This is a genomic window from Streptacidiphilus jiangxiensis, from assembly GCF_900109465.1.
Lineage (GTDB): Bacteria > Actinomycetota > Actinomycetes > Streptomycetales > Streptomycetaceae > Streptacidiphilus > Streptacidiphilus jiangxiensis.
Genome location: NZ_FOAZ01000011.1, coordinates 263,185 through 310,322, shown reverse-complemented (window position 1 = coordinate 310,322; position 47,138 = coordinate 263,185). Strand labels below are relative to the sequence as shown.

At 73.1% G+C, this 47,138-nt stretch carries 39 protein-coding genes (1 of these 39 running past the window's edge); 13 read left to right on the top strand and 26 right to left on the bottom strand.

The annotated features are described in order from the left end of the window. Positions 1–353, bottom strand: a 353-nt coding sequence (locus BMY61_RS22485; protein WP_143094467.1) for a M20/M25/M40 family metallo-hydrolase, incomplete at its 3' end; no start/stop codon positions are given. A 108-nt stretch (positions 354–461) separates the two neighbouring features. After that, positions 462–1,280, bottom strand: coding sequence for a helix-turn-helix transcriptional regulator (locus tag BMY61_RS22480; protein WP_042444817.1), 819 nt, complete (start codon positions 1,278–1,280; stop codon positions 462–464). A gap of 191 nt (positions 1,281–1,471) precedes the next feature. Between BMY61_RS22480 and BMY61_RS22475 the strand changes: the two genes are divergently transcribed. Both BMY61_RS22475 and BMY61_RS22470 read left to right on the top strand, forming a co-directional pair. Continuing rightward, complete coding sequence (locus BMY61_RS22475) at positions 1,472–2,113, top strand: TetR/AcrR family transcriptional regulator (protein ID WP_042444573.1); 642 nt, start codon at positions 1,472–1,474, stop codon at positions 2,111–2,113. A gap of 29 nt (positions 2,114–2,142) precedes the next feature. Then, entirely contained in the window at positions 2,143–2,913 is a 771-nt protein-coding gene (locus BMY61_RS22470) for a glucose 1-dehydrogenase (protein WP_042444571.1), read from the top strand. A 6-nt stretch (positions 2,914–2,919) separates the two neighbouring features. On the opposite strand, the gene BMY61_RS22465 is transcribed toward BMY61_RS22470, so the two are convergent. Further along, positions 2,920–3,456 carry a hypothetical protein gene (locus tag BMY61_RS22465; protein ID WP_042444569.1) on the bottom strand — a complete coding sequence of 179 codons (537 nt, stop codon included), beginning with the start codon at positions 3,454–3,456 and terminating at the stop codon, positions 2,920–2,922. A 101-nt stretch (positions 3,457–3,557) separates the two neighbouring features. On the opposite strand from BMY61_RS22465, the gene BMY61_RS22460 reads away from it, so the two are divergent. Then, positions 3,558–4,985: an MFS transporter gene (locus tag BMY61_RS22460; protein WP_042444816.1), complete on the top strand. Its 1,428-nt coding sequence runs from the start codon at positions 3,558–3,560 to the stop codon at positions 4,983–4,985. 54 nt (positions 4,986–5,039) lie between these two features. On the opposite strand, the gene BMY61_RS22455 is transcribed toward BMY61_RS22460, so the two are convergent. After that, positions 5,040–5,843, bottom strand: coding sequence for a helix-turn-helix domain-containing protein (locus tag BMY61_RS22455; RefSeq protein ID WP_042444562.1), 804 nt, complete (start codon positions 5,841–5,843; stop codon positions 5,040–5,042). Positions 5,844–5,892: 49 nt separating this feature from the next. Here BMY61_RS22455 and BMY61_RS22450 point away from each other — a divergent pair, with 49 nt between their 5' ends. Then, positions 5,893–6,330: a DUF2000 domain-containing protein gene (locus tag BMY61_RS22450; RefSeq protein ID WP_042444560.1), complete on the top strand. Its 438-nt coding sequence runs from the start codon at positions 5,893–5,895 to the stop codon at positions 6,328–6,330. Positions 6,331–6,352: 22 nt separating this feature from the next. Here BMY61_RS22450 and BMY61_RS22445 read toward each other — a convergent pair whose 3' ends face one another. From BMY61_RS22445 to hrcA, 11 genes are all read right to left on the bottom strand, one after another. Further along, positions 6,353–7,711, bottom strand: coding sequence for a hemolysin family protein (locus BMY61_RS22445; RefSeq protein ID WP_042444558.1), 1,359 nt, complete (start codon positions 7,709–7,711; stop codon positions 6,353–6,355). Positions 7,712–7,739: 28 nt separating this feature from the next. Beyond that, entirely contained in the window at positions 7,740–8,228 is a 489-nt protein-coding gene (gene ybeY / locus BMY61_RS22440) for an rRNA maturation RNase YbeY (RefSeq protein ID WP_042444556.1), read from the bottom strand. Between the two features lie 30 nt (positions 8,229–8,258). Then, complete coding sequence (locus BMY61_RS22435) at positions 8,259–9,305, bottom strand: PhoH family protein (RefSeq protein ID WP_075004021.1); 1,047 nt, start codon at positions 9,303–9,305, stop codon at positions 8,259–8,261. A gap of 145 nt (positions 9,306–9,450) precedes the next feature. Then, positions 9,451–10,368, bottom strand: a complete 918-nt coding sequence (locus BMY61_RS22430; RefSeq protein ID WP_042444552.1) for a ribonuclease Z — start codon at positions 10,366–10,368, stop codon at positions 9,451–9,453. Between the two features lie 5 nt (positions 10,369–10,373). Beyond that, entirely contained in the window at positions 10,374–10,736 is a 363-nt protein-coding gene (locus BMY61_RS22425; RefSeq protein ID WP_042444550.1) for a histidine triad nucleotide-binding protein, read from the bottom strand. A gap of 168 nt (positions 10,737–10,904) precedes the next feature. After that, positions 10,905–14,126, bottom strand: coding sequence for a S41 family peptidase (locus BMY61_RS22420; protein WP_042444548.1), 3,222 nt, complete (start codon positions 14,124–14,126; stop codon positions 10,905–10,907). 65 nt (positions 14,127–14,191) lie between these two features. Next, positions 14,192–15,313: a tetratricopeptide repeat protein gene (locus tag BMY61_RS22415; RefSeq protein ID WP_042444546.1), complete on the bottom strand. Its 1,122-nt coding sequence runs from the start codon at positions 15,311–15,313 to the stop codon at positions 14,192–14,194. Beyond that, the gene (locus tag BMY61_RS22410; RefSeq protein WP_042444544.1) at positions 15,310–16,551 is read right to left on the bottom strand and encodes an ATP-binding protein; all 1,242 of its coding nucleotides are present in this window, start codon (positions 16,549–16,551) and stop codon (positions 15,310–15,312) included. Before BMY61_RS22410 ends, BMY61_RS22415 begins: the two co-directional genes overlap by 4 nt. 38 nt (positions 16,552–16,589) lie before the next feature. Continuing rightward, a complete protein-coding gene (locus BMY61_RS22405) occupies positions 16,590–17,339 on the bottom strand; it encodes a 16S rRNA (uracil(1498)-N(3))-methyltransferase (RefSeq protein ID WP_042444542.1) in 750 nt (249 codons plus the stop codon). Positions 17,340–17,479: 140 nt separating this feature from the next. Beyond that, a complete protein-coding gene (gene dnaJ / locus BMY61_RS22400) occupies positions 17,480–18,622 on the bottom strand; it encodes a molecular chaperone DnaJ (RefSeq protein ID WP_042444540.1) in 1,143 nt (380 codons plus the stop codon). 114 nt (positions 18,623–18,736) lie between these two features. Next, positions 18,737–19,768 (bottom strand): heat-inducible transcriptional repressor HrcA, encoded by a 1,032-nt coding sequence (hrcA, locus tag BMY61_RS22395; protein WP_042444538.1) that lies wholly within the window; start codon positions 19,766–19,768, stop codon positions 18,737–18,739. A 201-nt stretch (positions 19,769–19,969) separates the two neighbouring features. On the opposite strand from hrcA, the gene htpX reads away from it, so the two are divergent. Together htpX and pspAB are read left to right on the top strand one after the other, a co-directional pair. Further along, the gene (htpX, locus tag BMY61_RS22390) at positions 19,970–20,890 is read left to right on the top strand and encodes a zinc metalloprotease HtpX (protein ID WP_042444536.1); all 921 of its coding nucleotides are present in this window, start codon (positions 19,970–19,972) and stop codon (positions 20,888–20,890) included. 53 nt (positions 20,891–20,943) lie between these two features. Next, positions 20,944–21,525 carry a PspA-associated protein PspAB gene (pspAB, locus tag BMY61_RS22385; RefSeq protein ID WP_042444534.1) on the top strand — a complete coding sequence of 194 codons (582 nt, stop codon included), beginning with the start codon at positions 20,944–20,946 and terminating at the stop codon, positions 21,523–21,525. A gap of 72 nt (positions 21,526–21,597) precedes the next feature. On the opposite strand, the gene BMY61_RS22380 is transcribed toward pspAB, so the two are convergent. The 3 genes from BMY61_RS22380 to BMY61_RS22370 form a co-directional block, all read right to left on the bottom strand. Next, positions 21,598–22,203, bottom strand: coding sequence for a maleylpyruvate isomerase family mycothiol-dependent enzyme (locus tag BMY61_RS22380; protein WP_042444532.1), 606 nt, complete (start codon positions 22,201–22,203; stop codon positions 21,598–21,600). 89 nt (positions 22,204–22,292) lie between these two features. Next, positions 22,293–23,252 (bottom strand): RNA polymerase subunit sigma-70, encoded by a 960-nt coding sequence (locus BMY61_RS22375; protein WP_042444530.1) that lies wholly within the window; start codon positions 23,250–23,252, stop codon positions 22,293–22,295. Between the two features lie 56 nt (positions 23,253–23,308). Beyond that, positions 23,309–26,632, bottom strand: a complete 3,324-nt coding sequence (locus tag BMY61_RS22370; RefSeq protein ID WP_052438485.1) for an AfsR/SARP family transcriptional regulator — start codon at positions 26,630–26,632, stop codon at positions 23,309–23,311. Positions 26,633–26,733: 101 nt separating this feature from the next. Here BMY61_RS22370 and BMY61_RS22365 point away from each other — a divergent pair, with 101 nt between their 5' ends. Both BMY61_RS22365 and BMY61_RS22360 read left to right on the top strand, forming a co-directional pair. Continuing rightward, complete coding sequence (locus BMY61_RS22365) at positions 26,734–27,564, top strand: DUF3097 domain-containing protein (protein ID WP_042444528.1); 831 nt, start codon at positions 26,734–26,736, stop codon at positions 27,562–27,564. A 60-nt stretch (positions 27,565–27,624) separates the two neighbouring features. After that, positions 27,625–29,367 carry a hypothetical protein gene (locus BMY61_RS22360; RefSeq protein ID WP_042444526.1) on the top strand — a complete coding sequence of 581 codons (1,743 nt, stop codon included), beginning with the start codon at positions 27,625–27,627 and terminating at the stop codon, positions 29,365–29,367. Between the two features lie 75 nt (positions 29,368–29,442). Here BMY61_RS22360 and BMY61_RS47130 read toward each other — a convergent pair whose 3' ends face one another. Further along, positions 29,443–31,932 carry a pectinesterase family protein gene (locus tag BMY61_RS47130; protein WP_075004020.1) on the bottom strand — a complete coding sequence of 830 codons (2,490 nt, stop codon included), beginning with the start codon at positions 31,930–31,932 and terminating at the stop codon, positions 29,443–29,445. A gap of 254 nt (positions 31,933–32,186) precedes the next feature. Here BMY61_RS47130 and BMY61_RS22350 point away from each other — a divergent pair, with 254 nt between their 5' ends. The 3 genes from BMY61_RS22350 to BMY61_RS22340 are packed head-to-tail and all read left to right on the top strand — an operon-like array spanning position 32,187 to position 34,572. After that, the gene (locus BMY61_RS22350; protein WP_042444524.1) at positions 32,187–32,603 is read left to right on the top strand and encodes a hypothetical protein; all 417 of its coding nucleotides are present in this window, start codon (positions 32,187–32,189) and stop codon (positions 32,601–32,603) included. 35 nt (positions 32,604–32,638) lie between these two features. Further along, positions 32,639–33,880 (top strand): sensor histidine kinase, encoded by a 1,242-nt coding sequence (locus tag BMY61_RS22345; RefSeq protein ID WP_042444522.1) that lies wholly within the window; start codon positions 32,639–32,641, stop codon positions 33,878–33,880. Further along, positions 33,877–34,572 carry a response regulator gene (locus BMY61_RS22340; RefSeq protein WP_042444520.1) on the top strand — a complete coding sequence of 232 codons (696 nt, stop codon included), beginning with the start codon at positions 33,877–33,879 and terminating at the stop codon, positions 34,570–34,572. Before BMY61_RS22345 ends, BMY61_RS22340 begins: the two co-directional genes overlap by 4 nt. A gap of 3 nt (positions 34,573–34,575) precedes the next feature. Here BMY61_RS22340 and BMY61_RS22335 read toward each other — a convergent pair whose 3' ends face one another. From BMY61_RS22335 to BMY61_RS22310, 6 genes are all read right to left on the bottom strand, one after another. Further along, positions 34,576–35,433, bottom strand: a complete 858-nt coding sequence (locus tag BMY61_RS22335; protein WP_052438484.1) for a hypothetical protein — start codon at positions 35,431–35,433, stop codon at positions 34,576–34,578. After that, positions 35,433–35,978 (bottom strand): SigE family RNA polymerase sigma factor, encoded by a 546-nt coding sequence (locus BMY61_RS22330; RefSeq protein WP_042444518.1) that lies wholly within the window; start codon positions 35,976–35,978, stop codon positions 35,433–35,435. The genes BMY61_RS22335 and BMY61_RS22330 overlap by 1 nt, the downstream gene beginning before the upstream one ends. Before the next feature lie 50 nt (positions 35,979–36,028). Next, entirely contained in the window at positions 36,029–37,951 is a 1,923-nt protein-coding gene (locus BMY61_RS22325) for a serine/threonine-protein kinase (RefSeq protein ID WP_342342532.1), read from the bottom strand. Positions 37,952–38,044: 93 nt separating this feature from the next. After that, on the bottom strand, positions 38,045–39,637 hold the full coding sequence (locus BMY61_RS22320; protein ID WP_143094466.1) for an FG-GAP repeat domain-containing protein: 1,593 nt from the start codon (positions 39,635–39,637) through the stop codon (positions 38,045–38,047). Positions 39,638–39,741: 104 nt separating this feature from the next. After that, positions 39,742–40,971 carry a radical SAM family heme chaperone HemW gene (gene hemW, locus BMY61_RS22315; RefSeq protein ID WP_042444808.1) on the bottom strand — a complete coding sequence of 410 codons (1,230 nt, stop codon included), beginning with the start codon at positions 40,969–40,971 and terminating at the stop codon, positions 39,742–39,744. A 58-nt stretch (positions 40,972–41,029) separates the two neighbouring features. Beyond that, positions 41,030–42,946, bottom strand: a complete 1,917-nt coding sequence (locus BMY61_RS22310; RefSeq protein ID WP_236655919.1) for an AMP-dependent synthetase/ligase — start codon at positions 42,944–42,946, stop codon at positions 41,030–41,032. A gap of 341 nt (positions 42,947–43,287) precedes the next feature. Between BMY61_RS22310 and BMY61_RS22305 the strand changes: the two genes are divergently transcribed. Together BMY61_RS22305 and BMY61_RS22300 are read left to right on the top strand one after the other, a co-directional pair. After that, positions 43,288–45,021: an ABC transporter ATP-binding protein gene (locus BMY61_RS22305; protein ID WP_042444516.1), complete on the top strand. Its 1,734-nt coding sequence runs from the start codon at positions 43,288–43,290 to the stop codon at positions 45,019–45,021. Positions 45,022–45,074: 53 nt separating this feature from the next. Further along, positions 45,075–46,967: an ABC transporter ATP-binding protein gene (locus BMY61_RS22300; protein WP_236655924.1), complete on the top strand. Its 1,893-nt coding sequence runs from the start codon at positions 45,075–45,077 to the stop codon at positions 46,965–46,967. 65 nt (positions 46,968–47,032) lie between these two features. Here the strand turns inward: BMY61_RS22300 and BMY61_RS22295 are convergent, their stop codons facing one another. Beyond that, positions 47,033–47,138 carry the 3' portion of a hypothetical protein gene (locus tag BMY61_RS22295; RefSeq protein WP_042444512.1) on the bottom strand. 80 nt of this gene lie beyond the right edge of the window, so the window shows 106 of its 186 coding nt (coding positions 81–186); its start codon lies beyond the right edge, outside the window — the gene reads right to left on this strand; its stop codon occupies positions 47,033–47,035.

Genomic DNA, 47,138 nt, shown 5'->3' with positions numbered 1-47,138 from the left:
AGCTTCGCCGCGCCCACCAGCCCGGCGACGTGCAGGTCGTGCCCGCACGCGTGCATGGCTCCGGGGATGCGGGACGCGAACGGCAGCCCGCTGGTCTCCTGCACCGGCAGCGCGTCCATGTCGGCCCGCAGCAGCACCGCCGGACCCGGTCGCCCACCGCGCAGCACCGCCGTGACGCTGCTCAGCTTCTCCCCCACCGAGACCTCAAGACCCAGCCCCTCCAACGCCGCCAACACCTTCGCCTGCGTCAACGGAAGGTCCAGGCCGATCTCCGGCTCCTCGTGGACCGCCCGCCGCAACGCGACCAACTCCGGCTGGATCAGGGCGGCGGACTCGGCGAGGGTGGGGGTCATCGGCGTCTCCTCAGGCGTCACGGGCGGAACGCGCCCATGCTCCGCCCGGCCGCTGGGCACTCCGCACGCCTGCACGGATCAGCCGCTGCGCGCAGTCGCGCGCACGGATCAGCCGGCGATGGGCCGCATCGTGGCGCGGCGACTCTCCGGGGAGGCGAGCCACTGGAGCTTCTGCAGCGTCTCCGTGCCGGGCAGGGCGTTGTGCAGGACGACCGTGAGGTCGGGGCGCTCGGGGATGCGCAGCTGGGTGCTCTCGAAGTGCAGCTCACCGACCAGCGGATGGTCGACGTGCTTCGGCCGGGTGCCGGGCGGCCGGACGTCGCCGCGCGCCCACAGCTCGGCGAAGTGCTCGCTCTGCAGGCTCAGGTCGTCCACGATCGCGGCGAAGCCCTCGTCGCCGGGGAACTCCGCGGCCGCGGCGCGGTACTCGGCGGCGATCAGGGCCGCGTCCTCGGACCAGCCGACGTGGCGGCCCCGGTAGATGTGGCTGGTGAAGTAGTTGACCAGGCAGTTGGTGCAGCGGTCGCTGAAGTCGAAGACCGCGGCGGACGCGGCGTTGAAGGCGACGTTGTTCCAGTAGCGGTCGATGACGTTGGCTGGCAGCGGCATCCAGGCGTCGATGAGCCGCTGGATCGAGTCGCTCACCGTGGCCTGCTCCTGCGGGATCGCGAGGAGCGGCGGGTTGAGGCCCGCGAGCACGTAGAGGTGGCGCCGCTCGGGCTCGTCGAGCTTGAGCACCCGCGAGACGGAGTCGAGGACCTGGCCGGAGACGGTGATGTCACGCCCCTGCTCGAGCCACTGGTACCAGCTGACCCCCACCCCGGCGAGAACGGCCACCTCCTCGCGGCGCAGCCCGGGCGTCCGGCGGCGGGCGCCGCCGTCGGGCAGGCCGGCGTCGGCGGGGGTGACCCGGGCGCGTCGGCTCATCAGGAACTCGCGCAGGTCGGCACGGCGTCGGACATCGGCGGTCTTCGTACGAACGTCCACAGTCTCCCCTGCCTGATGGTGTGCCCCCAGACTATCCAAGCGCCTTCCGGCCCCCGGGGAATTCCGCATCGGACATGCGTTCGATCGTTGCTTATGCCCACTTAATAATGTCCAGTATTAACATGGACCGCATGGCTCGCACCCCCGCCTCCGGCACCAGCACCCGCGACCGCCTCCTGCGCGCCGCGGAGGAGCAGTTCGCCACCCGCGGCGTCCACGGCGCGCAGCTGCGCGACATCGTCGCCCAGGCCGGACAGGCCAACCCGTCGGCCGTGCAGTACCACTTCGGCTCCCGTGAGGGGCTGCTCGCACAGCTGCTCGCGGAGCGGCAGCGACGCGTCGAGGACGCCCTCACCGCCCTCGGCGTCGACGTCGATACGGCCACGCTGCCGCAACTGCTGCGGGCGCTGATCGCCGCCGAGGGCGGCGAGCTGCGTACCGAACGCGGTCGTCACTGCCTGCGGATCACCGCGCAGCTCAGCCACGACAGCGGCGTGCGGACCCGCACGCCCCACCCCGGCCTCACCGGCACCGGCTACTGGCGTCTGATCTGCGCACTAGAACGCCCGCTCACGGCGCTGCCCACTCCCCTGCCCGAGCCGGTCCGCCTGGAGCGGATCGACCTCGCGCTCAGCCTGATCGGCACCGCCCTGGCCGAGCGGGCCCGCCAACTCACGTCCGGGGAGCCGCCCCTGACCGAGGAACCGGCCTTCCTGGCCGACCTGGCGGCCGTCTCCGCGGCGATGCTGACCACCCCGCACCCCCACTCCTGACCACCCCTCCATCAAGAAACAGGCGCAGCATGACCACCATCGACCTCACCGGCAAGACCGTCCTCGTCACCGGCGGCGCCCGCGGCCTCGGCGCCGAGACCGCCCGCCAGGCCGTCGCCGCCGGCGCCAACGTCGTCCTCACCGACGTCCTCGACGAGGACGGCGCCGCGACCGCCGCCGCCCTGGGCGACCGCGCCCGCTACCGCCACCACGACGTCACCTCCGAGCAGGGGTGGGCCGAGGTCGTCGCCTTCGCCGTGGAGACCTTCGGCGGCCTGCACGGCCTGGTCAACAACGCGGGCATCTCCACCGGCAGCTTCCTCGCGGACGAGTCCGTCGAGCAGTTCCGCCGTGTCCTCGACATCAACCTCACCGGCGTCTTCATCGGCATGAAGGCCGCGATCCCGGCCATGCGCGCGGTCGGCGGCGGCTCGATCGTCAACATCTCCTCCGCGGCCGGCCTGATGGGCCTCGCCCTGACCGCCGGCTACGGCGCGTCGAAGTGGGGCGTCCGCGGCCTCAGCAAGATCGGCGCGGTGGAGCTCGGCACCGAGCGCATCCGCGTCAACTCCGTCCACCCGGGCATGACCTACACCCCCATGACGGCCTCCGTCGGCATCCAGCAGGGCGAGGGCAACTACCCCAACACCCCGATGGGCCGCGTCGGTGAGCCCCACGAGATCGCCGCCGCGACCGTCTTCCTGCTCTCCGACGCCGCCTCCTACGTCACCGGCGCGGAACTGGCCGTCGACGGCGGCTGGACCACGGGCCCGACGGTCAAATACGTCATGGGCCAGTAGCCTCCCTCAGCCCTCGGGGAGGGCCGCGATGAACGGTTCGCGGACCGCGGGGTCGCACCACTCCCGCTCCAGCGCCCGCTTGTCCGCGTCCGCGTCGCCGCCCGCGTCGACGACGTGGTCGGTACCGGGTCCGCAGGCGAGTGGCATGGTGGCGGCCCCGTCCCAGGACGGCCCCGAGGGGAAGGTGACGTCGACGACGACGCGACGGCCGTCGACGTCCACCGTCAGGTAGCGGTGGACGTCCCACAGGCCCTCAGCCGGAACGGCCGACGCGGCCTGCGCGCCGAAGCTCCGCTGGGCGAGCTCCGGGGTGCAGCGGTAGACGCGGTGGACCAACCGCGGTTCGCTCTCGGGCCAGCGCTCGGCGAACACGGCCGCCAGCAGGGCGTGTTTGGTGGAACAGGTCCCCCGCCACTCGGCGAGCGCCCCCTCGACGCTGCGGACCGCCGGTCGTCCGTAGGGCATCCGGTGCACCGCCGCGACGACGTCGACCATCGACGCGTCGGCCGTCAGCCCCGCCCGGTCCTTCAAGATCTCGAACATGAGGCCCTGTCTACCATGCCGTCCGGGCCTGCCTGGTGGTGGCACCAACAGGACAAGCGGCCTCTCTCCACGGCCTGTTGATCCGCAGAACCATGATGGTCATGGCGATCGACACCACAGCGGAAGACCGCTCCACGACCACCACCAGCAGCCTCCAGCCCGAGGGAGGCCTGTCGCTACGGGCCCGGCTGGTCCTCTTCGTCCTCTGTGCCGCCCAGTTCGCGGTGGCCCTCGACTTCTCCATCCTCAACATCGCGCTGCCCTCGCTCGGTCAGTCGCTGCACCTGTCGCAGGCCGACCTGCAGTGGGGCATGACCGCGTTCGCGCTCCCCTCCGGCGGCTTCCTGCTGCTGTTCGGGCGGGTCGCCGACGCCGTCGGGCGCAAGCGGGTGTTCCTCGGTGGGTTGACGCTGTTCACCGCGGCGTCCGTGCTGGCCACGCTGGCCTGGTCCCCCGAGAGCTTCCTCGCCGGACGGGCCCTGCAGGGCCTCGGGGCGGCCGCGATCGTCCCCGCCGGAATGGCGCTGCTGACCACCACCTTCCGCGAGGGCCCGCAGCGCGACCGGGCGCTCGGCATCATGGGCAGCCTGATGGCCGTCGGCTTCACCTGCGGCATGGTGCTCGGCGGCGTGCTCACCCAACTGCTCACCTGGCGCTCCACGATGGGCCTCAACGTGGTCATGGGCGCAGCCGTCCTGCTCGCCGCGCCGCGGCTGCTGCCGGAGTCCCGCAACGCCGTCCGGCCGCGCATGGACATCCCCGGCGCGATCACCGTCACCGGCGGCCTGCTGTCGCTGATCTACGCCCTGTCCACCGCCGCGCAGAAGGGCTTCGGGGACACGTCCGTGCTGGTCACCCTGGTCACGGCGGCCGTCCTGCTGACCGCGTTCTTCGTCATCGAGGCGCGCACCGCCGAACCGCTCATCTCCCTGCGCATCCTGCGCCGTCCCACCGTCGCCTTCGGCAACCTGGGTGGCCTGGCCACCATCTCCACGATGACGGCGGCGGTCTTCCTCGGCACGCTCTACCTCCAGCAGGTCAACCGCCTCTCCCCCGTGCTGACCGGCCTGGTCTTCGGCGCGCTCGGCGTCTCCTGCGCGCTCACCGGCACCCTCGCCCCCCGCTGGGTGGCCCGCGTCGGCTCCGCGAAGGTCCTCGCCGGCGGCCTGCTGCTGCAGGCGGCGCTCACCTTCGGCCTGCTGGCCATCGGCGCGGGAACGGGCGGCACCTGGCTGTTCCTGGTCGTCATCTCGCTGGCCGGCATCGGCCACATGGCGGCGATGGTCGCCTACAACGTCACCGCGACCTCGGGCCTCCCCGACGACGAGCAGGGGCAGGCGACGGGTCTGACGACCACGACGCAGCAGGTCGGCGTCACGGTCGGCATCCCGCTCCTCGCCGCGGTGGCCTCCACCCGCGCGGACGTCCTCTCCGGCGTGAAGCTCGGCCTCGCGGTGGACGCGGTGGCCGTCGCGGTCCTGGCGCTGACGGTCGCGGTGGGGCTGGGGACCGCGGCCCGACGCCGATAGCCCTCAGGGGCGCGGGGAACTGCGTGAGCAACCACCCTGTGCCGCTGGCTCTGTTCAGTGAGGACCGTCCGCCCAGGTAGGGCAACGGAACCGTCCGGGAGGGACGCCGACCACGCGCTTGAAGTGCCTTCCCAGATGCGCCTGGTCGTAGAAGCCCGCCGCGGTCGCCGCCTCGGCGGGCGGGAGGCCGTCCAGGAGGAGGGAGCGGGCGTGATCGACGCGACGGGACGTCAGGTACTGGTGCGGGGCGAGGCCGAATCGCGCGGTGAACGCCCGTACGAGGTGCGCCGGATGGGCATGGACCAGCTCCGCAGCCTCCTGCAGGGTGAGGCCCTCCCGGACGCGGGCGTCGAGAAGCTCCCGCAGCTGCTCGGCGACGCCCTGGCCCGGAACCAGGACCTCACGAGCCCGCAGGTGCGTGCGCAGCCGCTCGCCGATGAAGGCGAGGCGGCTCTCCGCCTCCAGCTCCTCGCCCCGCTGCGCCAGCACGCCGTGGAGTTGGCCGACCCGAGTGCGCAGCAGCGGGTCCGAGAGGTCCGGGGTGTCCGCCGCCGCACCGATCAGGGTGGGGTCGAGGATCGAGGAGTCCACGTAGAGGACGCGCTTACGGAAGCCCTCCGAGGTCGCGGGCGACCCGTTGTGAGGAACGTGCGGGGGCAGCAGCGAGACGGTCTCGTGGAGCGTGCCGCAGGCGTGGCGGTTGAGGTCGTAGCGAACCGCGCCGGAATCGACGATCAGCAGCGTCCAGACGTCGTGGACGTGCATCGGGTAGGCGTGCTCGGTGAAGTGGGCGTGGAAGACCTCGGTGACGCCCGGGACCTGCGGACGCCACGCGGACACCGACTCACCTGCGGCCATGCAAAGAACGTACAAGACCGGGCCGACGGGCGGGCGGCAGTCTCGTTCCATGAGCGACCACGAGACCGCCGCCCCCGTCCGCTTCGACACCAAGATCGCCGTGCTGCTCCGCGAGGACCTGCAGACCTGGCAGCGCCTCAACGTGACGGCGTTCCTCGTCAGCGGCCTGGGCACGGAGGCGCCCGAGGTGATCGGGGAGCCGTACCAGGACGCCGACGGCACCGCCTACCTGCGGATGTTCCGGCAGCCCGTGCTGGTCTTCGAGGGCACCAAGGAGACGCTCACCGCCGCCCACGCCAAGGCCCTCGCCCGCTCGCTGCCGCGCGCGGTCTTCACCTCGGACCTGTTCGCCACCGGCAACGACGCGGACAACCGCGCCGCCGTCCGCGCCGTGCGCGGCGACGACCTCGACATCGTCGGCCTGGCCGTGTACGGGCCGCGCAACGTCGTCGACAAGGTGATCAAGGGCGCCCGGATGCACCCGTGAGCCGTGCTCCCGGAAACCGGGCTCAGGCGGACTCGGCGCGCCGCTCCTCGTCCTCGCGCTCCACGTCCTGGCTGACGCGCGGCACGGGGGACGCCAGCAGCGTCCCGATGCGGTTGCGGCGGCCCGCCGTGCTCTCGGCGGTGAGGTGGATCGCGGCGATCGGCAGGTCCTCCTCGTCCGGCAGCTGCACCGACGCGTGGCTGCCGGGGATCGGGACGCGGCCGAGGGCCTTGGCCAGCAGGCCGCCGACGGTGTCGACGTCCTCGTCCTCCAGGTCCAGGCCGAACAGCTCGCCGAGCTCCTCCACGGGCAGGCGTGCGGTGATCCGGTAGGAGCCGTCGGGCAGCGGCTCGACGGCGGGGGTCTCCCGGTCGTACTCGTCGGTGATCTCGCCGACGATCTCCTCAAGGATGTCCTCGATCGTCACCAGCCCGGCCGTGCCGCCGTACTCGTCGATGACGACGGCGACGTGGATCCGGTCGCGCTGCATCTCCCGCAGCAGGTCCGCCGCCGGCTTGCTGTCGGGGACGAAGGTGGCCGGCCGCATCACCGAGCCGACCGGCTCGGACTCCGCGTCGCGGTTGGTGTGGGTGCGCCGGACCAGGTCCTTGAGATAGGCGATGCCGACGACGTCGTCCTCGTTCTCGCCGACCACCGGCATCCGGGAGAAGCCCGAGCGCAGCGCGAGCGTCAGGGCCTGGCGGACGGTCTTGCCGCGCTCGATCATCACCAGGTCGGTGCGGGGCACCATCACCTCGCGGACGATGGTGTCGCCCAGCTCGAAGACCGAGTGCACCATGCGGCGCTCGTCGTCCTCGATCAGGTCGTCCTTCTCGGCCAGGTCGACCAGCGCCCGCAGCTCCGCCTCGGAGGCGAACGGGCCCTCACGGAAGCCCTTGCCGGGGGTCAGCGCGTTGCCGAGCAGGATCAGCAGGCGCGGGATCGGGCCCAGCACCCTGGCCAGCGGCAACAGCACGTAGGAGGCCGCCGTGGCGGAGTTCAGGGGGTGCTGGCGGCCGATCGTGCGCGGCGAGACGCCGACCGCGACGAAGGAGACCAGCACCATGACGCCGATGGAGACCAGGACCGCCTGCCAGGTGTGCGGGAAGTCGCGCACACAGACGACGGCCACCAGGACGGTCGCCGCCATCTCGCAGGTGACCCGGATCAGCGTGGCCAGGTTGAGGTAGCGGATCGGGTCGCTCGCCAGGGCCAGCAGGCGCTCCCCGCCGCGACGGCCGTTGCGGGCCGCCTCCTCGGCGCGGAAGCGGGAGACCCGCGAGATGCCCGCCTCGGCGCAGGCCGCCAGCCAGGCACAGATGACGAGCAGCACCGCCCCGATGAGGAAGGAGGTGCTGAAGCCGGTACTACTGCCGCTCATTTCGTGTGGACTTCTCTGCGCGAGTCGTTCACCGGGTGGTGGGTGCCGGGGACGGACCGGTCTCGCCGCGAGTGGCGCGCCAGTCGTCCAGGATCCGCTTCTGCAGCCCGAACATCTCGCGCTCCTCCTCCGGGTCCTCGTGGTCGTACCCGAGGACGTGCAGCACGCCGTGGACGGTGAGCAGCTGCAGCTCCGCGTCCATGGAGTGGCCGTTGGCCGCGCCCTGCTTGGCGGCGACCTCCGGGCACAGCACGATGTCGCCGAGAAGGCCCTGCGGGGGCTCCTCGTCCTCCTTGCCGGGCCGCAGCTCGTCCATCGGGAACGACATGACGTCCGTCGGCCCGGGCTCGTCCATCCACTGCACGTGCAGCGCCGCCATGGCCTCCTCGTCCACGACGATGACGGAGAGCTCGGAGAGCGGGTGGATGCGCATCCGGTCCAGCGCGAAGCGCGCGACGTCGAGGAGCGCCTCCTCGTCGACGTCGGTCCCGGATTCGTTGTTGATGTCGATCGCCATGGCGAGTGCGGTTCTCGGCTTCCTGAGTGGTTACGCGTTGCGGTGGGAGTTCGGCTTCGGCGCGGGGTTGGCGTCGTAGCGGCTGTAGGCGTCGACGATGCGGCCGACCAGCTTGTGGCGGACGACGTCCGCGCTGGTCAGGCGGGAGAAGTGGATGTCCTCCACGCCGTCCAGGATGTCCTGGACCACGCGCAGGCCGCTGACCGTGCCGCCGGGCAGGTCGATCTGCGTGACGTCGCCGGTGACCACGATCTTGGAGTTGAAGCCGAGACGGGTCAGGAACATCTTCATCTGCTCGGCGCTGGTGTTCTGCGCCTCGTCGAGGATGATGAACGCGTCGTTGAGGGTACGGCCGCGCATGTAGGCGAGCGGCGCCACCTCGATCGTCCCCGCGGCCATCAGGCGCGGGATCGAGTCCGGGTCGATCATGTCGTGCAGCGCGTCGTAGAGCGGGCGCAGGTACGGGTCGATCTTCTCGTAGAGCGTGCCGGGCAGGAAGCCCAGCCGCTCGCCGGCCTCGACGGCCGGACGGGTCAGGATGATCCGGTTGACCTGCTTGGCCTGGAGCGCCTGCACGGCCTTGGCCATCGCCAGGTACGTCTTGCCGGTACCGGCCGGGCCGATGCCGAAGACGATGGTGTGGCGGTCGATCGCGTCCACGTAGGTCTGCTGGTTCAGCGTCTTGGGACGGATCGAGCGGCCGCGGTTGGAGAGGATGTTCGCGGTGAAGACGGACGAGGGGCTCTCGTGCGCCTCGGGACTGGTCGGGTCCTCGGAGGCCTTGCGCAGCATCGCGATGGAACGCTCCACGGTGTCCTCGGTCAGCGGCTGACCGGTGCGGAGCACCAGCATCATCTCGTCGAACAGCCGCTGCACCAACGCGGTCTCGCGCGGGTCACCGGTCGCGGTGACCTCGTTGCCGCGGGCGTGGATGTCGACGGAGGGGAAGGCGTTCTCGATCACGCGGAGGAGTGAGTCCCCGGTGCCGAGCACCGTCACCATCGGGTGCTTCTCCGGGATGACGATGCGCGCTTGGGTCTGCGACTGCGACGACTGGGTCTGCGTTTGAGAAGTCATAGGTCGGCGCTGGGGCCTGCCTCATCCCATTTCTCTGTCGAGTCCATCGGTGATCCAAGAAAAGGGTACGACGGACGGTACGGCCGGGGACAACGATGCTGCGCCCACCGGCGGGGATGCGCCAGTCTTTTATTCAGCTGTTCATTCACACGCGGCCGGGCACCGGGATGCGCATCAGGTCCGCGGCGACGACGATCTCACCGTCGAAGTGCCGGCGGGCCTCGTCGAGATGGCCCTCCAGGTCGGGATAGCGCTGCGAGAAATGCGTCAGCACCAGCGTCCGCACGCCCGCCTGCGCGGCGACGCGCGCCGCCTGGGCGGCGGTGAGATGGCCGTGCTCCTCGGCGAGGTGCTCGTCCGCGTCGCGGAAGGTCGCCTCGATGACCAGCAGGTCCGCGCCCTCGGCGAGCGCGTGCACGCCCTCGCACAGGCGGGTGTCCATGATGAACGCCGCCCGCTGCCCACGCCGCGTCTCGCTGACGTCGCCGAGCGTCACGTCACCGACGCGGCCCTCGCGCTGGAGACGCCCGACGTCCGGTCCGGAGATGCCGTGGGCGCGCAGCTTCTGCGGCAGCAGCCGCCGGCCGTCGGGCTCGACGAGCCGGTAGCCGTAGGAGTCGACGGGGTGCGACAGCCGGGCCGCCTCGAGGGTGAACGGCGTCCGCTCCCGGCCGGTGGGCTTGAGCGCGCCACCCTCGCCGGTGAGCGGCTCGGGACGCAGCTCCGCGGTCTCGTAGAAGGCGCTGGCGTGGCGCAGCCGCTCGAAGAACGCCTCGCCGGACGCCGGGTAGTGGACGGCGACCGGGTAGGGCACCTTGTCGAGGTTGATCCGCTGGATCACCCCGGGCAGGCCGAGGCAGTGGTCACCGTGGAAGTGCGTCACGCAGATCCGGGTGATGTCGTGCGAGCTCACCCCCGCGTGCAGCATCTGCCGCTGGGTGCCCTCGCCCGGGTCGAAGAGCAGGCCCTCGCCGTCCCAGCGCAGCAGGTAGCCGTTGTGGTTCCGGTGACGGGTGGGGACCTGGCTGGCCGTGCCCAGCACGACCAGCTCACGCGCGGACACGCGGGTCAGACCAGCTTCTCGCGGAGCCCCGCGTTGCCGCCGAGCACGTGCACGTGCGCGTGGAACACGGTCTGACCGGCACCGGAGCCGGTGTTGAAGATCAGGCGGTACCCGCTCTGGTCGACCTTCTCCTCCTCCGCGACCCGCCCCGCCTCGGCGAGCACGACGCCCGCGAGCTGCGGGTCCGCGTCGGCGAGCGCGGCGGCGTTGGGGTAGTGCGCCTTCGGCACGACGAGGACGTGCGTCGGCATCTGCGGGTTGATGTCACGGAAGGCGAGCGTGTGCTCGGTCTCGCGCACCTTGGTGGAGGGGATCTCCCCGGCCACGATCTTGCAGAACAGGCAGTCCGCCTGGGCCTCGCCGGCCATCACCATCTCCTACGGTCACGGGATCTCAGTACGGATCGTAGCGACCCCCGTAGGGGCGCGAGGAACTGCGCGAGCAACCCACCCGAGGGGATGGCCCTGTTCGCATCGGGACCATCCGCATGTCCGTGGCTTGTCGCTCAGTTCCTCGCGCCCCTGGGGTCAGTGCAACTACAGCTCCGGAATGGAGGGCGGGGTCGCGGCCGGGCGGGATTCGAGCGCGGCCAGGGCCAAGCTGATCGCCTCGTCGAGCTGGGGGTCGCGGCCGGCCACCCAGTCCTGGGGGGCGCAGACGACCTCGACGTCCGGGTCCACGCCGTGGTTCTCCAGGCCCCAGCCGTAGCCCTCCATCCACGTCGCGTAGCGCGGCTGCGTGACGCCGGTGCCGTCGACCAGGCTGTAGCGGCCGTCGATGCCGATCACGCCGCCCCAGCTGCGGACGCCGACGACGGGGCCCAGGCGCAGGGCCTGGAACGCCGCGCCGACGATGTCGCCGTCGGAGCCGGCGAACTCGTCGGTGACGGCGACCAGCGGGCCGCGCGGGGCGTCGAAGGGGTAGGTGGTGGGCGTGCAGTCACGCTCCACGTCCCAGCCGATCACGCGGCGGTTCAGCTTCTCGATCACCAGCTGCGAGGTGTGCCCGCCGCGGTTCTCGCGGACGTCGACGACCAGGCCGTCGCGGGCCACCTCGCTGCGCAGGTCGCGGTGGAGCTGGGCCCAGCCGTGGCTGACCATGTCCGGCACGTGGAGGTAGCCGAGCCGCCCGCCCGAGGCCTCGCGGACGTGGGCCCGGCGGTCGGTGACCCAGGCGTGGTAGCGCAGCTGCGCCTCGTCGGCGAGCGGGACCACGACGACGGTGCGCTCCGCGTCGCCCCCGGCCGGGAGGACGGTGAGCTCGACGGGCTTGCCCGCCGTGCCGACCAGCAGCGGCGCAGGACCGGTGAGGGCGTCGACCGGACGGCCGCTCACGGCCACCAGCGCGTCGCCCGCGCGGACCGCGACGCCCGGCGCGGCCAGCGGCGAGCGGGCGTGCGGGTCCGAGGACTCGCCGGGCAGCACCGCGGCCACCCGCCACACCCCCTGCTCGTCGCGGGCCAGGTCCGCGCCGAGGAAGCCCTGGCGGCGCTCGGCGCCGGGGCCGGCGGCGGGAGGGGTGACGTAGGCGTGGGACGTCCCGGGCGCGCCCTGGAGCTCCCAGAGCACGTCGACCAGGTCACCGTGGCTGCCGACGCGCTCGACCAACGGGCGGTACTGGGCCTGGACCGCGTCCCAGTCGAGACCGCCGAGGTCCGCGCGCCAGAAGTTGTCGCGCATCAGGCGCGCGGTCTCGTCGAACATCTGCCGCCACTCGGCGGTCGGGTCGACGGTGACCCGGACCCGGGAGAGGTCCACCGGGAACCTGGCGTCGCGGTCGTCCTTGTCGACACGGCTGTCGGCCGGCAGCACGGTGAGCGCGCCGCGGTCGCGGACCACGAGGCGGCTGCCGTCGCCGGAGACGGCGTAGCCGTCGAGTTGGTCGACGAGCACGGTGAGCCGACGCGCGCTCAGGTCGTAGTACTCCAGCGAGCTGCGCTCGGCCTCGCTCTCCGTCGTGGCGCGGCTGTTGCCGAGGACACCGGCGACGGGGTGGCGCATCCAGGCGACACCGCCCTTGACCGCCGCCAGGTCGTCGTAACGGCCGGCCGGGACGGGGAAGGCGAGCACCCGGGCGTCCAGGCCCTCGGTGTCGACCTCGGTGGCGGGCGGCTCGTCCGTGCCGGCGTCGGCCTTGCCGTCGCCGTCGCCGTTCTTGCCGACGGGACGGCCCTGCGGCAGCGGGCCGAACGGTGAGAGCGCCTCGGCGGTCAACGTGAGCAGGTAGGGCCGGGAGGCGACGGGGAAGGCCAGGTCGAAGGCGTGCTCGTCGTAGACCGGGTCGAAGTCGCGTGCGGACAGGAAGGCCAGGTGGCGGCCGTCGCCGGTGAAGGTGGGCGACCAGTCGCGGAAGCGGCTCGCGGTGGCCTCGACGATCTCGCCGGTCTCGACGCGGGCCAGGCGGATCTGGCTCAGCATCGCCTCGGCGAAGCGCGGGTGCGACCAGGCCAGCCAGCGCGAGTCCGGGGAGAAGGTCAGGCCGCTGGTGAGGCCGTGCTCGCTGCGGTCGAGCTCGCGCAGTGCCTCCTCGGCCGGGGTGTCGGTGGCGGTCGCGATCAGCAGCACGCGGCCGGTGCGGTCGGCGGCGGCCAGCAGCGTGCCGTCCGGGGAGGCCGCCAGCTCCTCGACGCGGCCGAGGCGGCCGGCCAGCAGGCGACGGCCGTCGGAGAACTCGATGGCGTCCTCGCCCTCCGCGTCGGTCACCCAGGCGGAGTCACCGTCCGGCAGCGCGACGGGCAGGCGGTGGCGGACGCCCGGCGTGGTGGCCAGGGCGCGGACCGGTCCGTCGCGGTGGGTGACCCGGTGGAGCGTGCCGCGGACCTCGACGACGCTGGAGCGCCCGTCGCCGTCCACGGCCACGGAGCCGAGGTTGCGGGCGGCGTCGACCGGGAACGGTTGGCGGTCGCTGCGCGGGCCGCCGAGGCGGATCTCCAGGCGCCGCGGCTCGGTGCGTTCCGCGAGGTCCTCGACGAGCCACAGCTCGCCGCCGGCGTGGTAGACGACGCGCGCGCCGTCGGTGGCGGCGTTGCGGGCGTAGAAGTCGTGGCCGCCGTGGGCGCGCAGGTCGGAGCCGTCGGGCCGGGAGGACCACAGGCGGGCGACGCCGTCGTGGTCGGAGAGGAAGGCGACGCGGTCGCCGACCCACATCGGCGAGTCCAGCTGGCCGTCCAGCTCGGCGTGGAGGCGGGTGAACTCGCCGCCCTCGGTGCCGATCCACAGCTTGCCGGCCAGGCCGCCGCGGTAGCGCTTCCAGTGCGCGGCCTCGCGGCCGTTGGTCGCGGAGGAGAGCAGCACGCCCGCTCCGTCGGGCTGCAGCGCGAGCTTGCCCAGCCGCCCGAAGGGCAGCGTCCGGGCGGGGCCGCCGTCCAACGGCACGGCGTGCGCCCACACGTGCGCGCGGGACCGGCGGCCCTGCGAGCTCGCGACGAGCACCTCGCCGTCGGCCGTCCAACCCAGTACCGCCGTCTGCGCGTTGCCCCAGTACGTCAGCCGCCGCGCGGGCCCGCCGTCGACGGGCGCGACGTGCACCTCGGGCGCGCCGTCCCGGGTGGACGCCCAGGCGAGCAGCGTCCCGTCCGGCGAGAACCGGGGCCCCGCCACCGGCACGTGATCGGCGCTCACCCGCCAGGCCCGTCCACCGTCGAGGGGCGCGACCCACACGTCGTCCTCGGCCACGAAGGCGACCAGGTCGCCGTGGAGGTGCGGATACCGGAAGTAGCCCTCGGCGGGGCCTGTCTGCTGCGTCTGCGTCTGCGTCACGAGCGTGACGCTACCGAGGCAGCGTCCAGTATTCGAGATCTTTTTCCGTGAGCGAACCGGCCGGGTCACGCACCGTGCCGCTCGCGGCGGGCGAGGACGCGGGCGTACTGCAGGGCGGCGAACTGGAGCAGCACGCCGAGGAGGGTCATGAAGCCGACGGCCGGGTCGAGGGGTGGCACGCACAGCAGCGCGAGCCCGACCAGGGTGCCGGCGGCGACGCCGACGAGGGCGACCCGCAGGGAGGCGCTGGCGCGGCCGAGGCGCAGCAGCGGGCCGACCAGTCCGGGCGGCAGCTGGCGCCGGGACCACAGCACCCAGCCCGCCCAGGCGGCCACGGCGAGGAGGGCGCCGCCGACGCGGATCGCCAGGGTCGGCGGGTTCGTGGGGGAGATCGTCATCAGCGAGCCGATGAAGACGACGACGGAGATCCAGCGGGCCCGGGAGAGCAGCCGCAACGCGACCGCGCGGAGGTTGTGGGCGCCGAGCCCGGCGTCGTTCTGGAGCAGGTGGTCCCCGGCGGCGACGGCGGCGAAGCTGGCGGCGGCGTCCTTGACGTTGCCCTGCTTGAGCAGCAGCCGGCCCAGGTTGTTGCGGGCGGCGATGTGCTCGGGATCGATGGCGAGCGCGGCCCGGTAGCAGGCCTCCGCCTCCGCGTCGCGGCCCATCGCGTCGGCCGCGCGGCCCGCGGTGAAGTGCGCGCCCGCCTGATGCGGCGCCAGCTCCCGGGCACGCAGCGCAGCCTGGTAGCAGGTCTGCGCCTGGTCCCCCGGCCACAGCATGCCGGACCGCGGCAGCGTCGCCCAGGAGACCAGGGCGTGGCCGTACCAGTGCTCGGGATCGGCCTGCATCGCCGCCCAGGCCGCCTGTGCGGCGAGGTCGTGACCGGTGCCGCGACGCTCGGCAAGGCGCAGCAGGCCCATCGCCCGCAGACGCAGCGCGACGGCGTCGTGCGGGTCGGTGGCCAGCGCCTGGTCGGCCGCGCTCAGGCCCTCCTCGGGCTCGTTCAGGTCGAAGCAGCACTGGCTGAGCAGCCGCCAGGCCGCGGTGTCGCCCGGGTCGACGGCGACGGCGGACGCGCACAGCGCCCGCGCCTCGGCGGCGCGGCCGAGGCCCAGCAGGGTCTGCGCGCGCTGCAACCGGACGGCCGGGTCGGCCGGGTCGCCGACCGTGCCGGGGGTCGTCGTCACAGCTTGCCCGCCCGCTTGAGGTAGGCGAGCAGGTCGTCGTAGATGCCGCCCTCGTTGGCGAAGAGCGCGACGTTGCGGGCGGCCGCCAGCCACGGCTCGATGGACGGCTTGACCTGCTTCAGCGCCGCCGTCAGGTCGCCGGTGCCGATCATGCGGACCTCGCCGGAGGCCGCGGAGTCGAGCAGCGCCGCCTCGGCGGCGCTCTCGCACAGGTGGGCCAGGTCGGCGCCGGAGTAGCCCTCCGTCGCCTTGACCAGCCTGCCCACGTCCACGCCCGCGACCGGCCGGTCGCGCAGGTGGTAGCGCAGGATCGCCTCGCGCGCCGGGGCGTCCGGCGGCAGCACCAGCAGCGTCCGGTCCAGCCGGCCCGGGCGGCGCAGCGCGGAGTCCACGTCCCAGGGGTGGTTGGTGGCGGCGAGCACGAAGACGCCCTCGTTGTCCGCGCCGGCGCCGTCCAGCTCCGTCAGCAGCTGGTTGACGGTGCCGCGCATGGCGTTGTGCCGCAGGTTGCTGCGCTTGCCGCCGAGCGCGTCCACCTCGTCGAGGAAGAGCACGCAGGGCGCGTTGCGGCGGGCGGTCTCGAAGATGTCGTGCAGGTTCCGCTCGGACTGCCCGATGTACATGTCCAGCACGTCGCTCAGACCGATGGACAGGAACCGGGCCCCGAGCTCGCCCGCGACGGCGCGGGCGATGAAGGTCTTGCCGCAGCCGGGCGGCCCGTACAGCAGCAGCCCGCCACGCAGGGACTTGCCGTACAGGCGGCGCAGCTCAGGGTTGCGCATCGGCGCCAGGAACGCGGCCTGCAGCCGCTGCTTCACCTCGGCGAGGCCGCCGACGTCGGCGAGCGTCACCTCGGACCGCTCCACGTCCCAGCCCGGCTCGTCCGGCTCGCCGTCCGGCTCCTCGGCGGCGAGCGGGTCGACGAAGCGCGGCTCCACGATGTCCGAGAGCTGCTCCTCGGCCTGCGACCAGTCGAAGGAAGGCGCCGGGGGTGCCGGTGCGGCTTCGGGAGCGGGCGCGGGGGCGGGCGCGGGGGCACCCATGGCCCGCAGCATCAGCGTCCGGGCGTCGCCGTTGGCCGGCTCGTGCTGGAGCGCGACCGCGGCCTCCGCGACCGCCTCCTCACCCCGGCCGGCCGCGAGCAGCAGTTCCGCAAGGTGCAGGCGGAGCGTGACGTCCGTGGGCGCCGTGGCGACGGCGGCGCGGATGCTACGGATGAGCGGAGTGTCCTCGGGCATGCGGACACCCTACGTGCCGTCGCCGACAGCCCGAAGGGTCAGCCCCAGCGTCCGCTGCGGCCGAGCAGCAGGGACGCTGCCGCGACGCCGGCGGTGGAGGTCCGCAGGACCGACGGGCCGAGCAGGAACGCGCCCGCGCCGGCGGTGGTGAAGGTATCCATCTCGTCCGGGGAGACGCCGCCCTCCGGGCCGACGACCAGCACGACCGACCCCGACCTCGGCAGCTGCGCGGAGGCGAGCCGCGCGGCGCCCTCCTCGTGCAGGACGCCCGGCATCGTGGCGGAGGCGAGCAACGTCGCGACCTGACGCGTGCTCATCGCGTCACGGACGACGGGGAACCGTAGGCGTCGCGACTGCTTCCCCGCCTCGCGCGCTGTCGCGCGCCATTTCGTGAGGGCCTTCTCCCCGCGCTCGCCCTTCCACTGCGTGATGCAGCGGGACGCCTGCCAGGGGACGATCTCGTCCACCCCGACCTCGGTCATCAGCTCCACGGCGAGCTCGCCACGGTCACCCTTGGGCAGCGCCTGCACCACGACGATCCGCACGTCCGGCTCGGGCTCGGCCAGCAACTCGGCGACGGTGACGTCGAGGACGTCCTTGCCCTCGACCGCGGCGACGGTCCCCCGCAGGCCGGTACCCTCCCCGTCGGTGAGGACGACGTCCTCGCCGGGGTTCAGCCGCTTGACCGAGACAGCGTGCCGTCCCTCCGCGCCGTCGAGCCGGACCACACCGCCGACTCGACCGAGAGCGAGGCGTTCAGCAGGGAGCAGGAAAACAGGAGCGGTCACGTGCGGACTCAGCTTTCGGAAGGCTTCAACCCAGGGGCGCGAGGAACTGCGCGAGAAACCACCCTATGCGGATGGCCCTGCGCATTCGGCGACCCACCACCTCAGTGGCTTGTCGCGCAGTTCCTCGCGCCCCTGTGGGGCTACCGCCCGTTGAACGCGTCCTTCAGGCGGGAGAAGAGCCCCTGCTGCCCCGGCGCGAACTGCCCTGACGGGCGCTCCTCGCCGCGCAGCTTCGCCAGGCGGCGCATCAGCTCCTCCTGCTCCGGGTCCAGCTTGCCCGGGGTGAGGACCTCCACGTGCACGATGAGGTCACCACGCCCGCCGCCCCGCAGGTGCGTGATGCCGCGCCCGTGCAGGGGGATGGACTGGCCGGACTGGGTGCCGGGCCGGATGTCGATCTCCGCCATGCCGTCCAGCGTCTCCAGCGGGACCTTCGTTCCCAGCGCCGCCGCCGTCATCGGGAGGGTGACCGTGCAGTGCAGGTCGTCCCCCCGTCGCTGGAAGATCTTGTGGGGGTTCTCGGAGATCTCGACGTACAGGTCACCGGCCTGGCCGCCGCCGGGGCCGATCTCGCCCTCGCCGGCCAGCTGGATCCGGGTTCCGGTGTCCACACCGGCGGGGATCTTGACCGTCAGCGTCCGCCGCGCGCGCACGCGCCCGTCGCCCGCGCACTCGGGGCACGGGGTCGGGACGACGGTGCCGAAGCCCTGGCACTGCGGGCAGGGGCGCGAGGTCATGACCTGGCCCAGGAAGGACCGCGTGACCTGCGAGATCTCGCCGCGCCCACGACACATGTCACAGGTCTGCGCCGACGTGCCCGGGGCCGCGCCCTCGCCGTTGCAGGTGTTGCAGCGGACCGCGGTGTCGACCTGGATGTCCTTGGTCGTGCCGAAGGCCGCCTCCTCCAGATCGATGTCGATCCGGATCATGGCGTCCTGGCCGCGGCGGGTCCGCGACCGCGGACCGCGCTGGCCGCCGGCCGCGCCGAAGAAGGCGTCCATGATGTCGCTGAAGCCGAAGCCCGCGCCCTGGCCGAAGCCGCCCGCGCCGCCGCCCGCGCCCGTCGCGGACAGCGGGTCGCCGCCGAGGTCGTAGACCTGCCGCTTGTTCGGGTCGGAAAGGACCTCGTACGCGGCGTTGATCTCCTTGAACCGCTCCTGCGTCTTCGGGTCCGGGTTGACGTCAGGGTGCAGCTCACGCGCCAGACGGCGGAAAGCCTTCTTGATCTCGTCCTGACTCGCGTCCCGTCGGACGCCGAGTACCGCGTAGTAGTCCGTGGCCACCAAAATGCTCCGCTAGTTTCCGTCTGAGGCTCGTGTCGGCTGTCGGGCCGGTGTCGGTCGGGCCGTTGTGGTCGGTCCCTGCTGCGTCGTCGGTCGTCGCGTCGTCGCTGCCGCCTAGGACGCGGCCAGGATCTGGCCGACATACCGAGCAACCGCCCGGACCGCCGCCATGGTTCCCGGATAGTCCATGCGGGTCGGGCCGACCACGCCGAGCTTGGCGACGGTCTCGTCGCCCGAACCGTAGCCCACCGAGACGACCGAGGTGGAATTGAGGCCCTCGTAGGCGTTCTCGTGACCGATTCTGACCATCACGCCCGGGTCCGCGGTCTCACCCAGCAGCCGAAGCAGCACGACCTGCTCCTCCAGCGCCTCCAGCACGGGGGCGATGGTGAGCGGGAAGTCGTGCGGGAAGCGGGTGAGGTTGGCGGTGCCGCCGAGGACGACGCGCTCCTCCGTCTGCTCGACCAGCGCCTCGAACAGCGTGGACAGCACCGTCGTGACGACGGGGCGGTCCTGCGGGAGGAAGCTCTCCGGCAGGTCCTGCAGCAGGCGCGGGACCTCCGCGAAGCGGCGGCCGCCCGCGCCGGCGTTGAGCCGGGTGCGCAGGTCGGCGAGCATCGCCTCGCCGACCGGCTGGGGGCAGTCCACCAGGCGCTGCTCGACCCGGCCGGTGTCGGTGATCAGGACGAGCATGATCCGCGTGGGGCTCAGCGCGACCAGCTCGACGTGCCGGACCGTGGAGCGGGTCAGCGAGGGGTACTGGACCACGGCCACCTGCCGGGTCAGCTGCGCGAGCAGCCGGACCGTGCGGGTGACGACGTCGTCCAGGTCGACGGCGTGGTCGAGGAAGTTGGTGATGGCCCGGCGCTCCGCGACCGAGAGCGGCTTGACCTCCGTCAGCCGGTCCACGAAGAGGCGGTAGCCCTTGTCCGTGGGCACCCGGCCGGCACTGGTGTGCGGCTGGTGGATGAAGCCCTCGTCCTCGAGCACGGCCATGTCGTTACGGATGGTCGCCGACGACACGCCGAGGTTGTGGCGCTCGACCAGGGCCTTGGAGCCGACCGGCTCCTCGGTGCCCACGTAGTCCTGCACGATGGCGCGCAGCACCGCGAGCTTGCGGTCGTCGAGCTGACGCTCCTCACGCACGGGCACGCACCTCCAGCCGGACCTTGATCCTGTTCCTACCTCGGCTCTGGCACTCTGGACATTCGAGTGCCAGCCTCCGTCAGCTGTCAGTGTAAAGCGCGACGGTCCACGACCGGAACGTCCAGGCCTCGTCAGACGTACCACATACCGAGGGCGGCACGGCAGAATTGCATCGGCAGCTCACCGCCCAGGAGGGACCTCATGTCCAGGACTCGTTTCGCGCCGGACCGTGGGCTGACCACGCGCATGCTGATCACGATGTTCCTGATCGGCCTGCTCTTCGTCGCCTTCGTCGGTCTGCTGCTGGTGGCACTGCGTGGGGCGTGGCCGATCGTCGTCATCCTCGCGGGCGGGCTGTTCGTCGCCCAGTTCTGGTTCAGCGACAAGATCGCCGCGTTCAGCATGGGCGCACGTGAGGTCTCGCCGCAGGAGTACCCGGAGCTGCACGGCACCATCGACCGCCTCTGCGCGCTGGCCGACATGCCCAAGCCGCGGGTCGCGGTGGCCGACACCGACATGCCGAACGCCTTCGCCACGGGCCGCAACGAGAAGAACGCGGTCGTCTGCGTCACCACGGGCCTCATGCGCCGGCTGGAGCCGGAGGAGCTGGAGGGCGTGCTCGCGCACGAACTCTCCCATGTCGCGCACCGCGACGTCGCGGTGATGACCATCGCGGGCTTCCTCGGCGTGCTGGCGGGCATCATCACCCGCGTCGGCCTGCAGTTCGGCATGTTCGGCGGCTTCAACGACCGCGACAACCGCGACAACGACAACACCGCGGTCGCGGCGATCGTCGTCATCGCGGTCAGCGCGATCGTCTACGCCATCAGCTTCCTGCTGACCCGCCTGCTGTCGCGCTACCGTGAGCTGTCCGCCGACCGCTCGGCGGCGCTGCTGACCGGCCGTCCCTCGGCGCTGGCCTCGGCGCTGACCAAGGTGACCGGCGACATCGCCGCGATCCCGACGCAGGACCTGCGCAAGGCGCAGCCGTACAACGCCTTCTACTTCGCCCCGGCCCTGTCGGCCCGCGAGGTGGCGGCGAATGCCTTCTCCACGCACCCGTCGCTCGAGCAGCGGCTCGAGCAGCTCGGCAAGATCTCCGCCGAGCTCGGCAAGAGCTGACCGCGGCAGCCCCACCGGAACAGAACAGAAGAGCCGAGAGGACAGACGTAGCGATGGGTTTCCTGGACGCCCTGCTGGGCCGGACCAAGCCGGTCAAGCCCGACCTCGACCAGCTCTTCGGCCTCCCCTCGGCCGCGATCACCCTGGAGGCGGCGGCCGGCTTCAAGCCGACCGGCGTCGGTTCCGTCTGCTTCGCCGCGGCCGAGGGCGGCGCGTTCGCCCAGGTCCAGCAGGACATCCAGGCCCTGCTGGACGCGGACACCAGCCGCGGCGGGCAGCCGATCGAGGTGACCCAGCGGGACTCCTACGGATACAGCTGGATCACCGCCCGGCAGTCGCCGGACGACATCGTCTCGCTCGTCAACGACGTCCACGCGGTCAACTCCGGGCTGGAGTCGCAGGGCTTCGGCCCGCAGCTGCTGTGCTCGCTGGTCAACTTCACCGACGCGCAGCACCGCCGCCTCGCGCTGGTCTACCTCTACAAGCGAGGTTCGTTCTACCCCTTCGCCCCGCTCCCCGGCGAGAAGCGGGACAACCCGCTGGAGCTCCAGATCAAGGCGATGATCGGCAACGACCTGCGCATCGAGCAGGACCTCAGCCGCTGGTTCCCGGTGTGGGGCGCGCCGGGGCTCTAGCCTCCGGCGCACCCCGGGCTCGGCCGTCGAACCTCTCCCACGGCAACGGCCGACGCCGGCGGGAATCCGACGTCACGTCGCCCCGGTGGTCACCGGGAGCGGACGGCGGCCGGTGACGGTCAGCAGGAGGGTCCTGGCCGGCAGTTCCACGACGGTGGCGCCGGTCCCGAACGTGATGTCGGTGTCGGTCGCGCGCAGGGTGAGGCCGGTGAGGTCGACGCCGAAGAAGGTGAGGGCGCGGCCGTCGGCGTGGGCGAGGACGGCCGCGATGCGGTCCGGCGGGGCGGACGGAAGTCCGAGGGGTTCGGTGAGGTCGAGGCCGTGGATCACGTCGTGGCTGAGGGCGCCCGCCTGGCCGCCGCCCGGCGGCTGCCAGGGGTGTCGGACGTTGTCGCGCAGCGCGGCCAGCAGCTCCGCGTCGGTCATGCGGCCTCCGTCGCGGCGGGCCGCGGTGTCGGCGTAGCGGTTGACGGAGAAGCGGGCCGCCGCCAGACCCGCCGCGAAGCGCATCGGGCCGGTCCGGAACGGCAGGGTGATGTGGGCGACGACCTCACGGACCCGCCAGCCCGCGCACAGCGACGGTGCGTTCCACTGGTCGGGGGTGAGATCGGCGAGCAGTGCGGCGAGGCGCTCGCGCTCGGCGAAGGTCTGCGCGCTCAGGTCGGTGGGGACGGCCATGATGATGCCCGGTCTTCCTGGTCGAAGGAGTGCTGTCACTCCTGGTACGACGGGAGAGCCCGGAACTCATCGCTGGGAGCCGGCCGGGTTCACAGCCTCTCCGGCAGGTCGAACTGCGCGAACCGGTCACCCCAGCCGAGGTAGGTGACGATCTCGGCCACCCGGTTGCCGCGCAGCTCGAACAGGAGCAGCGCAAAGGGGCGCAGCACCCCGTCCTGGTCGGGCCGGTACTGGCCCAGGGTCAGGCAACCGCTCGCAACGGCACCCGGCAGCAGGCGGTCCTCGGCGCAGTACTCCGCGCCCGCCTCGATGGCCGCGCCGATCCGCAGCGGCCCGTGCAGCCACCACGCGAACGGGGGCATGCCGGAGCGCACGTCGTCGGCGAGCAGGCCGATCAGCCGGTCCACGTCGTGGGACTCGAAGGCGTCCACGTAGTCGCGCAGCAGGCGCCGCTGCTCCGGGTCTGCGGGATCGGCGACGTCGGCGGGGACGGGTCGGTGCTCGTCCAGGGTGGCCCGGGCTCGCTGCAGGGCGCTGTTGGCGGCGGCCGCGGAGCAGTCGAGGATCTGCGCGGTCTCCGCCGCGCTGAAGGCCAGGACGTCGCGCAGCACGAGGGCCGCCCGCTGCCGCGGCGGAAGCCACTGCAACGCGGCGACGAACGCCAGGCGTACCGACTCGCGACGTACGGCGAGCTCGCCCGGGTCGGCGACGTGCGGCAGACGCGAGTCGGCCAGCGGCTCGACCCACCGCGAGGCGGGCAGTGGGGTGCCCAGCTCGCCCGAGGTCGCCGCCGGGCCCAGATCCCACGGCAGGGCCCGGCGCCGAGCGCCGCGCAGCAGGTCCAGGCAGACGTTCGTGGCGATGGAGTGCACCCAGGTGGAGAGGGTGGCCCGGGCCGCGTCGTGGCGGTGCAGGTTCCGGTGGGCACGCAGCAGCGTCTCCTGCACCGCGTCGTCGACCTCGCCGACGGCGCCCAGCATCCGGTAGCAGTAGCCCGTGAGCGGACCCCGGAGGAGTTCGAGCGTCGTCTCGGCGTACGGTGCGGCCACCCACCCATGATGGCGAACCGGCCCCGGCGGCGGCGGTCACCCGCGCCGCCCGCGCGTCAGCGGGCGCCGTCCAGCGTGGTGGACGGCGTGCCGGAGCGGTGGAGCCGGGCGCGGACGCGTCCGGCGTCGGGGATGGCCAGGCGGGTGTAGGAGGCCAGGCAGCGTTCGAGCAGCAGCCGCTCCTCGGCGTCGTCACCGGCCAGGCGGCGGGCCGTCGCCAGGCCCTCCAGTGCGCGGGCCTCCTCCAGGGCGGCCCCGATCTCGGACGCGATCTCCAGGGCCCTGCCGTGGTGACGGGCGGCCTCGTCGGGGAGCTCGCGTGCGGCTCCGAGCGCGCCGAGGGCGTTGCGGGTCTCCGCCTCCCCGCCGCGGTCCTCCATCGCCTCGAAGAGCTCCACCGCCGCCACCAGGTGGGTCTCCGCCGCCGCCGGATCGGCGGTGGCCAGGGCCAGGCGGCCGAGCCGGAGCAGGACGTGCGCCTCACCGAGGCGGCTGCCGAGGTCGCGGCAGATCTCCAGGGCCTCCCCCAGGCAGCTCGCGACGCCGGCGTGGTCCCCGAGCGCGAGCCGGACGCTGCTGAGGTGCGCGAGCGCGTTGGCGCGGACGAGCCGGCTGCCGATCCGGTCGCACCGCTCCAGCGCCTCGCGCAGGTTGTGCTCGGCGGCCAGGAGGTCGCCGAGCACCCAGTGCACCTCCCCGATCTGGACGAGCGCGATGGCCTGCCCGACGACGTTCCCGATCCGGGTGAAGAGCTCCAGGGCCCGCTGGTGGTTGGCCAGCGCCTCGGCATACCGGCCAGTCCACTGCAGGACGTCGCCCAGCTGCCCGAGCGCGTTGGCCTCACCGCGGCGGTTGCCGGTGCGGCGGTGCGCCTCCAGGGCGCTCTGCAGGGTCCGCGTGGCCGCGGCGAACTGGCCCGTCAGCTGCTGGACGTGGCCGAGTTCGGTGAACAGGTGGGCGAGGTGCGTGGCGTGGTCGGCGTGGTCGAAGAGCGTCCGGGCCCGCATCAGCGCCTCCTCGGCCTTGGCGTACTGCCCCGAGAGCCGGTGCATCGCCCCGAGTTGGTGCAGGCTGACGGCCAGGCCGAGCCGGTGGTCGCACTCCTCGAAGAGGGCCACGGCCCGGCCGAGGTACCCGGCGCCGACCGAGTACTCGTCGACGTAGAGGGCGACGGCGCCGGAGTTCAGCAAGGAGATCGCCATCCCCAGCAGGTCACCGGACGCGGTGGCGGCCTCCAGCGCCGTCCGGTGCACCGCCCCGGCCTCGGCCCAGTGCCCCTGGCTGCGCAGGAACTCGTGCAGCGCGGCGGGCAGCTGCGCGGCGTGCCGCGGCGAGTGTCCTGCCGCGTGGTCGACGGCGGCCAGCAGGTTGGCGCGCTCGGTGCGCAGCCAGGCGAGGGCGTCGTCCTCACCCGCCAACGGCGGGCAGGCGACCGGGACGTGGACGACGTCCGGCGAGCGCAGCGGGATGCTGCCGCCCAGCAGGGAGCCCGCACGGGCGGCGGTGTGCAGGTAGTAGTCGAGCAGGCGCTGCCGGGCCGCATCCCGGCCGTCGGCCCCGTCGGCCCCGTCGTCCCCGGCGGGTTCGGCCTCGACCAGGCTGCGGGCGTGCTCACGGATCAGGTCGTGCATGCGGTACCGGCCGCGGCGGGGTTCCTCGACCAGATGGTGGTCGACCAGTTCCCGGAGCAGCGCCCGGACGGCGGGCGCGTCGGTGCCGCTGAGCGCGGCGGCGGTCGGCACGTCCAGGTCCTCGCCGAAGAGCAGCCCCAGCAGGCGGAACAGCCGCTGCTGTTCGGCGCCCAGGTCGCGGTAGGAGAGGTCGAACGCGGCGGCGACGGACAGGTCCTCCATGTGCAGGGCGTCGAGCCGCAGGCTGGTCTCGGCCAGGTCCGGCAGCAGGTCCGCGACCGTCCAGGAGCGGCGGTGCCGCAGGCGCGCGGCGGTGAGCTGGATCGCCAACGGCAGGTAGCCGCAGAGGCGGACGATCTCGCGGACCGAGGGGTCGTCGGGAGACAGCTGCGGGCGCCCGGACTTGGCGACCAACAACGCGGCGGCCTCGGGCGCGGGCAGCACGTCCAGGGTGAACGGCATCGCGTCCTCCAGCGCCAGCAGCCTGCGCCGGCTGGTGACCAGGACGAGGCTGCCGGGAGAGGCCGGGAGCAGCGGCCGCACCTGTTCGCTGCTCCGGGCGTCGTCGAGCAGGAGCAGCACCCGGCGGCCCGCGAGTTGGGCGCGCCACATCCCGGCCCGGCCGGACAGGTCGGCGGGGATGCGCGCCGGGTCGACGCCCAGGCCCACCAGCAGGGTGGCGAGCGCGTCGGCGGGCGGCACCGGTGCGGTGCCGGGGGTGTGGGCGTGCAGCGAGAGGAAGATCTGCCCGTCGGGGAAGTCGGCGGCGAGCCGGTGGCCGGCGTGGATCGCGAAGGCGGTCTTGCCGACGCCCGCCATCCCGTCGATGGCGTGGATGTCGATGACGCCGCCCTGCTCGGCGCCGACGCGGCAGGCAGTGACGAGCTCCTCCAGCTCGGCGGTGCGGCCGGTGAACGCCGTGATGTCCCTGGGGAGTTGGGCGGGTACGAGGAAGCTGCCCGGGGCCGACGCTGGCGGCGCGGGCCGGTCAGGTGCGGGTGCGGCTGCGGCGGACCGGGTGGCGTCGAGGATCCGGCGCTGGGCCGCGCGGGCGGCCGCGCTGGGCTCGATCCCCAGCTCGTCGACCAGGGCGCGCCGCAGCCGCTGGAACACCTCCAGCGCCTGCGCCTGCTGGCCGCCGCGGTCGAGCGCCTCCATCAGCTGCACGTGGAAGGTCTCCGCGAACGGGAACTCCGCCACCGCGTCGGTGAGCCGGGGTATCAGTCCGCCGTGGCGCGACAGCCGCAGGGCCGCCTCGAAGGACCAGGTGAGGACCTCCTGCCGGACCGCGACCAGGCGCCGGACGTCCGCCGCGAGCAGGTCGACCTCCAGGCCGTCGAGCGGGACCCCGCGCCACAGCGCCAGCGCCGCATCGGTGAGCCGGGCGACCTCGACCCAGTCCCGCTGCTCCCGGGCCCGGCCGGCCGCCTCGGACAGGCAGGTGAAGTCCAGCAGGTCCAGCTCGGCCCGCTCGGCCCGGAAGGTGTAGGCGGCCACCCCGGCCACCAGTCGCTCCCCCTCCGCCGCGCCGAGTTGCCGGCGCAGCCGGGTCACGTGGTTGTGCAACGAGGCGACCGCACTGCTCGGCGGGTCGTACCCCCACAGGGCCTGGTGCAGCGTGCCGGTCGGGACCTCGGTGTTGGCGCGGAAGAGCAGCGTGGCCAGCAGCGTCCGCACCTTGGGACTGGTGATCGCCAAGGGACCGTCGGAGCCCTCGACCTCGAGCCTTCCGAGCACGGCGAAACGCATGCTGGCCTTCCTGTCCTGGACGCCTGACGAGGGCACATGTGCACGACAGGCTACTGACTGCGCTGCCCCGGAAACGCACCGGCCTCTGCGATGATCGTCGGGTGAGCCGATATGACGCGCTGGACCTGACGCCGCCGTGGAAGCGCCCCTCCGCCGTGCCCGAGGTGGCCGCGGAGCGGGACCTGGTCGTCGAGGAGGCCACGACGGGCTTCTGCGGCGCGGTGGTGCGCTGCGAGAAGACCGCGGAGGGGTTCACCGTCACCCTGGAGGACCGGCACGGCAAGCTGCGGGTGTTCCCGCTGACGCCGCGTGGGTTCCTGGTGGACGGCAGGCCCGTGACGTTGGTGCGGCCGCGCGCGGCGACGGCGGCGAGCCCGCAGGGGCCCGCCCGGACGGCCTCCGGGTCGATCGCCGTGCAGGGGGTGAAGGCGCGCGTCGCGCTGCCGAGCCGGATCTACGTCGAGGGCCGGCACGACGCCGAACTGGTCGAGCGGGTCTGGGGTGACGACCTGCGGATCGAGGGCGTGGTCGTCGAGTACCTGGAGGGCATCGACGACCTGCCCGCCATCGTCGCCGAGTTCGGGCCCGAGCCCGGACGACGGCTGGGCGTGCTGGTGGACCACCTCCTGCCCGGCACCAAGGAGGCGCGGATCGCCGCCCAGGTGACCGGCGACCACGTGCTCGTCGCCGGCCACCCCTACATCGACGTGTGGGCGGCGGTGAAGCCCGCCTCCGTCGGCATCGCCGGCTGGCCGGACGTGCCGCGCGGGGAGGACTGGAAGACGGGAGTCTGCGCCCGGCTCGGCTGGCCGCTGGACACCCCGGCGGCCTGGAAGCGCATCCTCGCCTCGGTCCGCTCGTTCAAGGACCTCGACCCGGCCCTGCTGGGCCGGGTCGAGGAACTGATCGACTTCGTCACGCAGCCGGGCTGACCACGGACGGTACTGGCTAGGCTCTTCCTCGCTGATCTTGGTTCACTGGGGAGGGCCGCGATGGGTCACGGATTCCTGGGGCGGTGGCGGGGCGAGGCACCGCAGGAGCAGCCGGCGCAGGAGGTGCCCCCCGAGGTCGCCTGGCAGGTGGCGGCCCTGGACGAGGCGCTCCACGCGTTCGGCCGTCGGCTGGAGGAGGCCGCGTCGGCCGGCCCCGCCGGCAGCTCACCGGTGGACGCCCACCCGCCCACCGAGGCCGAGCAGCTCGCGCGCGACCACCTGACCCAGGCCCAGGACGCCTACCAGGACGCGCTGGAACGGGCCGCGACCGCACGGCTGGACAGGGACGCCGAGCGCGGCGCGGTCTTTCTCGACCTCCGGCGCGGCCGCGCGGCGCTGCGCCTCCACGACGACGAACGAGCGCACTCGATGCGTCTCACCGCCCGGATCGCACCGCTGCGCGAGGCACTGTCCGCCTGCCGACCGCCCGCCGGCGACCCCCATGCCGAAACCGAACTCGCCAAGGCTGAGGCGGCGTTCGCATCGGCAGTCGCGGCCGCCGACGGTGTCGCGCAGGACCGCGACCAGCTCGTCGAGGGGGCGCTGGGCAAGGGAGGCGCCGCGCTGGCGCGGATCGAGTCCCGCCGACTGGACGAGGCGCACAGCACCACGCTCGTCGGCGCCCTGCAGGAACGGGTCGACCTGGCACGCGCCGACCTCGCCGCGGAGTACGCCGGAGCCACCACTCCGACGGACCTGGTGGACGGCCTCCGGACGGTGGAGCGGCAGCTCCGCCGAGCCCGGCAGTCCTGCGCCCCGACCACCCCGGGCAGCCGACTCCCGGCGGTGAGGACCGCCGTCGCCTCGGCCGACGCGGAGCTCGAGGCGTTGGAGACCAGGAGGGAGACGGCCCGCCAGGCCCGGAGCCGACGCGAGCGGACCCGCGCCCGCGAGGCGGAGGAGCACCCGGAACGAGAGCTGGCGCAGCAGGCCGAGGAGCACGCGGAGCGGGAGCGGGCCCGCGAGGCGGAGGAGCGCGCGGAACGAGAGCGGGCCCGCGAGGCGGAGGAGCGCGCGAAGCGGCAGGCCGCACGCGAGCGGGAGGCGGAGGAGCGCGAGCGGACCCGCGCCCGCGAGGCGGAGGAGAACGCGGAGCGGACCCGGATACGCCAGGCGGAGGAGCGCGCGGAGCGGGAGCGGGTGCGCGAGGAGCGGGAGCGGGTGCGCGAGGAGCGGGAGGGGCAGCGGCGGGCCCTGCAGTTGGCCGCCGACATTGCCGCTCTGCAGGCCGAGGTGGCCGCGGCGCGGCCCTCCTGGGCGGAGCGTGAGGCCGATCCCGTGCTCACCGCGGAGTTCGGCCGCGCGGAGCGCGCGCTGCAGACCGCGACGGCGAACGCACGCGGCGACGACGACGACGAGCGCCGGGCCAGGGCGGTCGCTGCCCTGCGGTCGGGGCGGGCCGCGCTCGACGCGCTGGCCGAGATCCGCCGAGAGACTCCCGAACTGGCAGACGCGGTCCGGGCGTTCCGGGTGCGGCTGGCCGAGGCGAAGCGCGGGGAGCCGATGGTGGACGCCACCGTCGCCGCCGAGTACCGGGAGGCACGACACGCACTGGACGAGGCGCGGTCGGCGCTGCGCGTCCCGGGCCCGCACCGGACCGCGCGCGTCTTCGCGGCGATCGGTGCGGGCCGCGCCGCGCTCCTGCGGATGGCGTGCCGGCAGGCCGGACAGCCGGTGCCGCCGGAGCTCGCGCGGCCGGAGGAGCTGGGCCGGCCCGACTGGGAACGGACCGCCGGCCGTTGAGACGCGGACGACGGTCCAGGACGACCCGGCCGGACGAACCCCACGGTCAGCGAGCCGTCGTGGGCTCCCTCCGGGTCACAGGGCCGGGAAGGCGGGGAAGGAGCACCCGGGCAGCGAGCCGCCACCGCCGACCGCGGCGACGCTCACGTCCGTGCCGGAGGGCTTGAGGTTGTCGTCGTAGGCCGTCAGCGCGGCGTAGGAGGCGGTGCTCGCGGTGGTGTCGAGGGAGACGTTCAGCAGCGCGAGGCCGAGCGGGTGGCTCGCGTCCAGGCCGACGAAGGTCGACCTCGCACCGGACGGGGACGCCGTGGCGCGGAAGCCGTCGACGGTGATGCCGGTGAACCACGGGGTGAGCGAGCCCGAGCCGTTCGAGTAGTGGGTGTCGAAGACCATCGGCGCGCGCACGGCGGTGACGCACGTCGCCAGGTAGGTGACGTCGCTGACCCTGCCGCCGTTGCTCCGGGAGGACTTGATGCGGATCCCGGTGCTGCTCCCGCTGACGTTGCCGAACGCGTCGGTGCCGGTCAGGGTGTTGTTCCGGAAGAGGACGTTGGTCACGCCGCCGTTGGTCTCGCTGCCGATCGAGATGCCGTGCGTGCCGTAGAAGTGGCTGTTCTCCACCGTGATGTTGCGGCTGGCGGAGCCGCCCTTGATCGCGACGCCGTCGTCGCCGTCCATGACGAAGCTGTCGGCGATGGTCACGTTGGTGGCGCCCGCCGGGTCGATGCCGTCGGTGTTGCGGGCGGTCGCGGGCGTCCTGATGCGGACGCCCCAGGCGGTGAAGCCGGTGCCACCCTGGTAGACCACGTGGAAGTTGGGCGAGTTCAGCAGATCCACGTGGTAGAGCGTGAAGTTGTCGGAGTTCACCGCCTGGATCAGCCGCGGGTCCTGCTGGTTCTCCCCCGCCTTCTGCGCGGCGGTGGCCAGGCCCCACCAGGTGGCGCCCCGGCCGAGGACGGTCTGGTCACCTCGGCCGTCGATGCGACCCTGCGTGCCGTTCGCGGCGCGCACGGCCTCGATGCCCGCGTCGGCGCCCGCGACGCTGATCAGCGGCGCGCAGCCGCCCTCGGAGGAGGCCAGGGTGCCGCACGTCGGTTTGCCGCTGACCTGGTAGTTCGCCGGGTTGCGGGAGCCGAAGAGGGTGACGGTGGGGTCGAGGAGCAGCACCTCGCCACGGTGCACGGTCAGCGGGCCGGTCAGGAACGCGGTGTGGGAGGCGTCGGCGGCGCCGAGCCTCACCGCGACGGTGGCCGAGCCGGTCTGCGCGCAGGCGTCCAGCGCGCGCTGGATGCGGGAGGTGTCCGGCGGGGTGGACTCGGCGGCGGCGGAGGCGACGCGGTTCGGCATGGCCAGCGTGGCGGGGACGGTGGCGCAGACGGTCGTCGGCAGCTTCGGCTCGCTCACCTGCCGGGCGTCACCGGTCGCCGTCGTGCCTGCGGTGGTCCCGGTCGTGGCCGCCGTCGTGGTGGGGTTCCAGCCGTCGGTGCCGGCCAGGTAGGACTGCGCGGTGAAGCCGACCGCCTGCGCGGCGCCGAGCTGCGGGCTGTCGGCGTTCACCGCGGCGCCCGCGCCGGTGTCGGCGTAGGAGTCGAACCGCGCGGACTTCCACGCGAAGCCGCTCATGTCCGTCCACGGGGCGGCGCTCTTCACCGCTGCCGGGAGCACCGTGTCGCGCACGACGACCTGGGCCACGGCGGTCGCGGTCGGGTGCCACGGGCGGCCGAGCCAGTACGTCGCGGCCTTGGCGGTGCTGACCACCGTGCTGCCGGTGATCAGGAACCCGTACTTCTTCGACGCCTCCGTGTTGGCCGCCGTCAGCATGCCGTTGACGCCGCCCGTCCGGGCGCCGTCGTCGAGGGCCTGGAGGGTGTCGTGGTCGAAGACGGCGGTCGCGTTGCCGAAGAGGAAGTCCACGTCGCCGCTGACGTAGTCGTCACGGAAGTACTGCCGCGTCTGCGCGGTGGCGTTCGGCGACCAGGCGAGCAGGGTGTCCTGGTGGCCCAGGATCCGGTCCCCGACGTAGACCTGGCGGTCGCCCTCGGCGGCGAGCGCGACGGCCTGGGTGTTCTTGATGCCGGGATTCGCGGCCCGGGAGAAGGAGTTGATGATGGTGAGGTTGCGCACCGTCATCCCGTCGGCGGCGAAGGTGGCGGTCGCGCTGCCGAGGGTGCCGTACGTGGAACCGCCGGGCCTGGCGGTGCCGGAGGCGTTGCCGAAGGTGATGACCACGTCGGCGGCACGGCCGGTCGCGCCGGTCAGGGTCAGCCCCGTCCTGCTCGCCGGGACCGTCACCACCTCGTGGTAGGTCCCCTTGGCGATGCTGATCGTGTCCCCGGCCGCGGCGGCGTCGACGGCCGCCTGCACGGTCCGGTACTGGCCGCTGCCGTCGGCCGCGACGGTGAGGGTCCGCGTGCCCGCGCTCGCGGTGGAGCTCGCGGTGGTGCTCGCGCCGGCGAACAGCGGCACCGCCGCGATCCCGGCTCCCGTCACGGTCAGGGTCGCCGCGACCGCCAGCCAGCGGCGGGTCCGCGGGGAGCGGCGATGGATGGAGCGAGTCTGTGACACCGGGTCAGTCCTTCTCGTCGGTACTGCTGGAACGACAGGTACGCCCCTTGGTGGTCCGGCGGCGGCGAAAGGTTGCCCGCCCTACGGAACTTTTCTTCGGCGGCCCACCCCACCGTTCGGTGGAGGCGACTCAGCCGTTCGGTCGGTCGACGGAACCAGCCGTCGGCCCGGTGGATCGGTCGATGTGCCGCCCGGCCGTTCTCGCGACTCTGGAGGGGAGAAGAAGAGACCACCCCGTTGGAAGGACCGGTCCTGTGACCAGCAACGATGCACTCACCCACCCGCGCAGCCGCTCCGCGTTCCGCACCCTGCGCACCCTCGTCGGCGGCTACGTCGCGCTCAGCGCCTCGACCCTGGCCGTCGCCTACGCGATGCGCGGCCACACCGACCTGGTCACCGCGACCGTCTGGATCCGCGGCGCCATCGTCGCGCTGGCCTCGCTGCTGATGCTGAGCTTCGTGGCCAGGGCCGCCCACGGCAGTCCGGGCGCCTTCCGCCGGCTGCGGATCACCTCGACAGTGATGCTCGTCGCCATCGTCGTGATCGCCTCGCTGCCCGGCCTGCTGCCCGTGTGGATGCGCGTCGAGCAGGGCATGTGCGGGGCGCTGCTGCTGGGCGTGGTGGCGATCGCCAACGGCCGGCACCTGCGCTCGGCCTTCGCCGCCCGCTGATGCTGGATAGATTGGCCACGACGAGAGGGGCGGGCGTGGACGAACGACCGAGGCACTGGACGCCGGCGACGACCGTCCTGCCCTACCTCCTGCTCGGCCTGCTCACCCTGGTGACCGCCGCCCACAAGGGCGGCGGGTCGCTCGCCGTCGATCTGACGCTCTGCGCGCTGCTGGCGGTGTGGATGCTGACGGTCTTCACGCTCCGTCCGCAGTGGCGGGAGCGGACCGGGGTGATGGCGGTGTTCTTCGCCGTCTTCATGGTCCTCACCACCGTCCTGGTCCTGCGCGACCCGTGGTTCGGCTTCTTCACGCCCGCCTGCTACGTCTTCGCGTTCCGGCTGGTCCCCTGGCCGTGGGAGCTCCTCGCGGTGGGCTCGGTGGCGGCGGTCGCGGGTCTCGCGCAGGCGTACGGCCTGGACAAGCGAACCGCGCTGGGTGTGGCGGAGTGCGTGGCGGTGCTGCTCGCCAACATCGTGCCGATGTGCGGGTTCGCCTGGTTCGCGCAGCGCGGCTTCCGCCTCCAGAAGGAACGGGAGCGCGCGCTCGCGGAGATCCAGCAGGCCAACCGGCGGCTGGAGGCCAGCCTCGCCGAGAACGCCGTGCTGCACGAGCAGCTGCTCGCTCGCGCCCGCGAGGCCGGGGTGCAGGACGAACGGCGGCGGATGGCGCGGGAGATCCACGACACGCTCGCGCAGGGCTTCACCGGCATCATCGCGCAGTTGCGCGCCGCCGCCGCGGTCACCGACCGCGAGACCTGGCAGCGCCACGTGGACGCGGCCGCCGGCCTGGCCCAGGAGAGCCTGGCCGAGGCGCGGCGCTCCGTCCACGCGCTGCGCCCCGAGCCGCTGCGCACCGCGCGGCTCGGGGAGGCGCTGACCGGCGTGGCGGAGCGGTGGACCGCGCTGCACGGCACGCCCGTCCGCGTCTCGACCACGGGCACCGCCCACGCGTTGCCGCCGGAGACGGAACTGGCCCTGCTGCGCACGGCCCAGGAGGCGCTGGCCAACGTGGCCAAGCACGCCGCCGCCGGGCAGGTCGCGCTCACCCTGTCCTACCTGGGCCACGAGGTGGCACTGGACGTGGTGGACGACGGCGCCGGCTTTGACCCCGAGCGGGTCACGGCCGCTCCCCCGCGCCAGGACGGCGGCTTCGGCCTGGTCGGGATGCGGGAGCGGATCGCGTCCGTGGCCGGGACCTTGCAGATCGAGTCCGAACCCGGCGCCGGCACCGGCATCTCCGCCCGCGTGCCGGTCGACCCCACGGAGGTGGAGACGTGAGCGACCCGCGGCAACACGACGGTCCGATCCGGCTGCTGGTCGCGGACGACCATCCCGTCGTCCGCGACGGCCTCGCCGGCCTCTTCTCCCGCGAGCCCGGCTTCGAGGTCGTCGGCGAGGCGGCCGACGGCGCGGAGGCGCTGCGGCTGGCCGAGGAGGTGGGCCCGGACGTGATCCTGATGGACCTGCAGATGCCCGGCACCGATGGCGTCGCCGCGATCCGCGAGCTCGCCCGCCGCGGCAGCGCCGCCCGGGTGCTGGTGCTGACGACGTACGACACCGACGCCCACGTGCTGCCCGCGATCGAGGCGGGCGCCTGCGGCTACCTGCTCAAGGACGCCCCGCGCGACGAACTCCTGCGCGCGGTCCGGGCGACGGCACGCGGCGAGGCGGTGTTGGCCTCCACGGTGGCCGCGCTGCTGATGCAGCGCGTCCGCACGCCCGGGGCGACAGCCGGCACGACACCCGGGCCGGCCCCCTCCGACGGTCCGCTCAGCCAGCGGGAGCTGGAGGTGCTCCGGCACGTCGCCTCCGGCGCCACCAACCGCGAGGCCGCCGCCCGCCTGTTCATCACCGAGGCCACGGTCAAGTCCCACCTGCTGAACATCTACGCCAAGTTGGGCGTCTCCGACCGCGCGGCCGCCGTGACGGAGGCCTTCAACCGGGGCCTGCTGCACCCGCAGTCGTCCTAGGCCTCAGTGGGTCGGGTAGAAGTTGCCGTGGACGGACGCCGGTTGGCCGTGGCCGGTGGCGGTGGCGGCGTAGGTGTCCTGGCCGGCGTCGCGGCCGCCGGAGGCGTGGTCGTACTGGCCCGCGAACTCGTACGAGCCCGGGGCGAGCGTGGCGCCGGGCTTGAGGGTCCACTCGTAGACCAGGAAGCCGCCCTGGCGGGTGACGGTGACGGTGAGGTCCTGCGCCGGGACGGTCGACCAGTCGCCCGTGGTGGCCACGCCCGGCGTGAGCGCGATGCGCAGCTTCACGTCGAGGGCCGCGACGGTGAACCGGGTCTTCAGCGTGACGTCGCTCTGCGCCCAGGCGCTGGTGCTGCCCGGGTCCACCGAGCCGTCGGACCAGAGGAACCCCTGCTGGACCCGGGTCGGGCCGGGAGACTGCGCGGGCGGCGGCGCCGAGGCGGACGGCGGGCTCGGCGCGGAGGCGCCCGCGGTGGGCGTGCCCGCACCGGTCGGGGCCGGGTCCACCGCGTCGCCTGCGGCGGAGCCGCTCGGCGTGGGCGTCCGCGGGACGCCGGGGGTGGTCGCCGTGGCGGTCGCGGCCGCCGGGCCGGGATCGACGTAGCGTCCGACCGCCGCCCAGGTCCCCGCGACGCTCGCACCGAGCAGCAGCGCGCACGCCGTTGCGAGCCCGGCCAGGCGCAGCGGCCTGCGCCGGGCCGCCCGCGTCCGGCGTTCGGGCGCCTGACCGGCGGCGATGCGGGCGAGGATCGCCTCCCGGTCGGGCCGGTGCCGCGCGGCCTCGGTGCGCAGGGCCTCGCGCAGGCCGTCGGTCCGACCCTCGGACGGCATGTCGCGGTGGCCGTCGCGGTGCCCGTCCATCACCGCTCCTCCCCGGCCGTCACCAGCCACGCGTCCTCGTCCCCCTGCACCCCGCGGAGCAGCGCGGCCAGTTGGGCCGCGCCACGGGAGGTCTGACTCTTCACCGTACCGACACTGATCCCCAGCGCCTGCGCGGTCTCCTTCTCCGACAGGTCGAAGGCGTACCGCAGCACCACGCAGGCGCGCCGCCGGTACGGCAGCAGCCGCAGCGCGCTGCGCACGTCCACGACAGCGGGCACGTCGGCGCCACGCGCGATGTGAGCGTTCTCATTCCACAGCGCGCGCCAACCCCGCCGTTCCCGGCCGAGGCGGCGCAGGCGGTTGCGGCACAGGTTGGCGAGGACCCCGCGCGCGTACGCGGCCGGTGAGTCGGCGGCCTGGACCCGGGCCCAGTGGCGCCAGACCTCCAGCAGCGCGTCCGCCGCGAGGTCGTCGGCGACGTCCGTCTCGCCGGTCAGCAGGTAGGCGAGACGCGCGAGTTCGGCGTGATGGCGCTCGAAGAACGCGTGGTAGGCGTGCTCCGCCGCCGGATCCCAGCCCGTCACCCGCTCCCCTCACGCCGGACCGTCGAGGAGCGCGAGCCTACCAACCGCCGTCAGGAGCCCAGCGGGTAGGTGCGCCGCACGGTCCCCTTGGGGTCCGCGGTGAGGTAGCCGCTGCCGTCGTTGACGTCGGAGAAGTAGACGGCGATCACCGGCGAGTAGTCGAACATGTCCGCCTCGATGATGAGGTAACGGCTCGCCGGATGCGGGATGTTGAGCGTGCTCTGGGCCTTGCGCAGCAGCGCCGGGACCACGCTCCAGTCGTAGAGGCCGAGGTTCACCGGCTTCTCGTCCATGGCCGGGCCTCCGATCGTTCGGGTGGCCCGGCCGTCACGATAGTCGACCTCGTCGTACTCCTGCGGGTTCGCGGCGGCGGGAACCTCGGCGATGGCGTAGGTCGGGTAGACGGTCAGCTCGAAGACCTTGCCTCCGGGGATCAGCGGCCGCATGGCCGCGACGGCGCGGCGCAGGCCGTCCGGCGTCAGCAGGTTGACGTCGGCGGCGCTGTCGCCCGAGGAGCCGGTCGAGCCGCCCGGGTTCGCGGACGGCGTGCCACCGGCCGACGGGACACTGCTCGGCGCGACGACCGGGCCGCTGCCGCCCGTCGCCGCGGTCCCGCCGGAACGGCCGGCGCTCGCCGTGTCGTAGCCGAGCAGCCCCCAGACGAGCGTGCCCGCGAGGACGAGCGCAACGGTGCAGAGCGCGGCGACCACCGGCGCCCGCCGGCGCCGCACGGGCTGCACGAACGGCGCGCCGAACGACGGCGAGAACGGGGTCGCACCCGAAGGCGACGCGCCGAACGGAGTCCCGCCACCAGGCGTGGCGCCGAACGGCGTCGCGTCGTACGGGGTCCCGCCACCGGGCGTCGCGCCGTACGGAGTTCCGCCACCGGGCGTCCCGCCGAACGGAGTTCCCCCACCAGGCGTCGCACCCATCGGAGTTCCCCCACCGGGCGTCCCGCCGAACGGGGTCCCGCCACCGGGCGTCCCGCCGAACGGAGTTCCGCCACCAGGCGTCGCACCCATCGGAGTTCCGCCACCGGGCGTCGCGCCGAACGGCGCCGCGCCGGAGGGTTCCGTGAGGCGGAGGGTGCCGTCCTGCGGGGGCCCGGGGGCGAAGGGCGCCGCCGCAGGCGCGGAGAGGGCCTGGGCGAGGGTCCGGTCGACCTGCTCGGCGTCCGGGCGCGCGCCGGGGTCCTTGGCCAGCAGGGCGACCAGCAGCGGCCCGAGCTGCCCGGCGCGGGTCGGCGCCGGGAGCGGCTCGCCGAGCACCGCTGCCAGCGTGGCCAGCGCGGTGCCCCGGCGCAGCGGGTGGGTGCCCTCGACGGCGACGTAGAGCAGCATGCCGAGCGACCACAGGTCGGAGGAGGGGTCGCCCTCCTGACCGCGGATCCGCTCCGGCGCGATGTACTCGGGTGAGCCGACCAGGGAGCCCGCCGCCGTCAGCGCGGTGGCATCGCTGAAGGCGGCGATGCCGAAGTCGGTGAGGACCGGAGTGCCGTCCGCGCGCAGCAGCACGTTGCCGGGCTTCACGTCCCGGTGCATGATCCCGGCGGCGTGGGCCGCGCGCAGCGCCGACAGCACGCCGCGTCCGATCCCGGCGGCCTCCGGCAGCGTCAGGGGTCCGCGCTCCAGCCGGTCACCGAGGCTGCCGCCGGTCACCAGCTCCATGACCAGCCACGGGTGAGGGTAGGCGGCGCTGTCCACGATGTGGTGGATCACCGCCACGTTGGGGTGCTGCAGCCGCGCCAACGCCCGCGCTTCGCGCAGCACCCGCTCACGCAGCTCCGCCGCCGCGGTCGGGTCGGCCGCGACCATGGCGGGGTCCGCCGCGCGCACCTCCTTCAGCGCCACCTCGCGCTGCAGGACGATGTCGCGCGCCCGCCACACCAGGCCCATGCCCCCGCCGCCGAGCCGCTCCAGCAGCTCGAAGCGGCCGTCGATCAGCCGCGTCCCCGGCTGTTCCCCCGTGTCCATGGCGGACATCGTAGAGACCCGCGGCGGGCCTCCGCGCGCCGGCGAAGGCCCGTTCAACCGCGGCAGGGGCGCTCCCCGTGCGAACGGATCCGGTCAGCCCATCAGCGTGGCGTGGGCGAGGTAGCTGTTGCCCGCGACGGCTCGGCGTGCCCCGAACCCGCCGTGACCGTCGGCGACGTAGAGGTAGAAGGCCCCGCCCGAGGTGCGGGCGACCAGCTCGGGGCGCCCGAGGTCGTCCAGGGAGCCACCCACGACGACGGCGTTGTAGGCGTTCCAGCCGCCGCCGATCCGCGCCCGCGCCGCGAAGCCGCCGTGGCCGTCGCCCGCGTAGAACCACAGGACACCGGAGCGGTCCCGGGCCACCAGGTCCGGGATGCCGTCGCCGTTCAGGTCGTCGTGGGCGGAGAGCAGGTCGTAGCCATCCCAGCCGCCGCCGATGCGCGTCCGGGCGTGGTAGCCGCCGTTGCCGTCGCCGGCATAGAACCAGAGCACGCCGGAACGGTCGCGGGCGACCAGGTCCGGGACGCCGTCGCCGTTCAGGTCGCCGGGGCTGAGGATCGTGGAGTAGGTGTTCCAGCCGCCGCCGATCCGGTGCAGGCTCACCTGGTCGAACATCGGCGTGCTCTGGTGGGTGTAGTTCAGGTCGGCGAACAGGACGCCGTCGCTGCGGCGGACCAGCACGTCGCCGAAGCCGTCCCGGTTCAGGTCCCCGGCCGGGAGGATCAGGTTGGCCCAGCCCGGTGCGTTGGCGTTCATGCCGCTGCCTCCGGCGAGGCACCGGGTGAGCGGCAGGCTGCAGAACGAGGACTCGATGCCGTTGGACTCCAGCGCGGCGAAGGTGCCGTCCTCGCTGCCGTTCTCGATGGGCCCGACGTAGCCGGTCCAGTTCCGGATCAGGGCCTGCCGCGCCGCCATCGAGGTGTAGACGCGGACGCCGCCGACGACGCAGCCCTGCTCGGGCGTGGCGGAGACGCCGATCAGCTTCCCGTCGGCGACCAAGGCGCCACCGGCGTCGCCGAGGCACTGCTCCTGCGGCGGAACGGCGGGCGCACCGGGGGCGGGCGTGGTGCAGAGCGTGCCCGGGGCGAGAGCGTGGCCGAGCAGGGCCGCGCAGTCGGCGGTGCCGCGTACCTGGACGGCCTCGCTGTGCGCAGTGAAGTGGTCGATGATCTCCGCGGAGGTGGGCTGCTGCGTCGTCCAGGAGTAGAAGACGGCCTGGGTGCCGGCCCGGTAGAGGGCCGAGTCCGCGGCGCCGGCCAGGACGGGAGTGCCCGAACCCGCCCCGCTGCCGAGCATCTCGGCGAGGTCGTCCTGCCCGGTGGACGCGTCGTAGCGCAGGTCGGTCCGGTGCACAGCGCCGCCGGCACCGCCGGTGTAGGCGCCGGAGGCGGAGGCGAAGCCCTGCAGCTCGTCCGGGGCGGCCTCCATGTAGCAGTCCGCGGGGGTCAGTTCACGGTTCACCGCCAGGCGGATGCCGGTGCAGTAGCGCCCGGTGTATCCCGTCGCGTTCGAGACCGTCGCGGTCCAGGCGCCGCGCAGCCAGGACGGCATGGTGGCCGCGGTGGCGGCCGAGTGCGTACCGTCGCCCGTGCCGCCGGTCGCGACGGCCGGGACGAACCCGGTGCTGGTCGCGACGGCGGCGAGCACCGCGCCCGTGGCCAGGGCTCTGTGGACGGTCTTCCTCACGCTGACTCCCCCTTGTGGCGTTCCCGCCGCGCCTGCTCGACCCCGGACCGCCGCCGGGCAGCGGCGATCATACGCCGCGTCAGGTTCGGCGGGAGGGTGGGGTGTCAGTCCACCAGGTCGCGCACGACCGCGTCCGCGAGCAGGCGGCCGCGCAGCGTCAGCACGGCCCGTCCGGCCGCGAACGGCGCGGCCTCCAGCAGCCCGTCGGCCAGCGCCCGGTCGGCGGCCTCGCGGCCGGTCTCTCGGAGGAGGTCGAGCGGGCAGCCGTCGGAGAGGCGGAGCTCCAGCAGGATGCGCTCGACGCGGCGGTCCTCGTCCTCCAGGCGCTCCCGGCCCTGGGCCGGGGTCTGCCCGGCCTCCAGTGCCTGGGCGTAGGCGGCGGGGTGCTTGCGGTTCCACCAGCGCACGCCGCCCACGTGGCTGTGCGCGCCGGGGCCGGCACCCCACCAGTCGGCACCGGTCCAGTAGAGCTCGTTGTGGCGGCAGCGCGCCTCGGGCGAGGTGGCCCAGTTGGAGACCTCGTACCACTCCATGCCGGCGGCGGTGAGGCGCTCCTCGGCGATGAGGTAGCGGTCGGCGTGGACGTCGTCGTCCGTCATCGGGATCTCGCCGCGGCGGATCCGGGCGGCGAGCCTGGTGCCCTCCTCGACGATCAACGCGTAGGCGCTGACGTGGTCCGGCTCGGCGGCGAGGGCCGCGTCGAGGGAGGCGCGCCAGTCGTCGTCGGACTCGCCCGGGGTGCCGTAGATCAGGTCGAGGTTGACGTGCTCGAAGCCCGCGGCGCGCGCCTCGGCGACGCAGGCCTGCGGGCGCCCGGGGGTGTGGTGGCGGTCCAGCAGCTGGAGCACGTGCGGGCGCACGCTCTGCATGCCGAAGCTGAGCCGGTTGAAACCGCCCTCGCGCAGCTCACTCAGGTAGGCGGGGTCGACCGACTCCGGGTTGGCCTCGGTGGTGACCTCGGCGCCCGGCGCGAGCCCGAACTCGTCGCGGATCGCGCCGAGCATCCGGACCAGGTCGCGGGCGGGCAGCAGGGTCGGCGTGCCGCCGCCGAGGAAGACCGTCTCGACGGGGATGTCCGCGTCGCCGAGGACCTTCCGCGCAAGGCGGATCTCCGCGATCAGGTGATCGGCGTAGGTGTCCTGGGACGCCACCGCGCCGGAGGAGCGCAGCTCGGTGGCGGTGTAGGTGTTGAAGTCGCAGTACCCGCAGCGGGTGGCGCAGTACGGGACGTGGACGTAGAAGCCGAAGGGGCGCGTGCCGAGACCGGCGAGGGCGGTCTCGGGCAGCGCACCGTCGGCGGGGACGGCTTCGCCGTCGGGCAGAGCGGAGGGCATGCCGTCCATTGTCCGGCACGCCGCCTCCTTCCGGGTCGCTCGCCCCGCAACGGGGAGGTCAGGCCTCCCGAGCGCCCGCGTACATCGCCTCGATGAGCTCGGCGTTCTCGCGCTCGACGACCGGGCGCTTGACCTTGAGGCTCGGGGTCAGCTCGCCGTGCTCGACGTCCAGGTCGCGCGGGAGGACCGTGAACTTCTTGATCGTCTGCCAGCGCTGCAGCCCGCCGTTGAGCTTGTCGACGAAGCCGGAGATCAGCTGGTGGGTCTCCGCGGAGGTGCAGACCGCGGCGTAGTCCTTGCCCGCCTGCCCGTTGGTGCCGGCCCACTGCATGATGGCCGGCTCGTCCAGGGTGATCAGCGCGGTGCAGAAGTTGCGGCCGTTGCCGATGACCAGGATGTTGCTGACGAACGGGCAGACGGCCTTGAACCGGCCCTCGACCTCGCTCGGGGCGACGTACTTGCCGCCGGAGGTCTTGAACATGTCCTTCTTGCGGTCGGTGATCCGCAGGAAGCCGTCCTGGTCGAGCTCGCCGATGTCGCCGGTGTGGAACCAGCCGTCGGCCTCCAGCACCTCGGCGGTCTTCTCGGGCTGGTTGTGGTAGCCGCGCATGACGCCGGGGCCGCGCAGCAGGATCTCGCCGTCCTCGGCGATGCGGACCTCGGTGCCGGGCAGGGCGCGGCCGACGGTGCCGACGCGGTAGCTCTCGCCGGGGTTGACGGTCGAACCGGCGGAGGTCTCGCTGAGGCCGTAGCCCTCGAGGATGTGGACGCCCGCGCCGGAGAAGAAGAAGTTGATGTCCGGGGCCAGCGCCGCCGAGCCGGAGACGCAGGCCCGCAGCCGGCCGCCGAAGGCCGCGCGGATCTTGGCGTAGACGAGCTTGTCCGCGACGGCGTGCTTGAGCTGGAGCGGGAACGGAACGGTGCGCGAGCCGGTGGTGATCTCGTTCTTCTGCGCGGTCTCGGCGTACGCGCGGGCGACGCCCGCCGCCCACATGAAGATCTTGTACTTGGCGCCGCCCTCGGCCCGGGCCTTGCCCGCGATGCCGTTGTAGACCTTCTCGAAGATGCGCGGCGCGGCGGCCATGTAGGTCGGCTGCACCACCGGCAGGTTGGTGATGATCTTGTCGATCCGGCCGTCGACCGCGATCACCGAGCCCTGCTGGATGTGACCGGAGGTCAGCGTCTTGCCGAAGACGTGGGAGAGCGGCAGCCACAGGTACTGCACGTCGTCCTCGCCGGTCAGGCCCAGAGAGCTCTGCGCGGCGGCCTGGTAGGCCCAGCAGTCGTGGACCAGGCGGACGCCCTTGGGGCGGCCGGTGGTGCCGGAGGTGTAGATGAGGGTGGCGAGCTGCTCGCGCTTGAGCGCCGCAACGGTCGAGGTGACCGCGTCGGCGTGCTCCTTGAGGTAGGCGACGCCGCGCTCCTCCAGCTCGGCGAGCGACAGCACCTCGACCCCGGCCGGCTCCGCGCCCGGCTCCGGCTTGCTGCCGTCGACGGTGATCACGGCCGTCAGCTCGGGGGCCTGCTCCAGCACGCCCAGCACCTTGGCCAGCTGCTTGGCGTCCTCGACGAAGAGGGCCCGGCTGCCGGAGTCGGAGAGGATGAACGCGGTCTCCTCGCCGTTGGTGCTCGGGTAGACGGCGGTGACGGCCGCGCCCGCGCACATGATGCCGAGGTCGATCAGGATCCACTCGATCCGGGTGGAACAGGAGATGCCGACGCGCTCCTCGGGCACGACACCGAGGCTCATCAGGCCGGCCGCGATGTCCTGGACCCGCTCCCGGGCCTCGCCCCAGGTCATCCCCCGCCACTGCTCGGCGCCGGGCGCGCCGTCGGCGGCATGCTCGTCGACGGGCACGGGATAGCGGTAGGCCACCCGGTCCGGGGTGGCCGCCACGCGGGCGAGGAAAAGCTGCGCCACGGACTCGGGGCGGTTGTCCAGCAGGGGCTCGGCGACGAGCGGCTTCAGGCTCACGGCTACCTCCGGTGCCCGCGCGACCGGTGTGGGACGGCCGTGGGGCTGATGCGGTGCGGATGCGATGCGGACGGCGGGCGGCTACTCGTGCGGGACTGACGGCGGTGAGCCCCTTGCTTAACTCGCGAGTAACCAGCGGGCAACAGCGTAGGACGTTAGGGCCTCGCACGTAAGGGGGTGAAGGTGACGGCGATCACGTTACTTGCCGGTCGGCAGGTAAGCTTCGTAGTATGGCGCGCCACTAAACCGATGGTCCGCGCCCAGCAAACCGGGTACGGTGTACGCAGATATCTTCACCACCCTCCGCCCACCAGCTCATCTCCTCATCTGAGAGACCCGTTGTGCTGATCCGACTCCTGCGCGCCCACCTGGGGCCGTACTCCAGGCCGATCACCCTGCTGGTCCTGCTCCAGCTGATCCAGACGATCGCGACCCTCTACCTTCCCACCCTCAACGCCGACATCATCGACAACGGCGTGATCAAGGGCGACACCGGCTACATCCTCGCCACCGGCGGGATCATGATCGGTGTCTCGCTGGCCCAGGTGGTCTGCTCCGTCGGAGCCGTCTACTTCGGTGCCCGTACCGCCATGGCCCTCGGCCGGGACATGCGCGCCGCCGTCTTCACCCGGGTCCAGTCCTTCTCCACCCGCGAGGTCGGCCAGTTCGGCGCCCCCTCTCTGATCACCCGCAGCACCAACGACGTGCAGCAGGTGCAGATGCTGGTGCTGATGACCTTCACGCTGATGGTCTCCGCGCCGATCATGATGGTCGGCGGCATCATCATGGCGCTCAACCAGGACGTGCCGCTCTCCAGCCTGCTGGTCGTCATCGTGCCGATCCTCGGCGTCATCATCGGCTTCACCGTCAGCCGGATGCGTCCGCTCTTCCGCACCATGCAGGAGCGCATCGACACCGTCAACCGGGTGCTGCGCGAGCAGATCAGCGGTCTGCGCGTGATCCGCGCCTTCGTCAAGGACCACCACGAGCGCAAGCGCTTCGGCACGGCCAACGACGACCTGACCGACGTCGGCCTCCGCGTGGGCCGGCTGATGGCGCTGATGTTCCCGCTGGTCATGCTCGTCGTGAACCTCTCCAGCGTCGCCGTCATGTGGTTCGGCGCGCACCGGATCGACAGCGGCGGCATGCAGATCGGCGCGCTGACGGCCTTCCTCAGCTACCTGATGCAGATTCTGATGTCGGTCATGATGGCCACCTTCATGTTCATGATGGTGCCGCGCGCCGAGGTCTGCGCCGAGCGCATCGAGGAGATCCTCAGCACCGAGACCACCGTCGTCCCGCCGGCCAGCCCCGTCCGCGAGCTCTCCGCCCGCGGCTTCCTGGAGCTGCGGGCCGCCGAGTTCCGCTACCCCGGCGCCGAGGAGGCCGTCCTGCGGGACATCTCCTTCACCGCCCGGCCCGGTGAGACCACGGCGATCATCGGCTCGACCGGCTCCGGCAAGACCACCCTGATCAACCTGATCCCGCGTCTGTCCGACGTCACCGACGGCTCCGTGCTCGTCGACGGCGTCGACGTGCGCTCGCTGGACGAGGCGCTGCTGGCCCGGACCATCGGCCTGGTCCCGCAGAAGCCCTACCTGTTCAGCGGCACCGTCGCCTCCAACCTCCGCTACGGCAACCCGGAGGCGACCGACGAGGACCTGTGGGCGGCGCTGGAGACGGCGCAGGCCAGGGACTTCGTGAGCAAGTTCGCCGAGGGCCTGGACGCGCCGATCGCCCAGGGCGGCACCAACGTCTCCGGCGGCCAGCGTCAGCGTCTGGCCATCGCCCGCGCGCTGGTGCGCAAGCCGGAGGTCTACCTCTTCGACGACTCCTTCTCCGCGCTCGACTACGCGACGGACGCGCGCCTGCGCGCCGCGCTGGAGCAGGAGACCCGCGAGTCGACGGTGGTGATCGTGGCGCAGCGCGTCTCCACGATCCGCGGCGCCGACCGGATCATCGTCCTCGACGAGGGCCGTGTCGTCGGCGAGGGCACCCACCGTGAACTGATGGACGACAACGAGACGTACCGAGAGATCGTGCTGTCTCAGCTGACCGAGGAGGAGGCGGCGTGAGCTCCGGCGGCGACGAAGCGAAGGCGGCGGCCACCCGCCGCCCGGCCCCGGCGATGGGCCCCGGCCGCTTCATGAGTGGTGGGCCCGTCGAGAAGTCCATGAACTTCAAGGTCTCCGGCAAGCGGCTGCTGGGCCGGCTGCGGCCGGAGCGCCCGCTGATCATCGGCGTGTTGGCGCTGGCCACGGTCAGCGTCGCGCTCTCGGTGATCGGCCCGAAGATCCTCGGCCACGCGACCGACCTGATCCTCGGCGGCGTCTTCGGCAAGCTGGCCGGGGAGCACCCCGGCGCGTTCCACCTGAACTCCAAGCAGCAGCAGATGCTGGCGTCGGTCCACTTCACCCCCGGCAAGGGCATCGACTTCGGTGCGGTCGGCACGGTGCTCGGCTGGGTGGCGCTGATCTACCTGTTCGCCGGCCTGTGCGGCATCGTCCAGGCGCGCCTGGCCAACGTCGCCGTCCAGCGCGCCGCGAACCGGCTGCGCTCGGACGTCGAGGACAAGCTGGCCCGGCTGCCGCTCAGCTACTACGACAAGCAGCCGCGCGGCGAGGTGCTGAGCCGGGTCACCAACGACATCGACAACATCGCGCAGACGCTGCAGCAGACCATGTCGCAGATCATCACCTCGCTGCTGATGGTCGTCGGCGTGCTCACGATGATGTTCTGGATCTCCTGGATCCTGGCGCTGATCGCGCTGGTCTCCATCCCCGCCTCGGCGGTGCTGGCGGCCAAGGTCGGCAAGCGCGCGCAGCCGCAGTTCGTGGCGCAGTGGAAGTCCACGGGCAAGCTGAACGCGCACATCGAGGAGATGTACACCGGCCACTCGCTGGTCAAGGTCTTCGGCCGCCAGCAGGAGGCCGCCGAGCAGTTCGACGCCGAGAACGAGAAGCTCTACCAGGCCAGCTTCAAGGCGCAGTTCATCTCGGGCCTGATCCAGCCGGCGATGATGTTCATCGGCAACCTGAACTACGTCATCGTCGCGGTCGTCGGCGGTCTGCGGGTCGCCTCGGGCGCGCTGTCGATCGGTGACGTGCAGGCGTTCATCCAGTACTCGCGGCAGTTCAGCCAGCCGCTGACCCAGGTCGCGGCCATGGCCAACCTGGTGCAGTCCGGCGTCGCCTCGGCCGAGCGGGTCTTCGAGCTGCTGGACGCGGACGAGCAGTCCCCCGATCCGGCGCAGCCGGAGCGTCCGGAGACCGTGCACGGCCGGGTCGAGTTCGAGCACGTGGCCTTCCGGTACGACCCGGAGAAGCCGCTCATCGAGGACCTGTCGCTGCTGGCCGAGCCCGGCCACACCGTCGCCATCGTCGGCCCGACCGGCGCGGGCAAGACCACGCTGGTCAACCTGCTGATGCGGTTCTACGAGCCGACCGGCGGGCGGATCACGCTGGACGGCGTGGACGTCGCGGCGATGAACCGCGAGGAGCTGCGCGGCAACATCGGCATGGTGCTGCAGGACACCTGGCTGTTCGGCGGCTCCATCGCGGACAACATCGCCTACGGCTCGGAGGGGGCCACGCGCGAGCAGGTCGTCGCGGCGGCGAAGGCCGCCCACGTCGACCGCTTCGTGCGCACCCTGCCGGACGGCTACGACACCGTCATCGACGACGAGGGCACCGGCGTCAGCGCGGGCGAGAAGCAGCTGATCACCATCGCCCGGGCGTTCCTCGCCGAGCCGTCGATCCTCGTCCTGGACGAGGCGACCAGCTCCGTCGACACCCGCACCGAGGTGCTGATCCAGCGCGCGATGGCCAAACTGCGCGCGGGCCGCACGGCGTTCGTCATCGCGCACCGTCTCTCCACGATCCGCGACGCGGACACCATCCTGGTGATGGAGAACGGCGCGATCGTCGAACAGGGCGACCACGCCTCGTTGCTGGAGCAGGGCGGCGCCTACGCCCGGCTCTACCAGGCGCAGTTCGCGCAGGCGGTGGCCGAGGTCGACTGACCCCGGCGCCACGCTCACAAGGCCGGTGGCCGCTCCCCTCGCGGGGGCGGCCACCGGCCTTTCCGCTACCTGGTCGCCGTCACCGACGTGCGTGGCGGAACCGGCGTGACCGGCGTGACCGGCGCCGGATCGTGCCGGCCGGCGTGCGTGAGCAGGAACGCGAGGGCGGCG

Excerpts from the sequence above, each read along its gene's own strand:
- BMY61_RS22480 (WP_042444817.1), bottom strand. The coding sequence starts at position 1,280 with ATGAGCCGACGCGCCCGGGTCACCCCCGCCGACGCCGGCCTGCCCGAC.
- BMY61_RS22325 (WP_342342532.1), bottom strand. The coding sequence starts at position 37,951 with ATGGACACGGGGGAACAGCCGGGGACGCGGCTGATCGACGGCCGCTTC.
- BMY61_RS22435 (WP_075004021.1), bottom strand. The coding sequence starts at position 9,305 with ATGACTTCTCAAACGCAGACCCAGTCGTCGCAGTCGCAGACCCAAGCG.
- BMY61_RS22335 (WP_052438484.1), bottom strand. The coding sequence starts at position 35,433 with ATGGACGGGCACCGCGACGGCCACCGCGACATGCCGTCCGAGGGTCGG.
- BMY61_RS22425 (WP_042444550.1), bottom strand. The coding sequence starts at position 10,736 with ATGGCCGGCGAGGCCCAGGCGGACTGCCTGTTCTGCAAGATCGTGGCC.
- BMY61_RS22445 (WP_042444558.1), bottom strand. The coding sequence starts at position 7,711 with ATGAGCGGCAGTAGTACCGGCTTCAGCACCTCCTTCCTCATCGGGGCG.
- BMY61_RS22370 (WP_052438485.1), bottom strand. The coding sequence starts at position 26,632 with ATGCGTTTCGCCGTGCTCGGAAGGCTCGAGGTCGAGGGCTCCGACGGT.
- BMY61_RS22475 (WP_042444573.1), top strand. The coding sequence starts at position 1,472 with ATGGCTCGCACCCCCGCCTCCGGCACCAGCACCCGCGACCGCCTCCTG.
- BMY61_RS22300 (WP_236655924.1), top strand. The coding sequence starts at position 45,075 with ATGGGCCCCGGCCGCTTCATGAGTGGTGGGCCCGTCGAGAAGTCCATG.
- htpX (WP_042444536.1), top strand. The coding sequence starts at position 19,970 with ATGTCCAGGACTCGTTTCGCGCCGGACCGTGGGCTGACCACGCGCATG.
- BMY61_RS22465 (WP_042444569.1), bottom strand. The coding sequence starts at position 3,456 with ATGTTCGAGATCTTGAAGGACCGGGCGGGGCTGACGGCCGACGCGTCG.
- BMY61_RS22360 (WP_042444526.1), top strand. The coding sequence starts at position 27,625 with ATGGGTCACGGATTCCTGGGGCGGTGGCGGGGCGAGGCACCGCAGGAG.
- BMY61_RS22455 (WP_042444562.1), bottom strand. The coding sequence starts at position 5,843 with ATGGCCGCAGGTGAGTCGGTGTCCGCGTGGCGTCCGCAGGTCCCGGGC.
- BMY61_RS22470 (WP_042444571.1), top strand. The coding sequence starts at position 2,143 with ATGACCACCATCGACCTCACCGGCAAGACCGTCCTCGTCACCGGCGGC.
- pspAB (WP_042444534.1), top strand. The coding sequence starts at position 20,944 with ATGGGTTTCCTGGACGCCCTGCTGGGCCGGACCAAGCCGGTCAAGCCC.
- BMY61_RS22410 (WP_042444544.1), bottom strand. The coding sequence starts at position 16,551 with ATGCCCGAGGACACTCCGCTCATCCGTAGCATCCGCGCCGCCGTCGCC.
- BMY61_RS22380 (WP_042444532.1), bottom strand. The coding sequence starts at position 22,203 with ATGGCCGTCCCCACCGACCTGAGCGCGCAGACCTTCGCCGAGCGCGAG.
- BMY61_RS22460 (WP_042444816.1), top strand. The coding sequence starts at position 3,558 with ATGGCGATCGACACCACAGCGGAAGACCGCTCCACGACCACCACCAGC.
- ybeY (WP_042444556.1), bottom strand. The coding sequence starts at position 8,228 with ATGGCGATCGACATCAACAACGAATCCGGGACCGACGTCGACGAGGAG.
- BMY61_RS22450 (WP_042444560.1), top strand. The coding sequence starts at position 5,893 with ATGAGCGACCACGAGACCGCCGCCCCCGTCCGCTTCGACACCAAGATC.
- hemW (WP_042444808.1), bottom strand. The coding sequence starts at position 40,971 with ATGCCCTCCGCTCTGCCCGACGGCGAAGCCGTCCCCGCCGACGGTGCG.